Source organism: Neisseria sp. 74A18, assembly GCF_001308005.1.
GTDB lineage: Bacteria > Pseudomonadota > Gammaproteobacteria > Burkholderiales > Neisseriaceae > Neisseria > Neisseria dumasiana.
The window spans coordinates 1-45,839 of the sequence record NZ_LGZA01000023.1; the positions used below are offsets into that span (position 1 = coordinate 1).

Consider the following 45,839-nt stretch of genomic DNA (forward strand, 5'->3'; position numbering starts at 1 on the left):
ATTCAGACGGCCGGCGGCAAACAGCGTCAGGCCATCGAAGTGGATGACGAAGGCGTTGTCTGTGGCGAAACCACCCCCGGCAAAGACCCGGATGCCGGGTGGATCAAAAAAGACGGCCGCTTCCATCCGGGCTACAAACAACACACCCGTACCGATGCGGACGGCTATATCGAGAAACTGCACATCACTCCGGCCAATGCTCATGAGTGCAAACACCTGCTGCCATTACCGGCGGACATCGCAGAAGGCAGCACCGTCTATGCGGATAAAGGCTACGACAGCCGGGAGAACCGACAACATTTGGCAGCGTGCGGCTTGAAAGACGGCATCATGCAAAAAGCACACCGTGGCTGCCCATTAAGCCAAGAGCAGAAAATCCGCAACGGCCGGCTGGCGAAAGTGCGCTATATGGTGGAACAAAGCTTTGGTACGTTGCACCGCAAATTCCGCTATGGCCGGGCAGCCTATTTTGGGTTGGGCAAAGTGAGGGCGCAAAGCCACCTGAAGGCGATGTGTGTGAACCTGTTGAAGGCGGCCAACAGGATAGGTGTGCCTGTTGCTGCCTGAACAGGCAGGCAGTGCCTCATAATGAGGCACTTTAAGGGGATTTTAGGGGTGATTTGCCTACTTTTTACGCAAAAACAGCCGGAACATGATGAAGAATGTTCCGGCTGTTTGTTGGCGTGGGGTTTTGCAAAGGTCTCAGGCCGTCTGAAACCTGTGCTTTTCCGCAATCAGTTTTCAGACGGCCTAAAGCTTCAAACCGGCCTGTTTAGAACTTCACGTTCACACCGAAAATAAAGTTTCTTCCCGGTTGCGGCACATACGGCAAGTGTGAATTGTGGATATATACCTTTTGGTTGAGCAGGTTGTTCATATCCAAAGACACTTTATATTCCGTTTTGCCTACGCGGTTGCGGTAGGCGATGCCCGCATTCAACAGATGGTAGCCGCGGGTGGGGTCTTCCAATACCGGGATGGTATAGAGCCTTTGTTTTGCGCCGTTTTCTTCCAATTCATCGTCGTCAAATTTGCGCGGAAACTCCGAAACGGCGGTGCGGTTTTGATTGAAAACGCGGGTGTATTCAAGCGAGGTTGACCATTTTTCGTTGAATTCGCTGTTCAATCTGAAGCCTAGGCGTGCGGGCGGTACACGCGGTGCGTAACGGTCGGGCCGCTGTGCCGTTTCGCGTCCGACAACATCGAAACAGGTATCTTCCAAACCGTCTTCATCCATACAGGTGTATTCGCGGTAAATTTTGTCGCCGTAGAGAATCGGCAGGCCGAACAGTTTGCCCCGCACGATGTCGCCGAACACGGTGAATTTATGCCGCGGAGTAAATTGATAGCCGATTTCGCCTTCCAAGCCGTGGAAACGTGCCTGCGACTGGATATAACGGCGTACAAACAAATTGCCGCTGCGGTGCAGGTTTTCGGCATGGATGAAGTTTTTAAAGCGGTTGCGGTAGGCACTGATTTTATAGTCCCATTTCTCGCCGCTGTAACTCAAGCCGATTTCAACATTGTTGGAACGCTCTTTTCTCAAACCCTTGTTGCCGAACTCAAATGAGTTGGTCGCCAAGTGTTTGCCGTGATAATACAGCTCCATCGGCGTGGGCAGGCGTTCGTTGTGGGACGCGGTGAGCGATAAGCGGTAGTAAGGTGCGAAATCCCACAGCAGGCCGCCCGAATAAGAAAAGGCTTTTTCCGAATAAGCGCTCAAATCGGGCTGCTGCGTGCCGGGCTTAACGTAACGCGCAAGCAGTTCTTGATCGTAACGGATGGGAATGCGCTGTTTCTCCCAACGCACGCCGCCTTCCAACAGAACATTGCCGATACGGTATTGTTCCAAAGCAAACAGGCTGAGCTGTTTGTTGGTGTTTTCTACCAACGGGTTACGCTCGTTGATGTATCGCTCGCCGTGTTTCAAAGGCGGTGCGACGCGGCGGGCGCTGCTTTTCTGGGTTTGGTATTGGATACCGGCCATACCGTTGAAACCGGCAATCGGGGTGTGGAAAAACTCCAAGCGGGTATTCAGGCCTCTGTTGGCAAATATGGCATCAGGCTTGCCTTGTTGCTCCATGCCGTCTCTCAGCTTGCGCTTTTTGTAGTCTTCGGGGTCGTCGGGGCTGATATAGACTTTACCGTCGTTTTTCTCGTCGTGGTAATAATTGCTGTACACGCTTGAGAACTTGATTTTACTCAAACCGGCAAAAGGCTGTTTCCATTCGCCGGCCAATTCGTAGCGTTTCACATTCATATCCACCCACGGGCCGGGTCCGCTGTGGTCGTGTTTATGCCCGTACACGTTGTCGTGGCTGTGTTTTTTGTTTTGGTTATGTTCGCTGTCGCAATGGAAATGGTGCGAATCGTTAACATCTTCGTCAGCCATCAGATGCGGGTAAGGCAAAAGATAAGTGCGTGCAATCGGCGATGCGGTGGTTACGTCGAAAATGTGGCCGCTGCAACGGTCGAGCATATGGTTGTGCCCGGGCAGGCCGTAGCGGTCTTTGCGGTAAGTGTATGACGCACCCAAATGCCCTTTGCTGCCCACCCAAGACAACCCGAGCGTGCCGACATGTGATTTGTTATGGGTGTCCGGCACATATTTCAGCGTTTCGCCCAAATTGATTCCCCGAACGCGGTAATTGTCGGAATGGCGTGTCAGCCCTTCTGCATGAACGGCAATATTGTCGCCCAAGCCGAACGTAACGACTGCGGTTGCCGCTTTTTCTTTGGCCGCCGTATCGAAGCGGACGGCAGTTTCGCCTTCGTAACCTTTTTCGGGCACCGAAGTCGGAATGCGTTTATCGGCAATATTCACCACACCGGCGGGGGATGCCGCGGCATAAGCCAGCGTAGACGTGCCGCGCAATACTTCCACCCTTTGCGCCAGCAGCGTATCGGCCGCTACCGCATGGTCGGGCGAGAGTGAAGACATATCGACGACATCCGAACCGTTTTGCAGAATCTTCACCCGCACGCCTTCCTGACCGCGGATAACCGGCGCACTCGCCCCGCCGCCGAAAGGATTGCTGTGAATGCCCAGCTCTCCGGCCAAAGCATTACCCAAAGTGGCCGAGCGGCTCTTGAGCTTTTCGCCGCTGATCAGCATATCGCTCGCTTTTCGGTTGCCGGTAAACGGCTGTGCCGTCGGCTGGCGTTTGCCGACAACCGTTACCTCTTCCAAGTTTTGTTTGTGTTCCGTCTCAACTTCCGCCCATACTTGCGTGCTCAATATCAGCAGCAGCGGGGAGATGGCAAAATTAGAATATTTCATGGTTTACTATTTGAAATGTTATATGGTAACAATTTATTTTAAGTTTTGTTTACTCAAATAGCAATATCTTTACTTTATGTTAATTATTAATTACTGATTTTAATCTGTAAATAACAAATCAAAACCTTCTTTCCCACTCGTTTGCCGCAATCGGCAATGTGCCGTGCTATCCAATGATGTTCTTTGATGCTCTGTGCCTGTGCGCCTCATTGCCGCATCAAGGCTTTGGGCGGGCGGCATCGGCTTTCGCGCTTGTCGGAAACCGCCAAGCACGGTACTATGGCTTGTTATCCTGCTGCAAAGGCCGTCTGAAAAATACGTTGCAGCCATATTCAAGCTTTATCCTATTGATTTTAATAATTTTGAAAGAGTACAAATGATTAACGACATTCAAAAAACTGCCGAAAGCAAAATGCAGCGCTCTTTGGAAGTATTGCGTGAAAACCTGGCCAAAGTACGCACCGGCCGCGCCCACACCGGTTTGCTGGATCAAGTGGAAGTGGAATATTACGGCAGCCCCGTATCAGTGAGCCAAGTGGCCAACATCACCTTGCTCGATGCCCGTACCATCGGCGTGAAAGTATATGAAAGCAATATGGCTGCGGCGGTAGAAAAAGCCATCCGCGAATCGAATTTGGGCTTGAATCCTGCCGCTATGGGCGACGTGATCCGCGTGCCGATGCCGATGCTCACCGAAGAACGCCGCAAAGACCTGATCAAAGTCGTGCGCGGCGAAGCCGAAGAAGGCCGCGTTGCCATCCGCAACGTACGCCGCGATGCCAACAACGATTTCAAACGCTTGTTGAAAGACAAAGAAATTTCTGAAGACGATGCCCGCCGCGGCGAAGACCAAATCCAAAAACTCACCGACAAATACATCGGCGAAGTCGATAAAATGCTTGCCACCAAAGAAGAAGATTTGATGGCGATTTAATTTTTATAACCTATAATCATAATCAGAAAAGGCCGTCTGAAACCTTTTCAGACGGCTTCCAACGCTTCCCCGTCATCTTGGGACAACCGTTAATCATGTCCGCCACACACCCTTATTTATTGTTATTTCATAAGGCAAACAGATGAGCAGCAGCACGCAAACCATTTTGGAACACACTCAGATACCGCGCCATATCGCCGTGATTATGGACGGCAACGGCCGCTGGGCGAAAAAGCGTTTCCTGCCCCGCGTGATGGGGCACAAGCGCGGTTTGGATGCTTTGGAAAACATGGTCAAACGCTGTGCCGAACTGGGTGTGCAGTATTTAACGGTGTTCGCTTTTTCAACCGAAAACTGGCGCCGCCCCGAAGACGAAGTTTCTTTTCTGATGGGTTTGTTTTTACAGGCGCTGCAAAAGCAAGTACAACACCTGCACGAAAACAATATGCGGGTAAAGGTAATCGGCAACCGCAGCCGTTTCAGCGAAGACATCCGCACCGGCATTGAACAGGCAGAACGGCTTACCGCCGCCAATACGGGGCTTACGATTACCATCGCTGCCGACTACGGCGGCCGCTGGGATATTCTCCAAGCGGCCAACCGCCTGATTCAAGAAGGTGTTACCGAAATTACCGAAGACATGCTTGCCCGGCACCTGATGCTGCCCGATGCTCCCGAGCCGGATTTGTTTATCCGCACCGGCGGAGAAACCCGCATCAGCAATTTTCTGCTGTGGCAACTGGCTTATACCGAACTTTATTTCACCGACACCCTGTGGCCGGATTTCGACAGTGCCGCGCTGGATGCGGCCGTGCAGTCGTTTCAAAAACGTGAAAGGCGTTTCGGCCGCACGTCCGAACAGCTTCCGCCTGAACAGCAACGGAGCGAATAACCCATGTTAAAACAACGCGTCATTACCGCTTTGATTCTGCTGCCCCTGATGTTGGGCATGCTGTTTTGGGCTTCAGACGGCCTATGGGCATTTTTTACCGGCCTGATCGCCCTGCTGGTTTTGTGGGAGTACGCCCGCTTAAGCGGCATGGAAAAAGCCCAAAACCATCATTTTTTGGCTGCCACGGCTTTTTTCGGCCTTACCGCTTATGCTGGCGGGTGGACGCTGCCCGTTTTTTCATGGCTGTTGGTGCTGGCATTTTGGCTGCTGGTCATGCCTTTGTGGCTGTATAAAAAATGGCAGTTGAAGGCAGACTGGAAAGCCTATGCCACCGGCCTGATCATCGTTCTGCCTTTTTGGTTTGCCCTGAACAGCCTGCGCCCGAACACCGATGCCGCACTTTCGCTGCTCGCCGTTATGGGTTTGGTGTGGATAGCAGACATTTTCGCCTATTTTTGCGGTAAAGCATTCGGAAAACGCAAACTCGCCCCGTCCATCAGCCCCGGCAAAAGCTGGGAAGGCGCAATCGGCGGTGCGCTGTTCGTTGCCGTGTATATGGTTTCGGTGTGGAATGCAGGATGGCTGGCGTTTGATGTTTCATGGTTCGGCGCGGTGTTGGTAGGCTGGATACTCACGGCAGTCAGCATCGGCGGCGACTTGCTCGAAAGCTGGTTCAAACGCTCCGCCGGCTTCAAAGACAGCAGCAACCTGCTGCCGGGGCACGGCGGCGTATTCGACCGCACCGACAGCCTGATTGCAGTAATCAGTGTTTACACGGCCATGATGGTTGTGTTCGGCTGACACACTTTGTATTTTTCAGACGGCCTTAACAACAGGAGCACGAAACCATGTCGGAAAAAAACTTATCCCTATCGAAAGGCTTGGGCGTTTTGGGCGGGCTGCTGGCCGCAGGCTTGATTGCGGCGGCCTTTATACTCGGCACGCAGTTTAAAAACTTCCGCCAGCCCGGCACCATCACCGTGAAAGGCTTGGCCGAAAAAAATTTCCAATCCGACCATGCACAATGGAACACTTCGGTGAGCCTTCATGCCGACACCTATCAAGAAGTGTTGGACGCGCTGAAAAAACAACGCCCCAAATTGAAAAAGTTTTTACTCGAACAAGGCTTTGCCGAAAACGAAATCCAAACCGGCACGCCTGAAATCACCCGTGCCTACATCACCGAATACGACGAACACCGCAACGAACGCCGCGTTCCCAACGGTTACGACGGCACGCAAACCATTACCGTGCGCACCGATAAACTGGGTAACATTCAAAAAGCCCATAAAGCCATTCTGAATCTGCGCGCCCAAAACGAACTGATCGACTTTTCCGATCCGCAATACCTGCTCGGCAATTTGGAAACCATCAAACGCGAACTGATTAACCAAGCCACCGACGATGCCCACAAACGCGCTCAGGAATTTGCCAAAACCGGCGGCGGCCAAGTAGGCAAAATGCGTTCCGCCTCGCAGGGTTCATTTAATATTTATGCCGACAGCGGCAAAGGTGCTGAAGAAGAAGACTACGGCGGCACCTACGACAAATCCACCATCGGTAAACAGGTTCGATTGGTGGTCACGATTGAATACAACATAGATTAAGCGATTAAGCAAAACCGAGGCGTCTGCAAGCCCGCTCAACCCGTCTTCAGACGGCCTCACATAAAGAACCATCATGACACAACACGTTTTAACCATACTCGGCAGCACCGGCAGCATAGGCGAAAACACGCTCGATGTCGTATCGCGCCATCCTGAAAAATTCCGCATTTTCGCACTGGCCGGACACAAACAGGTTCAGAAGCTCGCCGCACAATGCGAGCGTTTCAAGCCCGAATTTGCCGTTGTGGCCGATGCCGAACACGCCGCCGCATTGGAGCAGCTTTTAGAACCGGCCGACTGCAACACCGAAGTGTTATACGGCGCACAAGCGCTTATCGACATTGCCGCCGCCGACGAAGTAACCGGCGTGATGGCGGCGATTGTCGGCGCAGCCGGCCTGCCCTCCGCGCTGGCTGCCGCCCGAAAAGGCAAAACCATTTATTTGGCCAACAAAGAAACGCTGGTGGTTTCCGGCGCCCTGTTTATGGAAACCGCGCGAGCCAACGGTGCCCAAATCCTGCCGGTGGACAGCGAACACAACGCCATTTACCAAGTATTGCCGCACGATTATTCAGGCCGTCTGAATGCGCACGGCATCGAATCCATCATACTAACCGCCTCCGGCGGGCCGTTTCTCGATACCGATTTGGCCGCCTTCGACCACATCACCCCCGCACAGGCGGTCAAACATCCGAATTGGTCGATGGGGCAGAAAATCTCCGTTGATTCCGCCACCATGATGAACAAAGGCTTGGAGCTGATTGAAGCGCATTGGCTGTTTAACTGCCCGCCCGACAAGCTCGAAGCAGTCATTCATCCGCAAAGCGTGATTCACAGCATGGTGCGCTACCGCGACGGCTCGGTGTTGGCACAAATGGGCACTCCCGACATGCGTACGCCGATTGCCTATTGCTTGGGGCTGCCCGAACGCATCGAATCGGGCGTGAGTGCATTAAACTTCGGCACGCTGTCCGCCCTCACCTTCCGCGAACCCGATTTCAAACGCTTTCCGTGCCTGAAACTCGCTTACGAAGCGATGGAAACCGGCGGCGGCGCGCCGTGCGTACTCAATGCCGCCAACGAAGAAGCCGTTGCCGCGTTCCTCGCCGGAAAAATCCGCTTTACCGACATCGCCCGCATTGTGTCGCACTGCTTGGAGCAAGGCTTTTCAGACGGCATCGGCGATATCGACAGCCTGCTCGCACAAGATGCGCAAACCCGCATTCAAGCGCAAAAAGGCATCAGCACATTGGCTATAAAATAAACCCGCGGCGGCAACCTCACTTGAAAATGTGCCGATAATTTACAGGCCGTCTGAAACCAATAGGCATTTTACCGGCCTAACGGTTTTATAAAGTTCTGTAATCATTGTGCAAACCCGCTTGTTATATCCGCCGCTTCTTCTTATACAATGAAACATTTTTCAGACGGCCTCAAAGCACACAGGCCGTCTGAAAAAAAACATACAGCAATATTTTGGGGAATCATGTTGAACACCATCTTGGCTTTTATCGTAGCCATTCTGATTTTGGTCAGCCTTCACGAATTCGGCCACTATATCGTCGCACGCTTGTGCGGCGTGAAAGTCGTGCGCTTTTCCGTAGGCTTCGGCAAACCGTTTCTAAAGAAAAAACGCGGCGACACCGAATGGTGTTTGGCTCCTATCCCGTTAGGTGGCTATGTGAAAATGGTCGATACCCGCGAAGGCAATGTGTCTGAAGCCGACCTGCCCTACGCTTTCGACAAACAGCATCCTGCCAAACGCATCGCCATCGTGGCAGCCGGCCCGCTCACCAACCTGATTTTGGCCGTGCTGCTTTACGGCCTGAGCTTTTCATTCGGCGTAACCGAACTGCGCCCGTTTGTCGGCACGGTCGAACCCGCCAGCATCGCCGCCCGCGCAGGCTTCGTGCCGGGCGACAAAATGCTTTCGGTCAACGGTGTGGCAGTTGATGATTGGGCAGACGCACGCAACGAAATCGTATTGAATCTCGAAGCAGGCAAAGTCGATGTTGCCGTAGAAACCCCCACCGGCAGCAATGCGCTGCGCTCGATCAATATTGCCGGCACGCCCGAGGCCGAAAAAGTAATCAAACAACAAGGCCACATCGGTTTGCTGCCGGTAAAAATCACCAATACACTCAGCCAAGTAGCTGCCGGCAGCCCTGCCGAAATGGCCGGACTGAAAGCAGGCGACACCCTCATCGCCGCAGAAGGCCGCGAAATCCACACTTGGGCGGAATGGGCGGAAATATTCCGCCAAAGCCCCGGTAAAAACCTGCTCATACAGTACCGCCGCGAAGGCCAAACAGCCGAAACCCATTTACGCCCCAACTCAGAAGAGCTTTCAGACGGCACACTCGTCGGTAAAGCCGGCGTGGCACCGCAAAGCGACAAAGCATGGATGGAAAAAATCACCCGTGAATACCAACCCGGCTTGGCAGAAGCTTTCCAAATGGGTTGGGAACGAACCGTCAAATACTCCACCATGACCGTGCAGTTTTTCGGCAAACTGATTACCGGCCAAGCATCGTTAAAGCATATTTCCGGCCCCGTAACGATTGCCGATGTGGCGGGCAAAACCGCCGAACACGGTTTGCAGAGTTATTTGGAATTTCTCGCACTCGTCAGTATCAGTTTAGGAATCATGAATTTATTGCCGGTGCCTGTTTTGGACGGCGGGCATTTGGTGTATTATGCCGCCGAATGGATACGCGGAAAACCGCTGAGCGAGCGCATACAGGCCATCGGCTTGCGCTTCGGCCTTGCCGTCATGATGATGATGATGATGGTGGCTTTCTTTAACGATATAACCCGTTTGTTTGGATAAATGTTATGAAATTGAAACAGATTGCTGCAACCTTAACGTTAATCGGCCTCTCGCCCCTCGCCTTGGCCGACTTCACCATTCAGGATATCCGTGTAGAAGGCCTGCAACGTACCGAACCGAGCACGGTTTTCAACTATCTGCCCGTTAAAATCGGCGATACTTTTACCGACGCCAAGAGTGAAGAAATCATTAAAAATCTCTATGCCACCGGCTTTTTCGACGACGTGCGCGTAGAAACCCTGGGCAATCAGGTTCTGCTCACCGTTGTAGAGCGGCCTACCATCAGCAGCCTGAACGTTACCGGTGCCAAAATGCTGCCCAACGATGCCATCAAGAAAAATTTCGATGCTTTCGGCTTGGCGCAATCCCAACCTTTCAACCAAGCCACGCTTAACGAAGCCGTTGCCGGCCTCAAACAGGAATACATCAACCGCGGCAAACAATCGGTACAAATCACACCCACCGTTTCCAAACTCGCACGCAACCGCGTGGCTATCGACGTGAAAATCGAAGAAGGCAAAAGCACCAAAATCGTCGATATCGAGTTTGAAGGCAACGAAAAATATTCAGACCGCAAACTGCGCAAACAAATGTCGCTCAGCGAAAAAACCCTTTTCAGCTGGCTGACCAAAAGCAATCAGTTCAACGAAGAAAAATTTGCCCAAGATATGGAGCGCGTAACCGAGTTTTACCAAAACAACGGTTACTTCGAAGCCCGTATTTTAGATACGCAGATTGACACCAACGAAGACAAAACCAAACAAACCATTACCGTAAAAGTACACGAAGGCCCGCGCTACCGCTGGGGCAAAGTACAAATTGAAGGCGACACCCGTGAAGTGGCCAAAGAAGATTTGTACAAAATGCTGAAAATGAAAGAAGGCCGTCTGTACGAGCGCCAAAAAATGGTCGACAGCCTGCAAGCGATGCAAACGGCCATGGGCAGCGCCGGTTACGCTTTCAGCGAGATCAATGTCCAACCCGTTCCCAATACCGAAACCGGCATTGTCGATTTTGTGCTGAATGTCGAACCCGGCCGTAAAGTTTATGTCAACGAAATCAATATTTCGGGCAACAACAAAACCCGCGACGAAGTGATCCGCCGCGAATTGCGCCAAATGGAAGCCGCGCCTTACGATGTTTCCAAGCTGCAACGCTCCAAAGAGCGCGTTGAGTTGTTAGGTTACTTCGACGATGTCAAATTTGATGCCAAACCCGTAGAAGGCACGCCCGACCAAGTTGATTTGGATATGTCGCTCAAAGAACGCTCCACCGGCTCGCTCGACTTGAGCGCAGGCTGGGTGCAGGATACCGGTTTGGTTATGTCGGCCGGCGTGGCGCAAGACAACCTGTTCGGCACCGGCAAATCGGTTTCTGCCCGTATATCGCGCAGCAAAACCACCCAGAATGCCTCTTTATCGTTTACCGAGCCGTATTTCACACCCGACGGCGTGAGCTTGGGCTACGATATCTACGGCAAAGTGTACGACCCGCGTAAATCTTCTTCCAGCACCCACCAATACAAAACCACCACACTCGGCACCGGGCTGCGTATGGGCGTGCCGGTTACCGAATACGACCGCGTGAACTTCGGCTTGGGTGCGGAACATTTAACCGTAAACACCTACGAGGGCGCGCCCAAACGCTATCGCGAGTTTATCGACGAGCACGGCAAAGGCACCAACGGCATCGGCAAGTTCAAAGGTTGGGTATATAAAGGCAATATCGGCTGGGGACGCAACAAAACCGATAACGCCCTGTGGCCGACCCGCGGCTACCTGACCAATGTAAACGGCGAAATCGGTCTGCCGGGCAGCAAATTGAAATACTACACGCTGACCCACAACCAAACGTGGTTCTTCCCGTTGAGCAAACAGCTGACTCTGATGTTGGGCGGCGAAGTAGGCTACGGCAACGGCTACGGAAAAACCAAAAATATGCCGTTCTTTGAAAACTTCTACGGCGGCGGCTTAGGTTCGGTACGCGGGTTCGAAAGCGGTACTTTGGGGCCGAAAGTTTACGACCGTTACGGCGAAGTGATCAGCTACGGCGGCAACAAAAAAGCCAACGTAAGTGCCGAATTGCTGTTCCCGATGCCGGGTATTAAAGACTCGCGCACCGTGCGTTTGAGCATGTTTGCAGATGCCGGCAGCGTATGGGACGGCAAAACCTACAACAACAGCAGCAGCGATCCTTTCCACACCACAGGTGCTGCCCAAAACGTTTACGGCAAAGACGCCGTACACAAATCCACCTTTAAAGAAGAGCTGCGCTATTCTGCCGGTGCCGCCGTTACTTGGTTGTCGCCGCTTGGCCCTATGAAGTTCAGCTATGCTTATCCGCTTAAGAAAAAACAGGGCGATGAAATCCAGCGTTTCCAATTCCAATTGGGCACCACTTTCTAATTCGGAAACCGGGATAAGAGCCAATTGAGGAAAGTTATGAGCAAAACATCGCATTTGATGGGCAAACTTGCCGTTGCCGCATTGGGCTTGGGCCTGATGGGCAACGCAGTTGCCGAAGGCGTGCAGAAACTCGGATTCATCAACACCGAACGTGTTTATCAGGAATCCAAGCAGGCGCAACGTATTCAGAAAACGCTGGAAAAAGAATTCGACGGCCGGCAAAAAGCTTTGGATAAAATCCGCAAAGAAGGCGAAGCGGTCGAAAAAAAACTGGCTTCCGGCAAACTTTCCCAAAGTGCGCATGAAGATGCGGTGCGCGAACTGGGCGAACTGGTGCAGAAATTCCGTCTCCAGCAGGCACAGCTTGCCGAAGAATACAACCTGCGCCGCAACGAAGAGTTTGCCGCCCTTCAGCAAAATGCCAACCGTGTCATCATCGATTTGGCGAAAAAAGAAGGCTACGACCTGATTTTGCAAGACGTGATTTACGTCAACAGCAAATACGATATTACCGACAGCGTGATCAAAGCCTTAAACGCACGCTAACCGCAGGTGCCTGTCGGCAAACCGTCATTCCGTTTCAACAAAGCGGCTGAGGTTTGCCATTACAGGCAGCTGTTTTTTCAGACGGCCTTAATACATGACTCCAGCTTTTTACACCTTATCGCAAATTGTGGCCGAATTAGGCGGCGAATGGCGCGGCGAAGACATCAGCATCGCTGCGGTACAACCTTTGGCAGACGCCACTGCAGACCACATCAGTTTTCTGGCCAACCCCAAATACAAGGCCGACGTTGCCGGCAGCGCAGCCGGTGCCGTGATTGTCAGCCCGAAAACCGCCGACGAATTTCCCGGCCGCAACCTGATTGTGGCGCAAGACCCTTACCTGTATTTCGCCAAAGTTGCGCGTCTGTTTTCGCCTGTGGAGAAAGCCGTAGCCGGCATACACCCGACCGCCGTGGTCGAACCCACCGCCACCGTGCCCGCAAGCTGCGAAATCGGCGCACACGCTTATATCGGCGGCAACACCGTTTTGGGCGAAGGATGCCGCATTTTGGCCGGCGCCGTGGTCGAGCACGACTGTAAACTCGGCAACGAAGTCGTCATTCATCCCAATGCCGTGATTTATTACGGCTGCACACTGGGCAACCGCGTGGAAATCCACAGCGGCTGCGTCATCGGTGCCGACGGTTTCGGCTTGGCTTTTGCAGGCGACTCTTGGTTTAAAATCCCGCAAACCGGCGGCGTTACGCTGGGTGACGACGTGGAAATCGGCTCCAACAGCAATATCGACCGCGGTGCCATGAGCGATACCGTGGTCGGCAACGGCACCAAAATCGACAATCAGGTGCAAATCGGCCACAACTGCAAAATCGGTTCACACACCGTGATTGCCGCGAAAACCGGCATTTCAGGCAGCGTTACCATCGGCAATTACTGTATTCTCGGCGGCGGCGTCGGCACGGTCGGCCATATCGAAATCGCCGACAAAACCACCATCGGCGGCGGCAGCAGCATTACCCACAGCATCAAAGAAAGCGGCCAGCACATTGCCGGCCCCTACCCGATGCAGACGTACAAAGAATGGGCGCGCAATGCCGTCCACATCCGCCACCTGAGCGAAATGAACAAACGCATCAAGCAGCTCGAACAAGCGCTTGAAACTTTCCAATCCGCTGAAAATAATAAGGAATAATCATGGATATTACCCTCCCGATTGAAGCTAAAGACATTCAGAAGCTGATTCCCCACCGCTATCCGTTTTTGCTGCTCGACCGCATCACGGCCTTTGAATCCATGAAAAGCCTCACGGCCATTAAAAACGTGAGCATGAACGAACCGCATTTCCAAGGCCATTTCCCCGATTTTCCCGTGATGCCGGGTGTGCTGATTATCGAAGCGCTGGCACAGGCTTGCGGCACATTGGCCATTTTGAGCGAAGGCGGCCGCAATCCCGAAGAAATCTATTTCTTCGCCGGCATCGACAACGCCCGTTTCAAACGCCAAGTGATTCCGGGCGACCAACTCGTTTTCGAAGTGGAGCTGATGGCCAACAAACGCGGTATCGGCAAATTCAAAGCCGTAGCCAAAGTAGAAGGTCAGATTGCCGTAGAAGCAGAAATCATGTGCGCCAAACGCACGGTAGAACTATAAATATTTAAAAGGCCGTCTGAAAACACCATGCAGGTATTTCAGACGGCCTTTCACAGAAGGGAAGCCTCCTATGAGCTTAATCCACCCGACCGCCGTTATCGACCCTAAAGCCGAACTCGACAGCAGCGTAAAAGTCGGCCCTTACACCGTTATCGGTGCGAACGTGCAAATCGGCGCCCACACCGAAATCGGCCCCCATGCGGTTATCGACGGCCACACCACCATCGGCGAACACAACAAAATTTTCCAATTTGCCAGCTTGGGTGCGCAACCCCAAGATAAAAAATACCGCGACGAGCCGACCCGCCTGATTATCGGCAACGGCAACACCATCCGCGAATTTACCACCTTCAACACCGGCACCGTAACCGGCATCGGCGAAACCCGCATCGGCGACGACAACTGGATTATGGCTTATGTGCACCTCGCGCACGACTGCGTGGTCGGCAACCACACCATTTTTGCCAACAACGCTTCTTTAGCGGGGCATGTTACCATCGGCGACTATGTTGTTCTCGGCGGCTACACGCTGGTTTTCCAATTCTGCCAAATCGGCGATTACGCCATGACCGCGTTTGCCGCCGGCGTACATAAAGACGTGCCGCCGTATGTGATGGCCGCAGGCTACCGCGCCGAACCGGCCGGCCTCAACACCGAAGGCATGCGCCGCAACGGATTCGCCCCCGAGCAAATCAGCCGCGTGAAAAATGTTTATAAAACGCTTTACCGCCAAGGTTTGGGTTTGGAAGAGGCGAAGGCCGAAGTGTTGAAACAAGCCGAAACCGCGCCCGAGCTGGTCGTGTTCAAGCGCTTCTTTGAAACGTCCACACGCGGCATCATCCGTTAACAGAGGCCGTCTGAAACATTTTTTCAGACGGTATCATACAGTTTGTGAAACACCCCAACCCACAAGCCGATATAGCCAATCAACTTAATTTTTGCTACGGCGTTGTTAAGCCTGATAGTAAAAATTAAGTTGATTGACCATAGTCTTTAGTCTTTTATCATCATTCGGAAACGCTCAGGAAAAAATACAGATGCACCGCTGAAATTTCAGTAAGATGATGCCTCGAACAACAGATGTATAGTCAATCAACTTAATTTTTAATACAAGGCAGCAAATCGCATAAAGTATGAGTAATACGGCCAGCGCAGCAACGCCGCAGTAAAAGTTAAATTGACTGACCATAGCCACCTGCCCTATCCAACCGCTACCTTGTTATCCGATAACCCAACCAGCTTCATGAACCCACCTACCCAACACCACCGCCCCGTTACCATCGCCCTGTGCGTAGGCGAAGCATCGGGCGACCTGCTCGGCGCGCATTTGATGGATGCCATCAAACAGCGTTGCCCTCAGGCGCGTTTTATCGGCATCGGAGGCCCGCGTATGCTGGCCCGAGGGTTTGAAAGCCTGTACGAACAAGAAAAACTGGCCGTGCGCGGCTTTGCCGAAGTGGTGAAACGGCTGCCCGAAATTTTGAGTATCCGCAAAGGGCTGGTGCGCGACATGAAAAACATCCGCCCCGATGTATTTGTGGGCATAGACGCACCCGATTTCAACCTCGGCGTGGCCGAAAAACTCAAAAAAGCCGGCATTCCCACCGTGCATTACGTCAGCCCTTCCGTGTGGGCTTGGCGGCGCGAACGGGTCAATACCATCATTCATCAGGTCAACCGCGTGTTGTGCCTGTTTCCGATGGAACCGGAACTTTACCGCCAAGCCGGAGGGCAAGCCGAGTTTGTGGGGCATCCTATGGCGCAAACCATGCCGCTGGAAGCCGACCAGCAGGCCGCACGCCGGAGAATGAAAATCGAAGGCTGGGAAACCGTGTTCTGCCTGATGCCCGGCAGCCGCGTCAGCGAAATCGACTACATGGCGCCGATTTTCTTCCGCACCGCCAAGCTGCTGCTGCAACGCTATCCCAGTGCCCGCTTTCTGCTCCCCGTAGCTACCGTTGCCACCCGTCAACGCTTATTGCAGATTCTCGACCGGCCCGAATTCAGAGCCTTGCCGATACAGCTGATGTCTGCACACGCCGACTTGGCCTGTACGGCCGCCGATGTCGTGTTGGTAACCAGCGGCACGGGCACGCTGGAAGTGGCATTGTGCAAGCGGCCGATGGTGATCAGCTATAAAATTTCTCCGCTTACTTATGCTTATGTAAAACGCAAAATTACCGTGCCGCATGTCGGCCTGCCCAATATCCTGCTGGGCAAGGGTGCCGTGCCGGAGCTGCTGCAACATGATGCCGAACCGGAAAAACTGGCCGCAGCAGTGGCCGAATGGTATGAATCGCCTGAAGATGTAGCCGCGTTAAAACGGGATTTTCACGAACTGCACCTGCTGTTGAAAAAGGATACGGCCGCATTGGCGGCACAAGCCGTATTGGCGGAAGCAGGCATACAGATGCTGAAATAGACACAAGCAAACAAACTGTTATATTCATCGTTTATAGCCAATCAACTATAAAACTTGTTCGTTTCCGCCCAATCTATATTAGAATGCTTTGCTTTCAGACGGCCTGAGACCTTTGCAAAACCCTCAGATGTGGACGCAGTTCAAGGCGTAGCAGCGCAGCGAGTGCAGACATATCATACAGATAGGCAAACGAGCGAGCAGCGCACAACGCAGAAATGCGCCGCAGATGGGGGTTTTGCAAAGGCCTCTGCCTTTATTGCCCGTATTCACTCAGGCTCGAGCCAAGCATACGGTTCGATTCAAGCCATACAATCAAGTCGGAAACCTCATCATGGATATACAAACATTTCACGCACTGATCAATAAAATCAGCTCCCCGCTTTGGGAGGGCTTGATTTTCCTATTACTCGGCACCGGTCTGTTTTTCACGCTTGCCACCGGTTTTGTTCAATTCAGGCTGTTCGGCCGCAGTATCAAAGAAATGCTGGGCGGCAGAAAAGCAGGTGAAGACCCTCACGGTATCACGCCGTTTCAGGCGTTTGTGACCGGCTTGGCCAGCCGCGTGGGGGTGGGCAATATTGCCGGCGTGGCGATTGCCATTACTTTGGGCGGCCCGGGCGCGGTGTTTTGGATGTGGGTTACGGCATTAATCGGCATGAGTTCGGCATTTGCCGAATCCTCGTTGGCGCAACTGTTTAAAGTGCGCGACCATAAAAACAGCCAATTCCGCGGCGGCCCTGCTTACTACATTACGCAAGGATTGGGGCAGAAATGGCTGGGCATACTGTTTGCCGTAAGCCTGATTTTCTGTTTCGGCTTGGTATTTAATGCGGTGCAGTCCAACTCGATTGTGGCGGCTACCGAAGTGGCATGGGGCTGGGACAAACACGCCGTGGGCGTGGCTTTGGTGATTTTGACCGCACCGATTATTTTCGGCGGCATCCGCAGGGTATCGCGCGTGGCCGAGGCCATTGTGCCGGTGATGGCTACGCTCTATTTGCTCTTGGCCATGTATGTGATGGTAACCAATATTGCCGAAATCCCGCGTGTGTTCGGTTTGATTTTCGGTTCTGCATTTAATGTGGAAGCGGCCGGCGGCGGCCTGCTGGGTTCGATGATTTCGGCCGCCATGATGAACGGTATCAAACGCGGTTTATACTCCAACGAGGCCGGACAGGGTTCCGCACCGAATGCGGCGGCGGCGGCCGATGTGAAACATCCTGTTTCCCAAGGCATGATTCAAATGCTGGGCGTGTTTGTGGATACCTTGATTGTGTGTTCGTGCACCGCTTTCCTGCTTTTGCTGTCTGACGTTACGCCGGGCGAACTGACCGGCGTGCAGCTTACCCAAGCGGCCATCGTGAGCCATGTGGGTGCATGGGGTGCGGATTTTCTGGCCGTTGTGCTGTTTCTGTTTGCTTTTTCTACCGTTATCGGCAACTATGCCTACGCCGAATCCAACATTCAATTTATCAACAACCATTGGTTGGTGTTGGCGGTGTTCCGCATGTGCGTGCTGGGCATGGTGTATTTCGGCGCGGTAAATCATGTGCCTTTGGTTTGGGATATGGCCGATTTAACGATGGGCACGATGGCTTTAATCAACCTGTTGGCTATTTTGGCACTCAGCCCGCTGGTCTTCCTGCTGCTGAAAGATTACACCGCCAAACTGAAAATGGGCAAAGAGCCGGTGTTCAAACTGTCTGAACACCCGGTTTTGAAACGCCGCATCAAATCGGATATTTGGTAAGGATTGACCTGATTGAAACCGCCTTAATGTATGCCGCAGCCTATTCGCTTGCAGGCACATTAAGGCGGTTTTTTATGGGATTGAGGCCGTCTGAAAACTATACTTTGGCTAAAAACTCATCTACTTTAAGCTGATAACTTTTCAGCAATGCGGCCGATTCGGCGAATAAAGCCGATTCGTTTTCATCCAAAGGCTTGTTAATCACCCGCACCGCGCCCTGACGGTTAATCACCGCCGGCACGCCGATATACACGCCGTCCTGACCGAACTCCCCTTCCAGCAGGGTAGATATGGTGAGCACAACATTCTGATTGTGCAGAATCGCATTCGAAATACGGCTCAACCCCATGCCGATGGCCAAGCTGGTCGAACCTTTGGCATCTATGATGTCGTAAGCGGCATTGCGCACGGAGTCATAAATTTTTTCCATATGCTCTTTGCCGTTTTCTTCGCTTTCCAAAATCTCTTTCAACGGCATACCGGCAATATTGGCGGTACTCCATGCCGCAATCACGCTGTCGCCGTGCTCCCCGATCATCATGGCATCAATGCTGACCGGAGCCACTTTGAATTCGTTGCCCAAACACACGCGCAGGCGGGCGGTATCGAGTATGGTTCCCGAACCGATTACCCGTTCTTTAGGCAGGCCGGAAAACTTCCATGTTGCATACGACAATACGTCCACAGGGTTGGTGGCCACCAGAAAAATACCTTCGAAGCCCGAAGCCATTACCGAAGTAACGATGCTGTGGAAAATTTTGAGATTGTTGTCAATCAAATCGAGCCGCGTTTCGCCGGGACGCTGCGGCAAACCGGCACAGATACACACGATATCGGCATCCGAACAATCGGCATAATCGCCTACAAAAATCCGCGTGGGCGTAACGGCGTAAGGCACACCGTGGCGCAAATCGCGTGCTTCGCCTTCCGCACGTTTGCGGTTGAGGTCAATCAACACCATATCGTCGCAATGCCCTTGATTGAGCATGGAATACGCATAACTGATGCCGACCGCACCCGTGCCGATAATGGCAACTTTGTTACCTACTTTTTTTGTCATTTTGCTCTTTCCTGTATTGTTTGTTGTGAATGACTCTCAATTATAAATAAAACCACCCACCCGTTGAATCGTTGGAAAGATTAAACATTGAAAAAATAACGTGTACGGATCAATTCCAACATCCCGCCCCTGCCGTGAAACCCGCCTGCTCACCAACGGGCGGCAACGCTAAGGCGGTTCTGCTAAAATAACCGCCACACACCCACACAGAGAACATCATGAATCATTCAGCCATACACACCGCACTCGATGCGGTGCCCATTCCGCAAAGCAACCGCACATTGGGCGGCGAAAAAGCGGTTAAATCCATACAAGAGCGTTCAGACGGCCTCCATATCGGTTTGCAGTTCGGCTACCCCGCCAACCATATCAAACACGCTTTAACCGAAAATATTCAGACGGCCCTAACGGCAGCCGGCGGCAACTTGCCGATACATGTAAACATCGATGTAGCCGTAGAAACGCATAAGGTCCAACCCGGCGTAACCACCATCAAAGGCGTAAAGAACATCATCGCCATTGCATCGGGCAAAGGCGGCGTAGGCAAATCCACCACTGCGGCCAACCTTGCCGTTGCCATGGCCAATATGGGTGCCCGAGTAGGGGTGCTGGATGCCGACCTCTACGGCCCCAGCCAACCGACCATGCTCGGCGTGGCCGACCGCAAACCCGACCAGCAAAATAAAAAGCTCGTTCCCGTTGTATCCGCAAGCAGCATACAAGTGATGTCTATCGGCTTTTTGGTGGACACCGACCAAGCCGTAGTGTGGCGCGGCCCGATGTTGAGCCAAGCCTTGCAGCAACTGCTGTTTCAAAGCGAATGGAACGATGTGGACTATCTTTTTATCGACTTGCCTCCCGGCACCGGCGATATCCAGTTAACCCTGTCGCAAAAAATCCCCGTTACCGGCTCGGTAGTCGTTACCACACCGCAGGATATTGCGTTGATTGACGCCCGCAAAGCGGTAGATATGTTCCAAAAAGTGAACATTCCGATTTTCGGCGTATTGGAAAACATGTCGGTACACATCTGCTCGAACTGCGGCCACGCCGAAGCCATTTTCGGCAGCGACGGCGGCAAACATCTGGCCGAAAAACTCGGCGTGCCGCTGCTCGGCCAGCTCCCGTTAAGCCTGCCGGTGCGCGAAGCCATGGACAGCGGCACGGCAGAAAAGATGCAGGCTGCCAACCCCACCGTGGCCGAAATTTACACCCAAGCGGCGTGGCAGATTGCTTTGGCGGTTGCCGACAAAGGAAAAGACTTCAGCAGCCGTTTTCCGAAAATCGTGGTGGAATAATCTGCAACGCCCTGCCCATAAAAAACAGGCGGCCAAATGTGCCGCCTGTTTTTTATACAAAATCCGGTATTTCATCATTTCATCATCTGCACAAATACATCTTCCAAATCTGTTTCCGGCAGCGACATGTGCTTCACTTCCACACCCGCGTATTTCAAGGTTTGCAGCACAAACGCCAGCTGGTCGTAATCGTCGAGTTTGAACAAAACCTGCCCGTTGTCTTCCGACACCAGCCATTGGCGCAGATTATCGGGCAGCGTTCCCGCACCCAACAGCATTTCCGCCCGCACGCCCTGCTCGCTTTGCAACAGGTTTTCGGTTTTATCCAACGCAATCAGCTTGCCTTGCTTCATCATGGCGATGCGGTCGCACAGGCTTTGCGCCTCTTCCAAATAATGGGTGGTCAGAATCACCGTATGCCCTTCGCGGTTGAGACCGGAAATAAACATCCACAAACTTTGGCGCAGTTCCACATCGACACCCGCCGTAGGCTCGTCCAACACAATCACGGGCGGGCGGTGTACCAACGCCTGAGCCACCATCACCCGCCGTTTCATGCCGCCCGAAAGGTTGCGGGTATTGGTATATGCCTTGTCAGCCAAACCGAGATTGCGGATGATTTCGTCTATCCAGTCGCCATTGTTTTTAATGCCGAAATAGCCCGACTGGAATTTCAACGCTTCCAGCACGGTAAAAAACGGGTCGAACACCAATTCCTGCGGCACGACCCCCAAACTCATGCGGGCAGCGTAGCTGTCGGCAACCACATCATGCCCCATCACGCTGATGCTGCCCGAAGTTAAACGGCTCAAACCCGCCATGGCCGAAATCAAAGTGGTTTTACCTGCCCCGTTCGGCCCGAGCAGCCCGAAAAACTCTCCCTGCCCGACTTGGAAACTGACATCTTTGAGTGCGCAAAACCCGTTGGAATAGGTTTTGACGGCATTTTGAATATGAACGGCGGCTTGGGTTTGCATAATTTCTTTCTTTTCAGACGGCCTGCTGTGTCAGGGTGTGTCGTTGTCGGCTACACAGGCCAAGTTACCGGCAATACAGCCAATCGTTAAGTTGATTGGCTGTATCAAACAACAGAACCCCGATTATATAGTCAATCAACGCATTTTTAATACAAAGCAGCAAGCCGCAGTAAAAATGAAGTGGAACGACCACAAACACAAATGCGGTTTCACGGCAGCAGGCCGAAACCTTTTCAGACGGCCTGTTTTACACAATTTAAAGGTTCCCTAATTTTCACATAAACATTACCCTATACAATGTACATAATTCATCCCCTACCCCTATCAGAGGAATCCAATATGAAAAAAAATGTTTACACACTGGCCGCCATCGGCACCGCTGTTTTGGCACTGAGCGCCTGCGGTACTGCTTCTACCGCAACCGCCGCACCTGCACACCAGCACGGCCATACCGTTGAAGTGCCTACGCACGCATACCACACCACCGCACAAACTGCCGGCCTTTCTCCCGCACAAGCCATCTCCATCGCCCAAAAACAGGCCGGCGGACGCGCTACCGAAATCCACCTGAAAGGCAAATACGGAGCACCCGTGTATGAAGTAGAAGTACGCAGCGGCCAACGCGAACATACCGTTTATGTAGATGCCGCCAACGGCAAAGTATTGGGCAGCAAACTCGAAACCGAATGGAAACCGATGCGCCAAGCCGCCTTGCCTTTGGAGCGCGCCATTGAAATCGCCCAAAGCAAAATCGACGGCCGCGTATTGGAAGCCGAACGCGACAGCAACCGCGGGCAAATCGTTTACAAAGTAGAAATTCTCTCTGCCGACAACGTACCCTACAAAGTCATCGTAGATGCAAACAACGGCAACGTATTGGCATCATTTGTCGATTACGACGATTAAAACGATACGGCACACAGGCAAAGTTTCCGCAAAACAGCCCGGCCGGAATAACCGTTCAAACAAGCCAGGCAATGTTTTGCGAAACATCCGGGCCGTCTGAAAAAACCTGAAACCTTTCAGACGGCCTCATACCTTTACATACAAACCTGCCGGGTGCGGATACAGTTCAAAACACAGAGCAACAGGCAGAGCAGCAAAGCAGAAATGCACCGCAGGCAGTAAAGCAAGTTTGCACAGGTATCAGCCTTAATCTTCACAGCGGAGACATCCATGCGCATACTCTTGGTAGAAGACGACAACATGATCGGGCGCGCCGTAGAAGGCAGCCTGAAAGACAACCGTTATACCGTAGATTGGGTGAAAGACGGCAAAACCGCCATCGACACCATCACCGCCCAACCTTACGATGTCGTTTTACTCGATTTGGGTCTGCCGCAAAAAGACGGCCTGCAAGTGCTTGCCGGCATCCGCTCCCGCGGCCTTACCGTGCCTGTGTTAATCCTTACCGCCCGCGACGACATCCAATCCCGCTTATCCGGTTTGGATAACGGTGCCGACGACTACATCATCAAACCTTTCGATATGTCCGAAGTGCTTGCCCGCATCCGCGCCGTGTTGCGCCGCAGCGGCGGCAGCGCCGTCAATATGCTCGACAACGGCGTACTCAGCCTCGACCCCTCCACCTATTATGTCCGCCGCCACGACAACGGCGAAAACATCCTGCTTTCCAACCGCGAATTTGCCATTCTTCATGCCCTGATGCAGCACCCCGGCACCATTCTTTCCCGCAACGATCTGGAAGACAAAGTTTACGCATGGGGTGAAGAGCCGGAAAGCAACGCCGTCGATTACCTGATTCACGCCCTGCGCAAAAAACTCGGGCACGACAGCATCAAAAACGTCCGCGGCGTCGGCTGGCTGGTTCCCAAAAAAACAGCATGAAACCTTTGTCCCATCTGCGGCATATTTCTATATTGCTTGTTGCCCGCACGCCTTAAACCCCATCCATATCCGGCCGTCTGAAAAACAAAAAAGAGCAGCAATTTGCTCTTTTCTTCAATTTTATACATAGTTAATCAACGGCAAGCCTTCAAACACTCCCGCACCAACTCCGGGCCGCGGTAAATCAAGCCGCTGTAAACCTGCACGGCCGCAGCACCCAACCGCATCTTTTCAGCCGCATCACTACCGTTCACAATACCGCCCACCCCGATAACCGGCAATCGGCCTTCCAACTCTTTAACCAACTGCACAAGCACAAGGTTGCTCTTCTCACGCACAGGCAAACCGCTCAAGCCGCCCTGCTCCCCCGCTTGCGGATGGTTGCCGAGCGAAGATTTATCGATCGTCGTATTGGTCGCAATAATGCCGTCCATCTCCGTTGCCAACGCCACACGGGCGATTTCAGCCACTTGCGCCTCATCCAAATCAGGCGCGATTTTCACCGCCAACGGCACATAACGGCCTTGCGCGGCAGACAACGACAACTGCTTGTCTTTCAGCCTGCCCAACAACGCCGTCAACTCATCCCCGCCTTGCAAATCACGCAGGTTTTTCGTGTTCGGCGAAGAAATGTTTACCGTAATATAACCGGCATATTCATATGCTTTTTCCAAACAAATCAAATAATCAGATGCCGCCTGCTCAATAGGCGTATCGGCATTCTTACCGATATTGATGCCCAAAACACCGTTGTAACGGCTGTTGCGGATATTATTGAGCATCGCATCAATACCGTGATTATTAAACCCCATACGGTTAATAATCGCCTGATGCTCGGGCAGGCGGAACAAACGCGGCTGAGGATTGCCGCTCTGCGGACGCGGCGTCACCGTACCCACCTCGATAAAACCGAAACCCAAAGCCGCCAACGCATCAATATACGCCCCGTTTTTATCCAAACCCGCAGCCAACCCCACAGGATTGGGCAAATCCAAACCCATTAAACGGGTCGGGCGGGTATCGCGGTCGATGGTGGGCAATACCCCCAAACGGTAAGCCGAATTCAACGCATTTAACACAAAATGATGTGAAGTTTCAGGGTCTGTTTTAAACAACAGCGGACGCACAAAAGAATACATAGAATAAGCCGTTTGTAAGTGATTTCTGATGAAGATATTTTACCTGAACGGTATCGTTTCGGGCAGCTTTGAGAGTGTTGCCGGAATAAAACTTGAGGCCGTCTGAAAAATAGTAAATGGCTTTTCAGACGGCTTTTTTTGACAGCATATTATTTTGATTCGGGCAGTTTGCCTTTCAAATAATCTTGATAGTTATATGTATCATACATTTTTGAAAATCTTCCGGGTTTGTAGATACCATAAGTACCCATAAAATTTTTATCTTTTTCCCACATAAGTCTTGTATCATAAAACTTGCCGTTTAAGCGGAAGCTGACTAAAAAATGATGTACGCTCGGTCGCAGTGTATCCCGGTCAAATTCGGAATATAAATAACGTCCGCGTATGGTTGGCTTAACTTCGCTTACAAACCGATTATAAGGTAGGTTATCTTCAGTAATAATTTCTTTATACAGAATTGTCCAATAAAGGTTTTGGATAAAGGAATCGGCAACGGGCATGGCAATACCATTTTTGTTGATAATGTCATGATCAGAGATCTTCAGATAAGGTTTATCAGCCGATAGCCATTGTTTGGCACTAAACCAAAATTTCCTATGGGGGAAAGAGGGGTCATCATCGTCCACATACCGTAATACATACATCTGATATTTCTGCTGTTCCATATAGTAAAATCCTGCCAGTGTTAGCAAGATAAATCCAACCAATATAGCAATTACTTTATTTCTATTTCTTCGACCGGTACGTTTGCAGATCATGTTCAATTTTTCCTAAGTGTCGGCAGATAAAAGCCGTCTGAAGACTCTTTTCAGACGGCCTTTTTGACAGCATATTATTTTGATTCGGGCAGTTTGCCTTTCAAATAATCTTGATAGTTATATGTATCATACATTTTTAAAAATTCTCCGGGTTTATAGATACCATAAGTACCCATAAAATTTTTATCTTTTTCCCACACAAGTCTTGTATCATAAAACTTGCCGTTTAAGCGGAAGCTGACCAAAAAATGATGTTCGCTCGGCCGCAGTGTATCCCGATCAAATTCGGAATATAAATAACGGCCGTATATGGTCGTCTTAACTTCATGCGCAAAGCGATCATAAGGCAGATTTTGTTCGGTAATGATTTCGTCATATACCAGTGTCCAGTAAAGATCTTGGATGAATAAGTCTGCTTCAGGCATGTTCATGCCGTTTTTATTAATGATGAAATGATCAGAAGCCTTCAGATACGGTTGATCATCCGTTAGCCATTGTTTGGCACTGAACCAAAATTCCCTATGGGGAAAAGAGGGGTCATCATCGTCCATATACCGTAATACATACATCTGATATTTCTGCTGTTCCATATAGTAGAATCCTACCGTTGTTAATAAAATCGATCCAATCAATAAAATAACGGCCTTATTACTGCGGCCGATAGGTTTGCAAATCATCTTTCAATCCTCCCGGTGTTTGCCCTGAAGTGGGCGGATGCCATGCACCTTTCGGCATAATCGGCCCGCCACCGTTATCTTTATTAAATTCTCGTGCTTTAATCGATTCTCTTCTTTCTTCAAGAATAGGATATGAATTAATTTTGCTTCCTAAAGCCTGTAACTCATTTAGTTTTATTTATCTTAAGATAACAATCTAAAATTATTCTAAAAAATAAGCATATATACAACAATAACCACAATATAAAAATAACGTTTTTGCCTTTAAAAATGGTTGAAAAAGCTATATCATGAAAATATGAGGTCTCCATTAAATATAAGAAAAATAGAGATATAAAAAATGATAACAATAGAGAAAATATCGAAAATAACTTTGAATAAATGTTTAATAAGAATGAAATTAGACTAAACACAAAGAGGGTAATTGATGAAATTATTAATAACATATAATCACTATTTCCTGCTCCTTGTAAATCAGAAATTTTATATAAGTCACCTTCTTCTATATATGAGCTAATGTATAATCCTCCGTGAAAATTTATTATAAAACTTAAAAAAGTCAACAAAAAGCTAAACAAAATATAAATTTTCATAGTGCGTATTTCAATATTTTAAAATTGAATTTTTAATGATCCATCAAATTGCCATTCTGATAAATCTTGTTCAATATAAGAATTACAAATTTCTCTTTCACACCCATCAGGCTGGCTTGTTAATATACCATCTAGTGCCATTTTAATTGCATTTTGCCATTTCCAAGATCTGCCATAAACACTTTTAATAATTTTATGATTAGGAATTTGATTATCAATATAACTCTGTAACCCTTTAGTTCCTGCGTTATGAAAAACAGTTGCTTCAAATACTGTAAGTTGTCTTTTCCTTTTCAATTGTTCATTATTAATATTTTTTCCGATCAAATCTAAGGCAATTTCAGCATCCGTAGAGATTATTGTAAATGTTTCTTCTAAATAATTAGGATTTACTTTTTCATTCAATCCCAATAAATCAGCAGCTAATCCTAATTGCATTTCTCCATATCCGTAACTTGAATGTCTATCTAAAATCATGCCGTTAAGGCTGCTTAATCCATTTTTTCGAGCTGCCCAAATTCCATGATATTTCTCTTGAAATATGATTGATGCAATAGCCATTACATCAACATTGTTTTTACTTGCAGAATATTTAATCTGTTTTCTTAAATAAGAAACCCATCTTAGGCCATATGGAATATCATGTCTGAATATATTTGTAATGCCTTGGTTTTTTTTGTTATTTGGATTGGATTCTGTATTCGCTTTCGTAACCTTAATATCAAAAGTTGTGTATAACTTTATAAGTTCTGATTTTATTTACCAATTAAGGACTTTTTAGCTTCTTCCTGCATTTCTAAAGTACATGGGAATTGTCTGAAAATATTGGCATTACAATATGATAAATATTTTTTTAATTCCTCTTTAGGTACATCGCTAATCTCTCTCTCTCCTATGTGGTCATAATAAAAGATCTTAAATGACCATGGTTTTTTTAGAAAAAACATATAAGAAAAATCAAACTCTCCTACTCTGTGAACAATCCCTATAAATAAGTAAAATAATAAAAAAAGAAAAACAAATATTTTTTTCATACATTCTTCTCTCAAGGCTTTTTCAGGTCAAATTCTTTCCTCAATTCAGCTATTTTTTCCATTGCAATACTACCTGGACATGTTCTTACATCTCCAGGTAAAGCAAATTCTTTATGGCCGCCTAATTCTTTAATTTCAAAGAATCTCATTAAACATCGTATCAAAACTCTTAAAGCAGCTATTTGAGAGTCAGGAAGTTGTCTCATATAATAAAAATAGTCTAATTGATCAGCCCATGTGCTAGGATCTTTAAGGGAAAGCTTAGCCTCTCCTGGTTTAGAAAAATCCCCCAGTAAAAGAATACCTATTTTTTTTGAATTATTATTTCTGACATGAGATCCCTTAAATCTTATATCGCGACCTTCTGCAATAATTCCCGAACAACCAACTGCATAATGATAGCCAATATCTGAGTATTTATCTTTATCCATATGCTTGTTTTGAACTTCTGGTAAAGCACCATACATTGCAGAACATCCATGTTGAGGTGAATTTCCTTGATGATGAATTACTATTGAACTGTAATCCCATTCATCCACCAATCCTGATTTAGCAGCTCTTGCCTTCCATTCTGACCGCTCTAAAAATTTATTATCGGATATAACAGGTAAATTTTTTTCTAAATAATTAATGATCGCTTGTCGAGTTGCTGCCCTGTCGTTTAATGTTATTTCTACAGCTTGTACATTATTGCTATGGACTAAAGTAAGGTTGGTATTTTTGTCTGCCATTTTATACCTCATCAATTCTTAATGTTCTCTTAGGAGCTTTGAAGACGACATGTATTGATGCTATATCTTTTTGTGGGGATTTTAAATGCAAAAAACCCTCCTTATCAGTTGATAATATTTGTTTTTCTCCCGATGAAAATGTGACTACACATTTTCGCTGTTTTATAGGTTCCCCTGTTTCGCTATTTTTCACGAATAACTTTGCTTCATATATTGGAAAATTTTGAATAGAAAAAAAATCAAATTCTATTTTCTTCGGCCCCATCACCTGAAACCCCGCACACTTCACCCACACCATCTTCGGGCAGCCCAGTTCGATATTGCCATCCTTAATCTTGATGTACGCCCCGCCGCTGGTGAGCAGGATTTCGTCTTTCGCCGCCACGGTCACTTTGCCGGCACTGCTGGTAATGGTGGCGTCTTTCAGCGCATTGATCTGCATCTCGTCGTTCTGTGCCTGAATCTCTACCTTGCCCTGATTGGCTTGGAGTTTTGCTCCTTTGCTTTGGGCGAACAGGTTGATGCTCTCTACCGCATGGGCGGTAAAGTTGCGGCCGGTGCTGATGTCGGTGTCGCCGCCGCTGATGTGGTGGATGTGTTGGCCGGCGGTGTGCAGTTGGCTTTGCGGGGTGGCGGTGGCGATGCCGTCGGGGGCGGATTGGATGATGCCGGCGCGTTGCAATTGTTTGAGGCTGTCGTTCAGACGGCCTGCCTGCTCTTCGGCCTCGGTGGCTTCGTTTTTTGCAGTGTGGGCGGCTTTATTGAGGCTTTTGGCTAAACTGAGTGCCTGTTCCATTTGGGCGATGGCGGCATCCATATCCAACACCTGTCCCGCCGCCTGATTTTGGGCGTCGGTACTGATGAACAAACCCTTGCCCGCCCTAACCGCACCCCAGCTGTCGGTACGCAACTCGAAGCCTTCGCCGTTGTCGCCGCGTTTTTGTCTTTGGCTGTCGACGATATGGCCGAGGTTGAGTTGGGTTTTGCCGTATTCGGTCGCCAGTTTGATGTGTTCCTGACCCTGTTTGTCTTCCATCCGCAGTTTGTTGTTCGCCCAGGTGCGGATGACGTTACGGGTGTTCCAATCGGCGGGAACGTGGTCGGGGTGGGAACTGTCGTGCATCACGCCGCTGATGTAGGGTCTGTCGGGATTGCCCTGGACGAACGACAGCATCACTTCGGTGCCTTCGTGCAGCGGGAAGTGCTGGCCGTAGGCGGGGCCGGCATAGGGTTTGGCTAAGCGGATGGGACGGCTTTCCCCGCCCGGGCTCCATTCGTCGAGGTCGAACGGCAGTTTGACGCGGTAGCGCCCCATGTTGTCGATATAGGCGTAGGTGTAGTTGCCGGGGCTGGTGACCCGCGCCGGTAGGCTGCCCTGGATCTTGGGTAACGGGGTGATGCGTTCGGGGCGGAAGATGCTGTCGGCGGGAATGGCGGTGAAAGTATGGCTGTATGTTTGGTCGCGGCTGCCGCTGTGGGTGAGCGACACCGCCAACCAGCCGTTGGGTGCTTCGCTGAAGGCCGGGGCGGTCTGAAACACTTGACCGGGGCTGAGCGCGGTAATGTTGCCGCTGCCGGATGCAACAATACGGCGGCTGTGGTCGAGTTGTTGCAGTAAGGCCGTCTGAAGCCGGGCTTCTTCGGGTGTTTTTTGATGCAAACCCCAATGGCTGTCGCTGCCGAGTAAGACGCTGCTGTCGGTCTCCGTACCCTTCGCCGTTACTTGGGACGATAAGTCGGTATCGGCATCGCGGTAGTTGTAGTCGCCGACGCGGATGGATTCGAGAATGGGGTTGTGTTTCACCTGTAAGGCGAACACCGCTTCCTCGCCGACGCTCTCCAACCCGCCGTGGGGGCGGTAGGCATACGGAGGACGGTTGTCGCGAAAATAATGGGCGGCATCGTCGCCGAATACCGCCACATCGCCATATTGGGCGTTCTGCTCGAAGGCGTACCAAATGCCTTCTTCTTCGCACAGCCGGTTGATAAAGGCAAAGTCGCTTTCCTGATACTGGGTCACATACTCGCGCACACCGTATTCGCGTGAGGTATTGAAACGGAAATCGACGCCGGAGAAGCCGTGGTGTTTCAGCAGTGCGGCAATGATGTCGGGCACGTTTTGGTTTTGAAACAGCCGTGAAGTGCGGTGGTGCTTCAATGCGGCGATGCGCGGTTCCAATACCATGCGGTAACGGGTTTCGTCGGCCGATACCGACAGCTTCTCGCAGGAAGTGATGATGCCGCTCCATTCCTTTAGCGCTTGGGGAGTCAACATTCCTTCAATCAAACCCAACGCATCAGAGCTTACCGGCGTTACCGTAAACTTAGCCGCTTGGTTGATGTACGACGACAGCGGTAAGTCGGCATCAGCGGAAGTGAGTTCGATGTCGAGACGGTAGGCTGTATTCAATGCTTCGGTGGCGGTGAAGGAGACGACGGAGAGGGACGGGCTGAAGCGGGAGAAGCTCAGACGGTAGGATTGGGTTTGGGTCATCGCGGGCGTTCCAAAACTGTATTCAAAGTATCAGGATTGAAGAAGTATGTTTTGGAAATATATCAGAATGAATATTTTTGCCCAATATGGGTATGACAAAAGGCCGTCTGAAATTTCAGACGGCCTTTCTTTATTGATATTGCTTAAATCGGAGAAATCAACCCACCTTATCCCCCGGCTGTGCGCCTGCATCCACGTCCAGCAGCTTCAGTTTGCCGTCAGCCGTAGCGGCGGAAAGGATCATGCCTTCGGATACGCCGAATTTGGCCATTTTGCGCGGGGCGAAGTTGGCGACGGCGATCACCATGCGGCCGTTGAGTTCGGCGGGGTTGGGGTAGCTGGCGGCGATGCCTGAGAAGATGATGCGTTGTTCAAAGCCGAAGTCGAGGTCGAATTTGAGCAGTTTGGTGCTGCCTTCTACGGCTTCGCAGTTCAGCACTTTGGCGACGCGCATGTCGATTCTCATGAAGTCGTCGAAGCTCGCTTGCTCGGCGACGGGCGCGTATTGGTTGGTTTCGGCGGGGGCGGCTTCGGTTGAGGCCGTCTGAATGCTTTGTTTGTTGGCTTCGATTAAATCGTCCACTTGTTTTTGCTCCACTCGTTGCATTAAATGTTCGTATTTGTTGATGGTATGGCCTTCGGGCAGCACGGTTGCGGCATCGGCCCAACGCAGGCCGTCGAGATTGAGGAAGGCGGCGGTGCGTTCGGCGACTTTGGGCAGCACGGGCGCGAGGTAGATGCTGAGGATTTTGAAGGCGTTGATCAGCTCGCTGCATACTTTGTGTAATTTTTCTTTTGCAGCTTTTTCATATTCTCTGTCCTTATGTATCTCCCATGTGGAATCGTCTATCTCACCTTTATCAATGCTTTCAACTAATTCTTGTGGAGATGGAATGCCTTTATGTTTATTGGGGAATGGATTATCTATATCAAAAGCTAATTTATTTAATTCCCATGGTTTTTTTTCATCAACGTATTCGTTCACCGCATCAGCCAGCGCCATGATTTCGCGCAGGGCTTTGGCGTATTCGCGGTTTTCAAAATCGGCGGCGATGTTGTCGCGCTCGGCGGCGAGTTTTTGTACCAATTTGCTGCCTGAAACATCTTTCAGTTCGCCTTCAAAGCGTTTGGCGATAAAGCCTGCGGCGCGGGCGGCGATGTTGACGTATTTGCCGACCAAATCGCTGTTGACGCGGGCGATGAAGTCGTTCAGGTTTAAGTCGATGTCTTCGATTTTGCTGTTGAGTTTGGCGGCGATGTAGTAGCGCATCCATTCGGGGTTGAGGCCGCCGTCGAGGTAGGATTTGGCGGTGATAAAGGTACCGCGCGATTTGGACATTTTTTGGCCGTCGACGGTTAAAAAGCCGTGGGCGAACACGCCGGTGGGGGCGCGGTGGCCGCTGAATTTGAGCATGGCGGGCCAAAACAGGGCGTGGAAGTAGAGAATGTCTTTGCCGATGAAGTGATACATCTCGGTTTGGCTGCCGGCTTGGAAATATTCGTCGTAATTCAGGCCGGTGCGGTCGCACAGGTTTTTGAACGAGGCCATGTAGCCGACGGGCGCGTCGAGCCAAACGTAGAAATATTTGCCGGGTGCGCCCGGGATTTCAAAGCCGAAGTAAGGTGCGTCGCGGCTGATGTCCCAATCGGAAAGGGTGGTTTCGCCGTTTTCTCCGCCGCCCAGCCATTCGTTCATTTTGTTGAGGGCTTCGGCTTGCAGGTGCGGCTGGATGCGGCCGTCTGAAAGCGTGGTGCTGCCGGAAGTCCATTCTTTCAGGTAGTCGGCACACTCGCCGAGCTTGAAGAAGAAGTGTTCGGATTCTTTCAGTACGGGGGTGGCGCCGGATACGGCGGAATAGGGGTTGATCAGCTCGGTGGGCGAATAGGTGGTGCCGCACGATTCGCAGTTGTCGCCGTATTGGTCTTTAGCGTGGCATTTCGGGCATTCACCTTTCACGAAGCGGTCGGGCAGGAACATGTTTTTTTCGGGGTCGAACAGCTGCTCGATGACGCGGCTTTCGATTTTGCCGTTGGCTTTGAGGGTAAGGTAGATTTGCTCGGAAAGCTGTTTGTTTTCAGGCGAATGGGTGCTGTAATAGTTGTCGTAGCCGATGTGGAAGCCGGTGAAGTCGGCCAAATGCTCTTCGCGCACTTTGGCAATCATGTCTTCGGGCTTCATGCCTTGTTTTTGGGCGGCCAGCATCACGGGCGTGCCGTGGGTGTCGTCGGCGCAGCAGTAATGGCATTCGTGGCCGCGCAGTTTTTGAAAGCGCACCCAGATGTCGGTTTGGATGTGCTCGACCATGTGGCCTAAGTGGATGCTGCCGTTGGCATACGGCAGGGCGGAGGTAACGAGGATTTTGCGTTGGGTCATGGTTGGTGTTCGATAAACGGAAAACTAAAGTGGTGAATTATAGCGTATAAAACGGATATAGGCCGTCTGAAAGCGTGGGGGGGGATTAAAGCAGAGAGCAGGTTTTCAGACGGCCTCAAGAGCAGGAAGTATTTGGAAGCACTAATCTAAAACACCGAACCGCTGCATCAGGGCAGCGGTTCGGTGTTTCGGTTTTGAGTATTTGATGTAAAGGGAACTGTATATCTCGTATATGCGCACTCCGGTAAGAAAGAGGGAATAAAAAGAAACAATCTCTTCAGGTGTTTAATGGACCCGGCATTTAGGATGTCTGCCAAGTGTCTTTATTCTGCACTAAACAATAATAATTATCAATAATAAAAACCAAGAAAATTAATTAACTTTTATAACATAATGAAAATAAAAGAAATTAATTTCAAACTTGGCCTAAAGCAGGTTGCCGTCAAGCACGATATATATCCGGATGTTTCTCAATCCACCCCATAGCCGAAAGCAACAGCCGTATCAAGCCGCCGCCAAATCCCTTATAATTTTGATACAAAACGATACTTGCCGCCCTATGCAGGCCGTCTGAAACCTTTATTTTTATATTTAAATATGACTAAGGCAGCCCCATATCAGGCTTCGGCACCAGTTTAGCCGTATTCTTTTTTATCGACCGATGCCGTCTGAAAAGCATCGCACAACCCGATCGAATTATATGTTCCACACTTATCAAACCGTACAACGCGACTTACTCGAAGCCAACCGATTGTCGCCCGAAATCCTGTCTCAAAGCTTGAGCATCATCGGCACCCATCATGTGGATTATGCCGATATTTACTGCCAACGCACCGCGTTTGAAAGCTGGCATCTCGAAGAAGGCATGGTGAAATCGGGCAGCTTTCAAATTGATCAAGGCGTAGGCGTGCGTGCCGTTTCGGGCGACAAAACCGCTTTTGCCTATGCCGACAGCCTCGATGCCGCCTCTATCAACCGCTCCGCCCAAGCCGTGCGTGCCATCGGTGCTGCCGGCCAACACGCATCGGTGCCGGTGGCTGCCGCCCACCACGGCAAAAACGTACACGCAGCCGTTAACCCGATTATCGGTTTGGATTCGGCGGCCAAAGTGGCTTTGCTCAATAAAGTGGAAGCACTCGCCAAAGCCGCCGACCCGCGCATCGTGCAGGTGATGGCAGGTCTGACTTGCGAATACGACATGATTTATCTTGCCCGTTTAGACGGCAGACACGCCGCCGACATCCGCCCGATGGTGCGCCTGAATGTAACCGTGATCGCCAAGCAGGGCGACCGCCGCGAACAAGGCAGCGCAGGCGGCGGCGGGCGTTACAGCTTGGATTATTTCGACGAAAACCGCGTCGGCCAATATGTTCAAGCCGCCGTAAAACAGGCACTGACCAATCTCGAATCCCGCCCCGCCCCCGCAGGCGCCATGACGGTGGTGCTGGGCAACGGCTGGCCGGGCGTGCTGCTACACGAAGCGGTGGGGCACGGCTTGGAAGGCGATTTCAACCGCAAAGAAACCAGCGCATTTGCCGGAAGAATCGGCGAACGTGTGGCGGCCAAAGGAGTAACGGTTGTCGATCAAGGCGATATTGCCAACCGCCGCGGCTCGCTCAACATCGACGACGAAGGCAACGAAACCCGCCGCACCGTGCTGATTGAAGACGGCATTCTCACCGGCTATCTTCAAGACGAAACCAACGCACGCCTGATGGGCGTATCGGTTACCGGCAACGGCCGCCGCGAAAGCTATTCGTCCACACCCATGCCGCGCATGACCAACACTTTTATGGAAAACGGCAGCTATGATCCCGAAGAAATCATCGCTTCTGTCGATAAAGGCATTTATGCGGTGAACTTTGGCGGCGGTCAGGTAGATATTACCAGCGGCAAATTCGTATTCAGCGCATCCGAAGCGTGGTGGGTGGAAAACGGCAAGCTGCAATACCCCGTAAAAGGGGCAACCATTATCGGCAACGGCCCCGAAGTGCTGAAACACGTTTCGATGATCGGCAACGACACCGCGCTCGACACCGGCGTGGGCGTGTGCGGCAAAGAAGGCCAAAGCGTACCTGTTGGCGTCGGCCAGCCGACTCTGCGGATTGATGCGGGATTAACGGTGGGCGGCAGCGAAGTGTAATACGCCGCAACTTCCAAGGTTTTACAACCGGCAATCAGGCCGTCTGAATATTTTTCAGACGGCCTGAGACCTTTGTAAAACTCTCAGATGTGGATGCAGTTCAAGGCGTAGCAGCACAGCGAGTGCAGACATATCATATAGATAGGCAAACGAGCGGGCAGCGCACAACGCAGAAATGCGCCGCAGATGAGAGTTTTGCAAAGGTCTCGGCCTGATGTATTTCATAGCTATAATCCTGCGGCATCTTTCATGCCGTCTGAAACATGAAATCCGACCCGCAACGAAGAGATCAAGTAAAATTTTTCCCTGCAATGTTGTAGGGGCGGATTCGATTCTGTTGCTGTTTCAGCGGCTTACGCAATCGTTCTCTTTCAGCTAGGGCGCAGACGGGGGTTTGCACAGGTCTCTTGTAGTAAGATAACGCCCTTAATGCGTTTATCCTGATTGGTGTTTTGTGAATAAAAATCTCAACGTCCATTTGAAATTGTCGGGCATGGCCGCACTGTGGGGCGTATCGTGGGTATGGGGCAGGATTGTCGCCCAAAATCTGCCGCCCGTAAGTGCCAGCGCCATCCGCTTTATACTGGCGGGAACGGCTTTGGCGGCGGGGCTGCTCTGCATGGGCAAGTTTCCCAAGCTCAAAAATCTGTCGCGCAAACAATGGTTGGGGCTGACGGTTTCTGCTTTTTTCGGCGTGTATGCCTATGCGGTGTGTTTTTTAACCGGCCTGAAACACATGCCCGCCGGTGAAGCGGCGGTGATTATTTCTTTGAACCCCGTGCTGATTTTGCTGCTTTCGCGGCTGATTTTTAAAGAAAAAATTACTTTACGCATCGGCACGGGCATGGCGATGGCGTTTTTTGGTTCGTTAATCTGCATCACGCGGGGCAATCCGCTGATGCTGTTCCAGCAGCAGCCGGGTTTGGGGCAGATGTTGATTTTGGGCTGCGTGTTGTGTTGGGCGTGCTATACCATTGTGGGGCGGTTTGTGCTTAAGGGCATTGATGCCTTAACGGTTACGCTGGCAACGGCGTGGATAGGCGGGATGATGCTCGCGGTTACGGCGTTGTTGGCGGAGCGGCAGTCGTTTGATTGGGTGTGGCAGACTGCGGATACGGTGTGGTTGAGTTTGATTGCGCTGGCCATCGGCTCGACGGCTCTGGCTTATGTGTGGTTTTTTGAAGGCGTGAAGGCATTGGGTTCGGGCACGGCCGGGGCTTATATCACGCTGGTGCCGGTGTTCGGCGTGCTGTCGTCGGTGGCCTTTTTGGGCGAACCGCTGCATTTTTCGCTGGTATCCGGCGGGATTTTAGCAGTGTGCGGTATGTTGGTAATGTATTTGGGTAAGCGTTAGGTCAAACTGCTTAGTCGGCCAACTCAAAGATAATATACGTCATACTCAGGCTTGACCCGAGTATCTCTTAAATTTTCTGAAACTCAAGATACTCGGGTCAAGCCCGAGTATGACGGTTTTGTAATTAAACTTAAGTGGGTTGACTATATCTTTAAAAAGCCAAGAGGCCGTCTGAAATTTTTCAGACGGCCTCTTGGCATTGAAATACCTGCGATTATTCCTGAATCGGGTCTTCAACCACGTTTACCGGTTCGTAAGTAATCTGCGGCAGCAAGGTATCGAGCATCAGGCCGGAGGCGTTGAGCGTCGGGTAGCCGCTGAACGTTACCGAGTAGCCGCCGTTGGATTCGCCGCGGATTCGGGCGTGCGCACCCAGCGGGAAAGTGGCTTTGTTGGTAATGTGGCCGAACGGGAAGCCGGTTAACACGGGTACTTTGGTGATGCGGCTGACGTTGTTGACCACCGATGTGAAGTCGTAGCTGCTGTCGTACACGTCGCGGATGGTGCCCATGCGGAAATCGCCGAACACGATGGCCTGCTGTTTCGACAATACGCCTGCCAAATGCAGGGTTTGCAGCATGCGCTCGATGCGGTAGGGTTGTTCGCCGACGTCTTCCAAAAAGAGAATGCCGCCTTGAATGTCGGGCATATAGGGGCTGCCGGCCAGCGAAGCGAGTACGCTGAGGTTGCCGCCCCACAATGTGCCTTCGGCGTTGAACTGCCTGCGTTGGATGGCATGTACGCTGATGGTGTTTTGGGCGTTGGTCACACCGCGGATAAACGAATCCATCGTATAAACGCTCGGTTCGGGTTTGCCGAATTCGCTATATACCATCGGCCCGGCGAAACTGGGCATATTGCCTTTGGCCAACAGGGCGAGCTGCACGGCGCACACGTCGCTGAACCCGAAAAACAACGTGCCGCGTTCGCGCATTTTGGCGCCCAAACGGGCAAAGTCGATGTGCGGCAGAATCCGCACGGCACCGTAACCGCCGCGCAAGCCCATCAATACTTTCGGTGCGGCGGCTTTGCCGAGTGCAACGTCTTGGAAATCGGCGATGCGTTCGCCGTCGGTACCGGCGAAGCGTTGGTAGCGGCGAAAGCCCGCCTGCTGGTTGGTTACGGTGAATCCGGCGTTATACAGGCGGGTCAGGCCTGTTTCGGTGCGGTTTGCGTTTTCGGCAAAACCGGATGGGGCGACAACGCGCAATACGTTGTCGCCGCTGCGGGCGGGATAGGTACGTTTCGGTTGCACGGGTTTGGCCTGAGTGGATTGCGAACTGGGTTGGATGGTGCCGCCGGTGCCGCAGGCGGTGAGAATGCCTGCGCCGGCTGCGGCGGCGGATGCTTTGAAAAAACTGCGGCGGGAAGGCTGCCAAGTCATGAAAATTCCTTGTAATGGTCGGGCGTGGTGCCGATATGTGTTGGTGCGGATTGTAAAACGGTGCCGATTTCAACACAACCGCGCGGGTTTGGTATTGAGGCCGTCTGAAAGCGAACTTTGTGAGCTTCGCCAAAACCCGCTAGCGGGTTTCGCTAAAAATAAGTTTTAAGCCATTGAAGCGTACAGCAGTTGTTTAAGCTGCGCCGTCCAATCTTCCGGCAAATCCAGATTGCCAGCCCGTTGCGGTGCGGCCCAAATGGGCGCGGGAAAATGCGCGTCATCGTTGAAACGGGCGATCACATGCCAATGCAGGTGCGGCACGACGTTACCCAAGCTCGCGAGATTGATTTTGGCGGGCTGGAACACTTGGCGCATGGCGGCTTCAACGCGGTACACGGCTTCCATCAGCTCATGCCGTTCTTCGGGCTTGAGGTCGGTCATTTCGGCCACATGCGTGTTCCAAATCACGCGGCAAAAGGCGGGGGCGTGCGTTTCGTTGTGAACGGCAATCACGCGCAAGGTGTCGTTTTGCCATAATACGTCTTCGTTTTCGGGGTGGCACAGCGGGCAGGTGGTGTTCATGGAGTGGCTTTCTTGGTGTATTTAAACCTGCAAATGTCTGCGGCCGTCTGAAACGGGTTTTGCGGATTTCGCTCAAACTTTTCAGACGGCCTCTCTTTATCTTTACATCAACACGATATCGTATTGCTCTTGGGTGTAGGCGGTTTCAACGGCCAGCGAAATGGGCTTGCCGATAAAATCGATCAACATGGCGAGCGATTGCGATTCTTCGTCTAAGAATAAGTCGATCACATTGGGCGCAGCGAGAATGCGGAAGCTCTTGGCATCGTAGCGGCGGGCTTCGCGCACGATTTCGCGCTGGATTTCGTAGCACACGGTTTGCGGTGTTTTCAGACGGCCTCTGCCCTGACACGATGGGCAAGGCTCGCACAATACATGGCTGAGGTTTTCGCGGGTGCGCTTGCGGGTCAGCTCGACCAAGCCGAGGCTGGTAAAGCCGTTGAGGGTTACGCGGGTGCGGTCGAAACTCAAGGCTTTGGCCAGCTCTTGCAACACGGCTTCGCGGTGGGCATCGTGCGCCATGTCGATAAAGTCGATGATGATGATGCCGCCGAGGTTGCGCAAACGCAATTCGCGGGCGATGGTGTGGCAGGCTTCGAGATTGGTGCGGAAAATGGTTTCGTCGAAGTTGCGCGCGCCGACAAAGCCGCCGGTGTTCACGTCGATGGTAGTCATCGCTTCGGTGGCTTCGATAATCAGATAGCTGCCGAAATTGAGATTGACGCGCGGTTGCAGGGCGCGGTTGATTTCCTGCTCGATATTGTGGGTTTCAAACAGCGGCCGCTCGCCTTTAAACAGCGTGATTTTATCGGTTGCCCCTTGAACATACAGCTCGGCAAATTCGCGCATGCGCTGGTGGTTTTCGGTGGAATCAACCAAAATCTCGCGCGTGTTTTCGCTGAACATGTCGCGCAGCACTCGCAGGCTCAAGGGCAAATCTTGATACAGCAGGGTTTCCGGCGGACGGGTTTTGGCCTGATGCCGGATGTTTTCCCACACTTTGGTCAGGTAGTCGATATCGGCCTGCAATTCGGCATCGGTGGCGTTTTCCGCGCTGGTGCGGATGATATAGCCCTGCCCCTCCCCGTTGTCGGGCAACAGGTTTTCCAAACGGCTGCGCAAAGTGTTGCGCTCGTCTTCATCTTCGATACGCTGCGAGATGCCGATGTGGTCTTCCTGCGGCAGATGCACGAGAAAACGCCCCGCTAGTGAAATCTGTGTGGAAAGGCGCGCGCCTTTGGTGTTGATGGGGTCTTTAATCACCTGCACCAGCACCGACTGCCCTTCAAACAGCATATGCTCGATGCGCTGGGTTTCGTCGGGATTGCGGCGCTGTTCCAACACATCGACAATGTGCAGAAACGCGGCGCGCTCAAGGCCGATATCGATAAACGCGCTCTGCATGCCGGGCAGCACGCGGCGTACAACGCCGAGATAAATGTTACCGACCAAGCCGTGGCCGCTGTTGCGCTCGATATGCAGCTCGCAAATATTGTTTTCTTCAAGAATGGCCACGCGCGTTTCCTGCGGCGTGATGTTGACGAGCACGGTTTCGGGCGGGCGCACCGTGTCTTTGGGCAAGGGAATACCGTTTAACATAAGTCGCTCTTTAAATATAAAAATACTTTTGCAATCGGCCTTGCTCGTAAAGCCGGTTGCAAAAGTGTTTTCCTACGCCCCGAATGATACGCTAAACGCATGCTTTAATAAACCTTGCCCCCTATCCGCAAGCTCACGGCACACAAACACAAGCCTGATGATTCGCCACGGCTTGAAAAGATTTAAAAAGTATCAGGCCGTCTGAATAAAATGTTTCAGACGGCCTGTTGAACGGTGCAGCCTTATCAGTCTAAATCGGCTTTGTATTCGATAACGCCTTGGCGGTTACGCTCGATAGACACATCCAATGCCTGATCGCGGCGTTTGAATTTCAAATCGGCGTCATCATTTTTGATATCCGATTCCACCACTTCAAACCCGTGCCGGCGGGCATGCTCGCGCACCCGTTCCACCAAGTGCGCCACACTGGTGTTACCTGCATCGATGCGGAATTCGGCTTCATAACCGCCGTCGCTTTGGGCATCTGCCTTTACCACTTTCGCACCGCGCGGCTGAAAAATCTCACCCGGCAGCCCGGCCGCTGCCGCACTAGCGGAAAAAAGTGCCATAATGCCCGTTATCAAAAGCGTTTTCGACTGTTTCATCATTACACCTTCATTCATATTACATGTTGATTCCATTGAAATTGCGCACAATATAACCACCAACCCCGCCTGCATCAAGCCGATAAACTTTGTTTTACGCCCATACGTCATTCGGCTGCTTTATGCTTACACTTTATTTCACAAATAGCATGAATATGACGGGAACTTTAGCCAACAATCCCGTTAAAGGCTGTCTAAAAAGCGGTTCAGACGGCCTCTAGCCCACTTTGGGGAAAGCACAATGAAAAAACACATTATTGAAAAACTCGACCACATCGCCCGCACCGAACCGCTGCATTTTCTGCTTGCGGCCGAAAGCGGCAGCCGCGCTTGGGGCTTTGCCTCGCCCGACAGCGATTACGATGTGCGCGCCGTGTATATCAGGCCGTCTGAATATTATTTGGGCATCGAAGAGCGGAAAGACACTTTTGAATTTATTGAAGACCAATGGTTTGACGTCGGCGGTTGGGACATCCGCAAAGCCCTGCGCCTGCTGCGTAAAAGCAATGCCGTGCTGCTCGAATGGCTGCGTTCGCCCATTGTGTATTGCCAAGATAATGAATTTATCCGCGACATCAACGCCCTGCTGCCGCAATACGCCCAAGCCGCGCCGCTGTTGCACCATTACCGCGGCATTGCCGGCAATGCTTTGAAAAACATGGATTTGAACGGCGAAATCCGCCTGAAAAAATGGTTTTACATACTCCGCCCCTTACTGGCCGCCCGCTGGGCTGTGCTCGAAGGCGGCGTACCGCCGATGACGTTGAACGAATTAATGCAAACTTGGGGCAGCACCGCCAAAGATGAAATTGCCGCCTTGGTGTCGCTAAAATCGGAAAAAGACGAAAGCTACCGCCACCGTTTAAGCCCGGCTTTGGTCAAACTGACGCTGGATTTGGCACAAGAAGTGGCCGAACTGCAAGCCGCGCCCGTACACGAAACAGACACCGCCCCGCTGGATGAATTGTTTAGAAAAACGCTGAAGCGGCTGGATGCGGGTTTCTGAATATCCGCTGAACACTCCATCTACCGCAGCCGAAGGCAAGCCGAAACCTTATTTAATCAGTACACATCATATACACCACCACGAGGCCGTCTGAAACATGTTGACCATCAACGATTTGCAGCAACACAAACTCATTCTCTTTGAAGCCGTGTCCGGCAGCCGCGCCTACGGTTTGGACACGCCCGAATCCGACACCGACATCAAAGGCGTATTTTACCTGCCGCGCCGGCTGTTTTACGGTTTGGACTACATTCCGCAAGTGAGCAACGAAACCAACGATATCGTGTATTACGAGCTGGGGCGGTTTATCGAACTGCTGTTGGCCAGCAACCCCAACACGCTGGAGCTGCTGGCCTCCCCGCCCGAATGCGTGCGCATCCGCTCCCCTTTGATGGATGCGTTCAAACCCGAGTGGTTTATCTCGCAAGCGTGCCGGCAAAGTTTCGCCGGCTATGCTTACGGTCAAATCAAAAAAGCCCGCGGCTTGAACAAAAAAATCGTCAACCCGATACCGCCCGTTAAAAAAAACGTACTCGATTTCTGCCACATCGTCAGCGGCGCGCAAACCGTTCCACTAACCGAATGGCTCGAACAACAAGGCTTTCGGCAACAGGAAATCGGTTTGAGCAACATCAACCATGCCCGCCACCTCTACGCCGTATTCCACGATTCAGACGGCCTCAAAGGCTATCGCGGCATCATGCAGAAAGAAGAAGCCAACAACCTGCTGCTCAGCAGCATCCCGTCCGACGAAATACCGTTGGCCTACTTATCGTTTAACCAAGACGGTTACAGCAGCTACTGCCGCGAATACGCCTCTTACCGCCAATGGGAAAACGAACGCAACGAAACCCGTTACAGCGGAACACAAGCCCACGGACAAGGCTACGACGCCAAAAACATGATGCACACCTTCCGCCTGCTGGAAACCGCGCTCGACATCGCCCGCCACGGCGAAATCCGCGTCCGCCGCCCCAACCGCGAAGCCCTGCTGGCCATCAAGCGCGGCGAATTTGCCTACGATACGCTCACCGCACAAGCAGAAGCTTTGATGCAACAGGTGGATGCGCTGTTTGAGCAATCCGCTCTGCCGGAACACGTCAACCGCGACGCAGCGCTGGCGGCTTTGGTTAAGGTGCGGGAGGGTATTTACGGCTCCCGCTCCAAACCTAACTTAAATAAATCAAGAGTAGATGGCCGCGACTTTTAAAACCAAACGTAACGCTACATAAATCATATTTTTGCAAAGGAATACTTTTGTCTTCCAACACCCCTTCCCCCTACACCGGTCGCTTTGCCCCCAGCCCTACCGGTTTGCTGCATATCGGTTCGCTGCTGACCGCCCTTGCCTCGTATGCCGATGCCAAGGCACACGGCGGGCGGTGGTTGGTTCGCATGGAAGACCTTGATCCGCCGCGCGAAATGACCGGAGCGGCCGACGATATTCTGCGCACGCTGGAGGCATTCGGTTTCGAGTGGGACGGCGAAGTGGTTTACCAGAGCCGCCGCTATGAGCTGTATGAAGAGGCATTAGGCCGTCTGAAAAAACAAAGGTTGGCGTATCCCTGCTATTGCAGCCGTAAAGACTGGCAGGCCGCGGCGCGGATGGGGGCGGACGGTTTTGTGTATAACGGCCGCTGCGGCAAAGCGGATTACAGGCCGTCTGAAAAAGATTTGGCAAAAACACCCGCGTGGCGGTTGCGTGTACCCGATGAAAACATAGGCTTTGACGATGAAATTGTCGGACATTACGCCCAAAATCTGGCACGCGATATCGGCGATTTTGTTTTGCTGCGTGCCGACGGTTATTGGGCCTATCAGTTGGCGGTGGTGGCAGACGATGCCGAGCAAGGCATCACGCATATTGTGCGCGGGCAGGATCTGCTGGTGTCCACACCGCGGCAGATTTGGCTGCAACGCTGCTTGGGCGCGGATACGCCGCACTATGCGCATTTGCCTTTATTGGTGAACAGGCAGGGGCAGAAATGGTCGAAACAAACGCTTGCCCCGGCATTGGATGTGAGCCGGAAAGAAAAACTGCTCAGGCAGGTTATGTCTTATCTCAACCTGCCTGCCGCGCCGGAAGTGGAGAGGCCGTCTGAATTATTGGCCTGGACGGTGCAGCATTGGGATATGAACAAAGTGCCGAAAACGGCTGTGTGCACGGAAACGGATTAAACGGCTCAGCCGCCCGTATGTATCGTGCTGTTTTCTTTTTTGTGTTTGAAGTATTCGCGCATCGAGCCGCTGCTGCCCACAGGCGTATCCTGCTCGAACTGCCAGATAACTTTGCTGCCGCCGCCGATGGCATGCGAACCGCGAAAACCGACATAGCTGCCCAAATCTTCAACGGCAGTGCGGGTATTGTTGCCGCCTGTGGCTATTTTGGTTTGCGACACACTCACTCCGCTGCGGATATTGCCGTATAGTTGGATGTCGGCGGATGCCGCCATTGGAGCGAACACCAATAATGTGATAAGGGTTTTGATATACATGGTCCGGCCTTTGAAAACTCTGTCGCAAAATATTGTACAGTAAAACGTCAACGGGATTGCCTAAGCCACAACAGGCATCCGTCTATTCCATATATAAAGTATGTCGGCACATCGGGCATTGCCACGATAAGGCCGTCTGAAAAAAGGAGACCCATCCATGCATACCGTGAGAGTTGCCGCCGTTCAAATGGTGTCGGGCATTGACCCCGAAGCCAATATCCAAACCATGCAACGCTTGGTTGCCAAAGCCGCTGCCGCAGGTGCTGCGTGGGTATTGTTGCCCGAATACTGGCCATTGATGGGCAAAAACGATACCGACAAGCTCGCGTTTGCCGAAACTTTGGGCGCGGGAACGTTTCAGACGGCCTTAAGCGAAGCGGCCAAACAAAACGGCGTCGTTCTCTTCGGCGGAACCATACCCTTACAAAGCCCGGACGCTAATAAAGTGTTGAACACCATGACGGTGTACAACCGCAGCGGAGAATGTGTCGGCGCCTACAATAAAATACATTTGTTCGGCTACTCGGGCTTGGGCGAACGCTATTCCGAAGCCGACACGATTACAGCCGGGCAGGAAGTTCCCCGCTTTACAGCCGACGGCATCAACTTGGCCGCAGGCGTGTGCTACGACTTGCGCTTTCCCGAATTTTTCCGCGCCCAACTGCCCTTCGACGTACTCTTACTTCCCGCCGCTTTCACCTACACCACAGGCAAAGCACATTGGGAACTGCTTCTGCGCGCCCGTGCCGTAGAAAACCAATGCTATGTGATTGCTTCGGCACAAGGCGGCACACACGAAAGCGGCAGGCGCACATTCGGCCACAGCATGATTATCGACCCGTGGGGCGAAATACTGGATGTGCTGCCGGAAGGCGAAGGCCTTGTGATTGCCGAATTGGATGCGGCACGGCTCAACAGCGTCCGCACCCGATTACCGGCCTTGCAGCATCGCTGCCTGTAACCTGCCGAAGCAGACACCAGTATAGTCAATCACCAATATCCGCTCACCGTTCAACAAACAAAATCAGCGTGCTCAGGCAATACGCAAGCCGGTCACGCTGCTTCTTTTTTAACGGAATGCACTGCCTCAAGCAGTCTCATCGGTAAAACAACCACTCAAAATTATTCTAAATAGATATTCACAACCGTTTAATTAACTAAATGTCATTACCAACAAGCCCAAACTTACATGCTATTTAAATAAAAATAAAGATAAAGTTATTTTGTTTTTATGCAAACGGTATTTGATTTTCACGTCATAAAACCCCGTTTTAAAACCTATCCCGATGGGAAATTTGACAAGCAAGCACAAAAAAAGTGTAAAAAATGCAACAGTTTTTCAAGCCGTTTTTCAAATCAAAAATCTCCAAAACCAGCAAAATATTTATTATTCATAAATAAATAACTTGAATAT

41 protein-coding genes are annotated in these 45,839 nt (G+C 51.4%); 23 read left to right on the top strand and 18 right to left on the bottom strand.

Annotated elements, in window-relative coordinates:
- Positions 1-567: transposase (locus AKG43_RS08040; RefSeq protein WP_156300644.1), on the top strand; the 567-nt coding region annotated here is incomplete at its 5' end.
- Positions 568-772: 205 nt separating this feature from the next.
- Here AKG43_RS08040 and AKG43_RS08045 read toward each other — a convergent pair.
- A complete protein-coding gene (locus AKG43_RS08045; protein ID WP_054600054.1) occupies positions 773-3,280 on the bottom strand; it encodes a TonB-dependent receptor in 2,508 nt (835 codons plus the stop codon).
- Positions 3,281-3,656: 376 nt separating this feature from the next.
- Here AKG43_RS08045 and frr point away from each other — a divergent pair, with 376 nt between their 5' ends.
- The 12 genes from frr (at position 3,657) to lpxB (ending at position 16,524) form a co-directional block, all read left to right on the top strand.
- Positions 3,657-4,214 (top strand): ribosome recycling factor, encoded by a 558-nt coding sequence (gene frr / locus AKG43_RS08050; RefSeq protein WP_054600055.1) that lies wholly within the window; start codon positions 3,657-3,659, stop codon positions 4,212-4,214.
- A 142-nt stretch (positions 4,215-4,356) separates the two neighbouring features.
- Positions 4,357-5,106, top strand: coding sequence for an isoprenyl transferase (locus AKG43_RS08055; RefSeq protein WP_054600056.1), 750 nt, complete (start codon positions 4,357-4,359; stop codon positions 5,104-5,106).
- A gap of 3 nt (positions 5,107-5,109) precedes the next feature.
- Positions 5,110-5,907, top strand: a complete 798-nt coding sequence (locus AKG43_RS08060) for a phosphatidate cytidylyltransferase (protein WP_054600057.1) — start codon at positions 5,110-5,112, stop codon at positions 5,905-5,907.
- 47 nt (positions 5,908-5,954) lie between these two features.
- A complete protein-coding gene (locus AKG43_RS08065; protein ID WP_054600058.1) occupies positions 5,955-6,713 on the top strand; it encodes an SIMPL domain-containing protein in 759 nt (252 codons plus the stop codon).
- A gap of 73 nt (positions 6,714-6,786) precedes the next feature.
- Positions 6,787-7,977: a 1-deoxy-D-xylulose-5-phosphate reductoisomerase gene (ispC, locus tag AKG43_RS08070; RefSeq protein ID WP_054600059.1), complete on the top strand. Its 1,191-nt coding sequence runs from the start codon at positions 6,787-6,789 to the stop codon at positions 7,975-7,977.
- A 225-nt stretch (positions 7,978-8,202) separates the two neighbouring features.
- A complete protein-coding gene (gene rseP / locus AKG43_RS08075) occupies positions 8,203-9,543 on the top strand; it encodes an RIP metalloprotease RseP (RefSeq protein WP_054600089.1) in 1,341 nt (446 codons plus the stop codon).
- 5 nt (positions 9,544-9,548) lie between these two features.
- Entirely contained in the window at positions 9,549-11,948 is a 2,400-nt protein-coding gene (bamA, locus tag AKG43_RS08080) for an outer membrane protein assembly factor BamA (RefSeq protein ID WP_054600060.1), read from the top strand.
- A gap of 36 nt (positions 11,949-11,984) precedes the next feature.
- On the top strand, positions 11,985-12,494 hold the full coding sequence (locus AKG43_RS08085) for an OmpH family outer membrane protein (RefSeq protein ID WP_054600061.1): 510 nt from the start codon (positions 11,985-11,987) through the stop codon (positions 12,492-12,494).
- 94 nt (positions 12,495-12,588) lie between these two features.
- Positions 12,589-13,644: a UDP-3-O-(3-hydroxymyristoyl)glucosamine N-acyltransferase gene (gene lpxD, locus AKG43_RS08090; RefSeq protein ID WP_054600062.1), complete on the top strand. Its 1,056-nt coding sequence runs from the start codon at positions 12,589-12,591 to the stop codon at positions 13,642-13,644.
- 2 nt (positions 13,645-13,646) lie between these two features.
- Positions 13,647-14,102, top strand: coding sequence for a 3-hydroxyacyl-ACP dehydratase FabZ (gene fabZ / locus AKG43_RS08095; RefSeq protein WP_054600063.1), 456 nt, complete (start codon positions 13,647-13,649; stop codon positions 14,100-14,102).
- Positions 14,103-14,172: 70 nt separating this feature from the next.
- A complete protein-coding gene (gene lpxA, locus AKG43_RS08100; protein WP_054600064.1) occupies positions 14,173-14,949 on the top strand; it encodes an acyl-ACP--UDP-N-acetylglucosamine O-acyltransferase in 777 nt (258 codons plus the stop codon).
- Between the two features lie 396 nt (positions 14,950-15,345).
- Positions 15,346-16,524 (top strand): lipid-A-disaccharide synthase, encoded by a 1,179-nt coding sequence (gene lpxB, locus AKG43_RS08105; RefSeq protein ID WP_054600065.1) that lies wholly within the window; start codon positions 15,346-15,348, stop codon positions 16,522-16,524.
- A gap of 94 nt (positions 16,525-16,618) precedes the next feature.
- Here the strand turns inward: lpxB and AKG43_RS13335 are convergent, their stop codons facing one another.
- Entirely contained in the window at positions 16,619-16,765 is a 147-nt protein-coding gene (locus AKG43_RS13335) for a lipoprotein signal peptidase (protein ID WP_082403033.1), read from the bottom strand.
- Positions 16,766-16,855: 90 nt separating this feature from the next.
- On the opposite strand from AKG43_RS13335, the gene AKG43_RS08110 reads away from it, so the two are divergent.
- Positions 16,856-18,274 (top strand): sodium:alanine symporter family protein, encoded by a 1,419-nt coding sequence (locus tag AKG43_RS08110; RefSeq protein WP_054600066.1) that lies wholly within the window; start codon positions 16,856-16,858, stop codon positions 18,272-18,274.
- A 97-nt stretch (positions 18,275-18,371) separates the two neighbouring features.
- Here the strand turns inward: AKG43_RS08110 and AKG43_RS08115 are convergent, their stop codons facing one another.
- The gene (locus AKG43_RS08115; RefSeq protein WP_054600067.1) at positions 18,372-19,334 is read right to left on the bottom strand and encodes an L-lactate dehydrogenase; all 963 of its coding nucleotides are present in this window, start codon (positions 19,332-19,334) and stop codon (positions 18,372-18,374) included.
- A gap of 218 nt (positions 19,335-19,552) precedes the next feature.
- Between AKG43_RS08115 and apbC the strand changes: the two genes are divergently transcribed.
- Positions 19,553-20,632, top strand: coding sequence for an iron-sulfur cluster carrier protein ApbC (gene apbC, locus AKG43_RS08120; protein ID WP_054600068.1), 1,080 nt, complete (start codon positions 19,553-19,555; stop codon positions 20,630-20,632).
- A gap of 74 nt (positions 20,633-20,706) precedes the next feature.
- On the opposite strand, the gene AKG43_RS08125 is transcribed toward apbC, so the two are convergent.
- Complete coding sequence (locus AKG43_RS08125) at positions 20,707-21,609, bottom strand: ABC transporter ATP-binding protein (protein WP_054600069.1); 903 nt, start codon at positions 21,607-21,609, stop codon at positions 20,707-20,709.
- 339 nt (positions 21,610-21,948) lie between these two features.
- On the opposite strand from AKG43_RS08125, the gene AKG43_RS08130 reads away from it, so the two are divergent.
- Complete coding sequence (locus AKG43_RS08130; RefSeq protein ID WP_054600070.1) at positions 21,949-22,515, top strand: PepSY domain-containing protein; 567 nt, start codon at positions 21,949-21,951, stop codon at positions 22,513-22,515.
- A gap of 270 nt (positions 22,516-22,785) precedes the next feature.
- Positions 22,786-23,457, top strand: a complete 672-nt coding sequence (locus AKG43_RS08135) for a response regulator transcription factor (RefSeq protein WP_054600071.1) — start codon at positions 22,786-22,788, stop codon at positions 23,455-23,457.
- Positions 23,458-23,591: 134 nt separating this feature from the next.
- Here AKG43_RS08135 and AKG43_RS08140 read toward each other — a convergent pair whose 3' ends face one another.
- From AKG43_RS08140 to metG, 8 genes are all read right to left on the bottom strand, one after another.
- Entirely contained in the window at positions 23,592-24,596 is a 1,005-nt protein-coding gene (locus AKG43_RS08140) for a quinone-dependent dihydroorotate dehydrogenase (RefSeq protein ID WP_054600072.1), read from the bottom strand.
- Positions 24,597-24,745: 149 nt separating this feature from the next.
- Entirely contained in the window at positions 24,746-25,261 is a 516-nt protein-coding gene (locus tag AKG43_RS08145; RefSeq protein WP_054600073.1) for a hypothetical protein, read from the bottom strand.
- Between the two features lie 167 nt (positions 25,262-25,428).
- On the bottom strand, positions 25,429-25,944 hold the full coding sequence (locus AKG43_RS08150) for a hypothetical protein (protein WP_156300645.1): 516 nt from the start codon (positions 25,942-25,944) through the stop codon (positions 25,429-25,431).
- Between the two features lie 698 nt (positions 25,945-26,642).
- Complete coding sequence (locus AKG43_RS08155; RefSeq protein ID WP_156300646.1) at positions 26,643-27,185, bottom strand: hypothetical protein; 543 nt, start codon at positions 27,183-27,185, stop codon at positions 26,643-26,645.
- 194 nt (positions 27,186-27,379) lie between these two features.
- Entirely contained in the window at positions 27,380-27,658 is a 279-nt protein-coding gene (locus tag AKG43_RS08160; RefSeq protein ID WP_054600076.1) for a hypothetical protein, read from the bottom strand.
- 11 nt (positions 27,659-27,669) lie between these two features.
- Positions 27,670-28,389: an N-acetylmuramoyl-L-alanine amidase gene (locus AKG43_RS08165; protein ID WP_197273136.1), complete on the bottom strand. Its 720-nt coding sequence runs from the start codon at positions 28,387-28,389 to the stop codon at positions 27,670-27,672.
- 1 nt (position 28,390) lies between these two features.
- Complete coding sequence (locus AKG43_RS08170; RefSeq protein ID WP_054600078.1) at positions 28,391-30,883, bottom strand: type VI secretion system Vgr family protein; 2,493 nt, start codon at positions 30,881-30,883, stop codon at positions 28,391-28,393.
- Between the two features lie 157 nt (positions 30,884-31,040).
- Positions 31,041-33,257 carry a methionine--tRNA ligase gene (gene metG / locus AKG43_RS08175; RefSeq protein WP_054600079.1) on the bottom strand — a complete coding sequence of 739 codons (2,217 nt, stop codon included), beginning with the start codon at positions 33,255-33,257 and terminating at the stop codon, positions 31,041-31,043.
- Positions 33,258-33,957: 700 nt separating this feature from the next.
- On the opposite strand from metG, the gene tldD reads away from it, so the two are divergent.
- Entirely contained in the window at positions 33,958-35,400 is a 1,443-nt protein-coding gene (tldD, locus tag AKG43_RS08180; protein WP_054600080.1) for a metalloprotease TldD, read from the top strand.
- 54 nt (positions 35,401-35,454) lie between these two features.
- Here the strand turns inward: tldD and AKG43_RS13340 are convergent, their stop codons facing one another.
- The gene (locus tag AKG43_RS13340) at positions 35,455-35,625 is read right to left on the bottom strand and encodes a lipoprotein signal peptidase (protein ID WP_082403035.1); all 171 of its coding nucleotides are present in this window, start codon (positions 35,623-35,625) and stop codon (positions 35,455-35,457) included.
- 229 nt (positions 35,626-35,854) lie between these two features.
- Here AKG43_RS13340 and AKG43_RS08185 point away from each other — a divergent pair, with 229 nt between their 5' ends.
- The gene (locus tag AKG43_RS08185) at positions 35,855-36,754 is read left to right on the top strand and encodes a DMT family transporter (RefSeq protein WP_231718137.1); all 900 of its coding nucleotides are present in this window, start codon (positions 35,855-35,857) and stop codon (positions 36,752-36,754) included.
- A gap of 214 nt (positions 36,755-36,968) precedes the next feature.
- Here the strand turns inward: AKG43_RS08185 and AKG43_RS08190 are convergent, their stop codons facing one another.
- The 4 genes from AKG43_RS08190 to AKG43_RS08205 form a co-directional block, all read right to left on the bottom strand.
- On the bottom strand, positions 36,969-38,138 hold the full coding sequence (locus AKG43_RS08190; protein ID WP_054600081.1) for an LD-carboxypeptidase: 1,170 nt from the start codon (positions 38,136-38,138) through the stop codon (positions 36,969-36,971).
- 165 nt (positions 38,139-38,303) lie between these two features.
- Positions 38,304-38,720 (bottom strand): HIT family protein, encoded by a 417-nt coding sequence (locus tag AKG43_RS08195; protein ID WP_054600082.1) that lies wholly within the window; start codon positions 38,718-38,720, stop codon positions 38,304-38,306.
- Positions 38,721-38,822: 102 nt separating this feature from the next.
- Positions 38,823-40,319 (bottom strand): ribonuclease G, encoded by a 1,497-nt coding sequence (gene rng, locus AKG43_RS08200; protein ID WP_054600083.1) that lies wholly within the window; start codon positions 40,317-40,319, stop codon positions 38,823-38,825.
- 245 nt (positions 40,320-40,564) lie between these two features.
- A complete protein-coding gene (locus AKG43_RS08205) occupies positions 40,565-40,924 on the bottom strand; it encodes a hypothetical protein (protein WP_054600091.1) in 360 nt (119 codons plus the stop codon).
- A gap of 241 nt (positions 40,925-41,165) precedes the next feature.
- On the opposite strand from AKG43_RS08205, the gene AKG43_RS08210 reads away from it, so the two are divergent.
- The 3 genes from AKG43_RS08210 (at position 41,166) to gluQRS (ending at position 44,108) form a co-directional block, all read left to right on the top strand.
- Positions 41,166-41,930 carry a nucleotidyltransferase domain-containing protein gene (locus AKG43_RS08210; protein ID WP_054600084.1) on the top strand — a complete coding sequence of 255 codons (765 nt, stop codon included), beginning with the start codon at positions 41,166-41,168 and terminating at the stop codon, positions 41,928-41,930.
- A 97-nt stretch (positions 41,931-42,027) separates the two neighbouring features.
- Positions 42,028-43,140 carry a DNA polymerase beta superfamily protein gene (locus AKG43_RS08215; RefSeq protein ID WP_054600085.1) on the top strand — a complete coding sequence of 371 codons (1,113 nt, stop codon included), beginning with the start codon at positions 42,028-42,030 and terminating at the stop codon, positions 43,138-43,140.
- Positions 43,141-43,187: 47 nt separating this feature from the next.
- Complete coding sequence (gene gluQRS, locus AKG43_RS08220) at positions 43,188-44,108, top strand: tRNA glutamyl-Q(34) synthetase GluQRS (protein WP_054600086.1); 921 nt, start codon at positions 43,188-43,190, stop codon at positions 44,106-44,108.
- A gap of 5 nt (positions 44,109-44,113) precedes the next feature.
- Here gluQRS and AKG43_RS08225 read toward each other — a convergent pair whose 3' ends face one another.
- Positions 44,114-44,425 carry a porin gene (locus tag AKG43_RS08225; RefSeq protein WP_054600087.1) on the bottom strand — a complete coding sequence of 104 codons (312 nt, stop codon included), beginning with the start codon at positions 44,423-44,425 and terminating at the stop codon, positions 44,114-44,116.
- Positions 44,426-44,582: 157 nt separating this feature from the next.
- On the opposite strand from AKG43_RS08225, the gene AKG43_RS08230 reads away from it, so the two are divergent.
- Positions 44,583-45,386 (top strand): carbon-nitrogen hydrolase family protein, encoded by an 804-nt coding sequence (locus AKG43_RS08230; protein ID WP_054600088.1) that lies wholly within the window; start codon positions 44,583-44,585, stop codon positions 45,384-45,386.
- The last annotated feature ends 453 nt before the right edge of the window (positions 45,387-45,839 follow it).

Coding starts and splice junctions, on each gene's coding strand:
- AKG43_RS13340 (WP_082403035.1), bottom strand. CDS start 35,625: ATGAAATACATCAGGCCGAGACCTTTGCAAAACTCTCATCTGCGGCGC.
- lpxD (WP_054600062.1), top strand. CDS start 12,589: ATGACTCCAGCTTTTTACACCTTATCGCAAATTGTGGCCGAATTAGGC.
- frr (WP_054600055.1), top strand. CDS start 3,657: ATGATTAACGACATTCAAAAAACTGCCGAAAGCAAAATGCAGCGCTCT.
- AKG43_RS08190 (WP_054600081.1), bottom strand. CDS start 38,138: ATGACTTGGCAGCCTTCCCGCCGCAGTTTTTTCAAAGCATCCGCCGCC.
- AKG43_RS08215 (WP_054600085.1), top strand. CDS start 42,028: ATGTTGACCATCAACGATTTGCAGCAACACAAACTCATTCTCTTTGAA.
- AKG43_RS08195 (WP_054600082.1), bottom strand. CDS start 38,720: ATGAACACCACCTGCCCGCTGTGCCACCCCGAAAACGAAGACGTATTA.
- lpxA (WP_054600064.1), top strand. CDS start 14,173: ATGAGCTTAATCCACCCGACCGCCGTTATCGACCCTAAAGCCGAACTC.
- AKG43_RS08110 (WP_054600066.1), top strand. CDS start 16,856: ATGGATATACAAACATTTCACGCACTGATCAATAAAATCAGCTCCCCG.
- tldD (WP_054600080.1), top strand. CDS start 33,958: ATGTTCCACACTTATCAAACCGTACAACGCGACTTACTCGAAGCCAAC.
- AKG43_RS08170 (WP_054600078.1), bottom strand. CDS start 30,883: ATGACCCAAACCCAATCCTACCGTCTGAGCTTCTCCCGCTTCAGCCCG.
- AKG43_RS08130 (WP_054600070.1), top strand. CDS start 21,949: ATGAAAAAAAATGTTTACACACTGGCCGCCATCGGCACCGCTGTTTTG.
- AKG43_RS08150 (WP_156300645.1), bottom strand. CDS start 25,944: ATGGAACAGCAGAAATATCAGATGTATGTATTACGGTATATGGACGAT.
- bamA (WP_054600060.1), top strand. CDS start 9,549: ATGAAATTGAAACAGATTGCTGCAACCTTAACGTTAATCGGCCTCTCG.
- fabZ (WP_054600063.1), top strand. CDS start 13,647: ATGGATATTACCCTCCCGATTGAAGCTAAAGACATTCAGAAGCTGATT.
- AKG43_RS08205 (WP_054600091.1), bottom strand. CDS start 40,924: ATGAAACAGTCGAAAACGCTTTTGATAACGGGCATTATGGCACTTTTT.
- AKG43_RS08055 (WP_054600056.1), top strand. CDS start 4,357: ATGAGCAGCAGCACGCAAACCATTTTGGAACACACTCAGATACCGCGC.
- AKG43_RS08160 (WP_054600076.1), bottom strand. CDS start 27,658: ATGAAAAAAATATTTGTTTTTCTTTTTTTATTATTTTACTTATTTATA.
- AKG43_RS08140 (WP_054600072.1), bottom strand. CDS start 24,596: ATGTATTCTTTTGTGCGTCCGCTGTTGTTTAAAACAGACCCTGAAACT.
- AKG43_RS08135 (WP_054600071.1), top strand. CDS start 22,786: ATGCGCATACTCTTGGTAGAAGACGACAACATGATCGGGCGCGCCGTA.
- AKG43_RS08225 (WP_054600087.1), bottom strand. CDS start 44,425: ATGTATATCAAAACCCTTATCACATTATTGGTGTTCGCTCCAATGGCG.
- AKG43_RS08060 (WP_054600057.1), top strand. CDS start 5,110: ATGTTAAAACAACGCGTCATTACCGCTTTGATTCTGCTGCCCCTGATG.
- metG (WP_054600079.1), bottom strand. CDS start 33,257: ATGACCCAACGCAAAATCCTCGTTACCTCCGCCCTGCCGTATGCCAAC.
- rng (WP_054600083.1), bottom strand. CDS start 40,319: ATGTTAAACGGTATTCCCTTGCCCAAAGACACGGTGCGCCCGCCCGAA.
- apbC (WP_054600068.1), top strand. CDS start 19,553: ATGAATCATTCAGCCATACACACCGCACTCGATGCGGTGCCCATTCCG.
- ispC (WP_054600059.1), top strand. CDS start 6,787: ATGACACAACACGTTTTAACCATACTCGGCAGCACCGGCAGCATAGGC.
- lpxB (WP_054600065.1), top strand. CDS start 15,346: ATGAACCCACCTACCCAACACCACCGCCCCGTTACCATCGCCCTGTGC.
- AKG43_RS08125 (WP_054600069.1), bottom strand. CDS start 21,609: ATGCAAACCCAAGCCGCCGTTCATATTCAAAATGCCGTCAAAACCTAT.
- AKG43_RS08065 (WP_054600058.1), top strand. CDS start 5,955: ATGTCGGAAAAAAACTTATCCCTATCGAAAGGCTTGGGCGTTTTGGGC.
- AKG43_RS08230 (WP_054600088.1), top strand. CDS start 44,583: ATGCATACCGTGAGAGTTGCCGCCGTTCAAATGGTGTCGGGCATTGAC.
- AKG43_RS08155 (WP_156300646.1), bottom strand. CDS start 27,185: ATGGCTATTGCATCAATCATATTTCAAGAGAAATATCATGGAATTTGG.
- AKG43_RS08085 (WP_054600061.1), top strand. CDS start 11,985: ATGAGCAAAACATCGCATTTGATGGGCAAACTTGCCGTTGCCGCATTG.
- AKG43_RS08210 (WP_054600084.1), top strand. CDS start 41,166: ATGAAAAAACACATTATTGAAAAACTCGACCACATCGCCCGCACCGAA.
- AKG43_RS08115 (WP_054600067.1), bottom strand. CDS start 19,334: ATGACAAAAAAAGTAGGTAACAAAGTTGCCATTATCGGCACGGGTGCG.
- AKG43_RS08045 (WP_054600054.1), bottom strand. CDS start 3,280: ATGAAATATTCTAATTTTGCCATCTCCCCGCTGCTGCTGATATTGAGC.
- AKG43_RS08165 (WP_197273136.1), bottom strand. CDS start 28,389: ATGGCAGACAAAAATACCAACCTTACTTTAGTCCATAGCAATAATGTA.
- AKG43_RS08145 (WP_054600073.1), bottom strand. CDS start 25,261: ATGGAACAGCAGAAATATCAGATGTATGTATTACGGTATGTGGACGAT.